Below are 57671 nucleotides of genomic sequence, written 5' to 3' on the forward strand. Positions count from 1 at the left end.
ATCAGGTTGATAGGTCTGAGGTGGAAGCGTGGTGACACGTGGAGCTGACAGATACTAATAGATCGAGGACTTAACCTATATTCTAATGTGAAGTTTGAACATTGTTATCTAGTTTTGAGAGAACATTCTCTCCATCAGGTTTGGTGGCGATAGCGAAGAGGTCACACCCGTTCCCATACCGAACACGGAAGTTAAGCTCTTCAGCGCCGATGGTAGTTGGGGGTCTCCCCCTGTGAGAGTAGGACGCCGCCAAGCTTTTTGTTTATATCCTTCCAATGGAAGAAGTTACTTTATCATTCCGCAGTAGCTCAGTGGTAGAGCTATCGGCTGTTAACCGATCGGTCGTAGGTTCGAGTCCTACCTGCGGAGCCATGCTTCCATAGCTCAGTAGGTAGAGCACTTCCATGGTAAGGAAGAGGTCAGCGGTTCGAGCCCGCTTGGAAGCTTTCCTCTAAATTATAATGATTAATGTTTAAGGTTTCTCGATGATGAGAAGGCTTTTTTTGTTTTCATATATATTTGAACTCATTCACGTTGGATCACAAACAAGATTGCTATACGAATGGATTGGTTTGCATTAGATTTTTACATGTGCCGTTTTTTGTTTTGGTCTACAGTACCCTATTTATGCTTACGAAAGTGACATATCCTCTCTAACAAAAGACTCTGTACGTTCCTCTTTTCCCCCGAAAGTGAAGCATTGTTTATTTTTCTTTTCTTCATCTCCAGGTTTGGTTAACCTCATTTTTCCATGTTCGGTATGTATATAAAAAGGAGTAGATGGTTTGAAAGATTTATTTGTAAAGCAAGAATGGTTTGGGCATGTGCGTCAGGATGTGCTTGCGGGTATTTTAGTGGCTCTGGCCTTAATTCCAGAGGCGATTGCGTTTTCGATTATTGCGGGCGTTGATCCGAAGATCGGGTTGTATGCTTCGTTTTGTATTGCAATTGTGATTTCGTTTGTTGGTGGACGGCCAGGTATGATTTCGGCCGCTACAGGGGCTATGGCTCTGGTCATGGTTAATTTGGTTGCCGATCATGGATTGCAATATTTGTTTGCAGCTACGATTTTAACAGGTCTGATTCAAATAGTGTTTGGACTCTGCCGAGTGTCTCGTCTGATGAAATTTATTCCGAGGTCCGTGATGGTTGGTTTTGTGAATGCGTTGGCTATTATGATCTTCATGGCTCAGCTTCCACATTTCGTCGGAGAATCAATGGCCATGTATATCATGACAGGTGGCGCCTTGTTGATTATTTATTTATTGCCGATGGTGATAAAGGTGATACCTTCCCCACTCATTGCGATTATTGTCATGACGATCATTGCTGTATTTGGACATATTGATGTTAGAACGGTTGGAGATATGGGAGAGCTTCCTAGTTCTTTGCCTGCTTTTCTGATTCCTCAAGTACCGTTTAGCTGGGAGACACTTACTATCATTTTTCCTTATTCTTTAGCACTTGCGATGGTTGGTTTACTTGAGTCTCTTTTAACTGCACAGATTGTCGATGATATGACGGAGACGTCTAGTCGTAAGAACAAGGAAGCGAGAGGTCAAGGGATTGCTAATGTGGTTGCAGGATTCTTTGGTGGTATGGCTGGCTGTGCGATGATTGGTCAATCAGTGATTAATACGAAGGCAGGCGGGCGTGGCCGTCTTTCTACCTTTGTAGCGGGCGCATTTCTAATGGTGCTGATTTTTGTACTCGGAGATGTGGTGGTTCAAATTCCGATGGCTGCTCTTGTGGCTGTGATGATTATGGTCTCCGTTGGGACATTTGATTGGAGTTCCTTTCAGCAGCTAAAAAAGAATCCGAAAACAGATTCTATTGTCATGATTGTCACGGTCGTGACTGTGGTGTTGACTCATGATTTATCAAAAGGTGTGTTTGCAGGTGTGCTGCTTAGTGCGATATTCTTTGTAGCAAAAATATCAAAGCTTCATATTACCTCTACAGAAAGCCAAGCGGGTATTTGGGTGTATCGAATTAAAGGGCAAATTTTCTTTGCTTCTGTCACTGATTTCATCCAAGCGTTCCATCAGGAGAAAGATCTCCAAGCCGTTGTGATTGATTTGTCTGAAGCGCGTATATGGGATGAATCAGGCGTGGCAGCGATAGAACGTGTAAAGGAAAAGTATCAAGCAGCTGGTGTACAGGTAGACGTAGTTGGAATGGATACCTCGAGTCGAAAGCTTGTGAAACAGGTGAATGGTTCTTAAAAAGATCTTTCTGTTTGTTACAATAGAAAAGGTAAGAAAGTGAAGGATGGAGGTGGCCGGCATGCTTGTGCGTTTGAACCAAGTGCTCGGCCGGATGATGCCGCTTATTACGCCCATTAGTGTGTTACTCGGTGTATTATTGTCGGCCTATTTAAAGGATTTTACGTTTATGGTGCCCTGGGTATTTGCCATGATGACATTTTCAGGGAGCTTGTCATCTACTTTTTCAGCTTTAAAGCATACGGTGATGCACCCATTGCCTTTGATTTTATCGTTTATGATTTTACATGTGCTGATGCCCCTTTATGCCTGGTCAGCGGGGCATTTGATATTTGCGGGTGATTCCATGACGATCACCGGTTTGACGCTTGCGATGGTGATTCCAACAGGTGTTTCTAGTTTAATATGGGCGGCGATGTATAAAGGGAATGTCGGGTTAACGTTATCTATCATTTTAATTGATACATTGCTTTCGCCATTGATTGTGCCAGTAAGCTTGTCACTCTTCGTCGGTACACAGGTCCATATGGACATGGTTGCGATCATGAAAGGGCTGTTTGGTATGGTGGTACTGCCCTCTATTTTAGGGATGCTCGTTCGCCAGTATGCAAAGCCATCGGTGACGAAAACAATTAGTCAGACCCTGTCTCCTTTTTCAAAATTAGGCTTGTTTGTTGTCGTATCGATTAACAGTTCTGTTGTCGCCCCATATTTGCGTGAACTGGATGTTGCATTTTTTAGCAAAGCAGCGACTGTCTTTTTCATTGCGATGAGTGGATATGCTTTTGCATGGTTGATTGGAAAGGTGATGAAATGTACTCAAGGGGAGATTGTGGCCATTGTGTATACGGGCGGCATGAGAAATATTAGTGCCGGAGCTGTGCTTGCTATTAGCTTTTTCCCGCCTGCTGTTGCTGTCCCTGTTGTGATTGGCATGCTATTTCAGCAAGTGCTTGCTGCCTTGTTTGGTTTCTTACTCAATCGTTTTGAGCTGAAGGCGCCTGCTGTGACTAAATCTTTATCATGAAAAGACCTCCATCTTATGAGATGGAGGTCTTTTTGCGAATTAATAGATGAGATATTTCTTCCGTTTCTTTTCGAACGATTTGAGGTCATGATGATAGCGCTTCATGATGTGTTTGACGGAAGTACCTTGATTGATTTCTTCTTTGATCCAACCATTTCCGATGAGTTTATCAAAGCTGCCTGTTTGAAGGAACTGAAAGTCTTTTGGATATAAATCATGTATGGCTTTGATGATGGATAACCCTGTTTTTACCGCTTCGAATGAAGAGCTGTCTGTGACGTATAGCTGCACACCGTGTGATAGCTTACCTGCATGTTTAGAAAAAGTGGGGGTGAATGATACTGGTCTAAATTGTACACCCTTTAGTTTTAACTGATTTAAATGATCTGCTAGTTCGCTGCTATTGATATATGGAGCGCCAATGAGCTCGAACGGTTTTGTTGTTCCTCTGCCTTCAGAGACATTTGTTCCTTCAATTAATCCTGTGGCGGGATATACAAAGGTACTATCCACTGTCGGCATGTTAGGTGAAGGAAGGACGAACGGCAGCTTCGTGTCATCAAACGTCATGGAACGCTTCCAATTTTTCATTTTGATGACTGTGACATCAGCATTGATATGAAACTCTTTGTTAAAGAATTTTGCTAGTTCACCAGTGGTCATTCCATGTCTTAATGGTATTGGATAGAGCCCTACAAATGAAGCGTGCTCAGGTTCTAAGACAGGGCCTTCTACTTTTAGTCCGCCAATGGGGTTTGGACGGTCTAGGACAACAAAGGGAATGTTGTTTTCTTTAGCGGCCTCCATCGCATAAGCCATCGTGTAAATATAGGTGTAATAACGAGCACCAACATCTTGGATATCAAACAGCAAGACATCTACATTTTTGAGCATGTCAGGCGTGGGTTTTCTTGTTTTTCCATAGAGAGAGTAAACAGGGAGACCTGTTTTTTCATCAGTATAGGATTCGACGCCTTCTCCTGCTTGTGCATCGCCGCGCACACCATGTTCTGGTCCATATAGAGCAGTAAGCTTGATACTTGGATGCTCAAATAGGAGATCGACACTGCTTTTCATATTTGCATCAATACCAGTTGGGTTCGTAATGAGGCCGACCCTTTTCCCTTTTAACCATGCAAGGTTGCCTGAGAGTAGTGTTTCGATCCCTGTTTTGACCGCTGCTTTTTTTCCTTTTGTATCTGTTCGTTCTTGGTTTGCGGGGGAGGCGGCGGTCAATGTGCTCATAATGAGAATGCTTGCGAGTATCAAGCTTGCTGTTTTTTTCAAGAGAATCCCTCCTATTTGATCTGTTTCCCTTTCAAGTTGAGTCCATAGCCGAATGGATACAGGGTTTGATTTGGATGAGTGACAGATGGGATATCCACAGGCAATTTGCCCTTAGGTGATGCAGCGCCAAATATCACTTCTAATCCAGCAGGAATATTTGGCTGATTGAATTGCCCGTTTGAGTAGCCTTTAAAACCGTAAACGGCTAGTAAGGCATCAGCCTCCTCAAAATTTGCCGCATCGTAAGGATTTCTTAGACTCATGATGACCATTTTTTTGTTTTGTGCTGCTGCTTCTTTCATAACAGCACGAGGGAAGGCAGTAGCCCATTTTTTCGGGTCCTGTACATTGTCATCAATCACACCATCATTCACAGCTGGGTCATTTTGGACAACGTAAGAGCCGGTAATCACATAGTCAGCATCTTGTATTAGTTTGGCTGTTTCTTTAGTGAAGGTCTTATCCGCAAACGCATATGATTGGATACGTACAGGCTTGATCTTTTTTTGTTTGATCAGAGAGTCAATTGTGACAGACATGGCTTTTGTCTGATCTTCGTAAGGTGCCATGACCAAGATCTTGTTATTCTTTTTAGGCTTGAATGGTAAGGTCTTTTCGTTGTTTTTAAGCAGGGTGATCCCTTCACGTGCCATTTTTTGTTCTGCTTTCCGGTGCGACTTTTTCCCAACGACTTGAGTGGCTTTTTTGATTTTTTTCTCAAGGGTGATGGGTTTCTTGGAAGAAATGATGCCGCGTTTGATTTTCAATTGAAGAATTTTTTCGACAGATTGGTTGATTTGAGACATCGGAATTTCTTTCTTTACAACCGCCTGTTTTACAGCATTGAACACATTCTCTAGGTTTTTTTCTGTTTTTAGAGAGGTGACTGGTGCTGGCATAAGGGCGATGTCGACACCTGCCTTAATAGCCATCACCACGGCTTCTTCCTGCCCAAAGTTATCTGCAATCGCTTTCATATTTAGGGCGTCTGTTACCACAACACCTTGAAAGCCCATCTCTTCTTTTAATAAGTGTGTGATGACTTTTTTCGATAAGGTTGCTGGAACCATAATGTCCTCGCCATCTTTTTTGCTTTTGTACGTTGTGTGGTCAATGGCAGGGAATTGAACATGAGCGGTCATGACCATATCCGCACCAGCGTTGATGGCTTGTTGAAACGGATACAGCTCCACTTTTTTAAGACGATCTAGGTCATGTTCTACGAGCGGCAAGCCGTAGTGACTATCGACAGCTGTATCACCATGTCCCGGGAAATGCTTGAGTGTCGAAATAGTTTTTTCCTTTTGAAGTCCTTTCATGGTTTGAAGGCCAAGCCTAGTGACAAGAGCAGGATCAGAGCTAAAGGAACGGACACCAATGACGGGGTTGTTTGGGTTATTATTCACATCAAGCACAGGAGAGAAGTTTGTATTGATCCCTAGTGCGTTTAATTCTTTACCGATGATTTTTCCTGTGTCGTATGCATTTTTCTTACTTCTAGAGGCACCAATCGACATATTTCCTGGGAAATGTGTTCCCTTTTGTAATCTTGTGACGATTCCACCTTCTTGATCAATTGAAATGAGTAATGGAATCTTTGGTGATGCTTTTTGAAATTCATGGGTGAGTTTGACGGTTTGTTTCGTATCAACGACATTCTCCGCAAATAAGATGACACCGCCTAGATGATATTTTTCAACAAGATGGGACACTTCTTTATTCATCTTTGTTAAGCCTGTAGGTGCAGATTCATCTTTTGTTTGCCAATTGCGAAAGTCTGGCATGAGCATTTGACCTATCTTTTCATCCAGGGACATGTCTTGCACCATTTGTTTTGCGGTTGGAAGAGGGGCAGAGCTAACCTTTTCCGTTGGAATGGAAGAGGTTAGCAGGGCCAAAACCAGAGTAGCGGGGAAAAGAGCTTTTAACATCGAATTCCTCCTTTTACTTAAAAGATTCGTAGATTGCGGTCATGATGCTTCCATAAGTACCAGTTGGGAAAAGGTCACCTTCAAATTGATTTGGGTTGGTTTCAGGTGAAACGACAGGCGAATGTTTCTTATTTGTCAGCAAGACGATACCTAGATTATGTTTTGGATCAATCAATGTCATGGTTCCGGTCCAGCCAGTATGTCCATAGGCTTCGTTACTTGCATATTTTCCAAACATCCATTCCATGTCAGTATGACCGTTTTTACGCCAGCCTAGCCCGTAAGTTGGGTTTGTATCAGAAGAGGCTGTAAAGAGATCGATAGAAGCTTGATCAAAGATGGTTTTTTTTCCATAGCCTCCTTTGTTCAGCATGAGCTGGAGCAGCACGCCCATATCTGACATGTTAGAGAAAAGTCCGGCATGACCAGAGATACCTGCCATTGAGTAATATGCTTTCTCATCGTGGACTTCGCCTAGCAGGGTGTACCTGCGAATGTTTTCAAAATCAATGACACCATCTCGCGAATTACCTAAACGTTCGGTTGCTGCAAAATGCTTCGGTTTAAATCCTTTTTGCAGTGGATTGAACATTGTATGTTTGAGACCTAGCGGCCGATAGATCGTCGACTCTACATATTGATCAAGAGGCATACCTGTTTTTTTCTCAATGATCATGCCTAACAGCATGTAATCAATGTCACTATAAATGTGCTGGGTGCCTGGTTTGTATTGCAGCGGCACCTTCGGCAGCCATTTCATCGTTGTCTTTCTATCTTGAGAGAAAAAAGAGCCGGCGGCTTCTTTGCTATAAAATAAGACACTGGAAGGGAGCCCGGCAGAATGGGTCAGAAGATCTTTTACACGGAGCTGATCTTTGCCGGTTACCTTTGCATCTGGTTCATCTTTAAAATCTGGCAGGATGGCTTGTATTTTTTCGTTCACATCCAGTTTTTTCTCGTAGACGAGCTTTTGCAGGGCATAGTTCGTCGCATACATTTTGGTGTTGGATGCTAAGTCGAACAGTGTATTCTTTTTCATTTTCTTATATGATTTGAGTTCAGTTGTGCCTTCGTATTTTTGCCTGTAGCCATAGGCTTTTTGATGGACGATTTTTCCGTCTTTGATAATGATGAGTGCGCCTCCTGGAAATCCTGCTTTGATGTCGTTTTGAATCATGTGATCAACCTTCCTAAGCTGCCTGGAAGAAAAACCTGCTTGTTCCGGTCGTTTTGCCTTTTTTAAGACGGGATATTCTTCAGGTGCTGTTTTAGACAAAGACGATACAGGATGGGAGCTAGTTGCAAATGTTTGTACGGGTAATCCAAGGAGCATGAGCAGACTTGTTATTAAGAGAAAGTATTTCTTCAAGAGTTAGACCTCCTATTGCTTATTTTTCCTCAAATTCAACAGCCATATCATCATGAAAACCAAATAAGTATGTGAAAATAAATCCAGCGACATATGCAATAAAGAGTCCGATTAAGTAAAGAAGCATTTGATGTGTGTGAACAATAAAGGTTAATGGGAGACCTGATACACCAATCGCCTTCGTTGCAATTTGGAAGTAGGCTTGAAATGCGCCGCCGATTCCAGCGCCAAGACAAGCAGTGAGAAATGGTCGTCCCAGCGGGAGTGTAACACCGAAAATGAGTGGTTCACCAATGCCGAGCATCCCTGAAGGAAGTCCACCTGCGATGGCTCTTTTGAGTTTTTTCTTTTTTGTTTTCATATAAATGGCGAATGCCGCACCTACCTGTCCTGCACCGCCCATAGCGAGAATTGGCAAAAGCGGGTCATCTCCAATGGAATTAATGAGTTCCATATGAATTGGTGTCAGTCCTTGGTGAAGTCCTGTCACAACAAGTGGAAGGAAGGTCGCACCAAGAACAAATCCAGCGAAGATTCCGCCCATATTTAATAGATAAGTTAATCCTGAGGTGATGGCATCCGATATAAATCCGCCGACTGGCATGAAGACAACGTACGTAAAAATGCCTGTAATGAGTAGTGTGATGGTTGGTGTGACGATGATATCAAGTGATTGCGGGACGAAGCGTCTAATTCGGGTTTCCACAAGTGCCATAAAGATGGCGGCTAGAAGAACACCGATGAGCCCGCCTCTGCCTGGTAGAATATTTGTGCCAAATAACATAATGTCTGCGGAGGCTGGGTTAATAATGAGGATACCAGCTAATGCGCCTAATGCAGGAGAGCCTCCAAACTCCTTTGCGGCATTTGATCCGACTAAAATACCGAGATATGCGAACAAGCCTGAACCAATAACGGTTAAAATGATCGCTGCTTGAGACTTTTCATCGAGCCAGCCTGCTTGCACGATTGCTTTCGTAATCCCTGTAATAAGACCTGATGCAACGAGTGCCGGAATGATAGGAATAAAGATGCTGGCAATCCGTCGTAAGAACAGCTTGAACGGTGTGCGGTTCTTTTGTGAAATGGCTTGCTTGTTTTTTTGTGCTTCATTGTTTAAATCATAAGAGCCAGAGGCATTTAGCAGCTGTTCAAACGCACTTGATACTTGGTTGACAACACCTGTACCTAAAATGATTTGAAGCGTTTCTGCCTCAACGACACCAATGACGCCATCGAGTTCTTTAATTGCTGTGATGTGAACTTGTTCATTGTCAATCGGTGTAATTCGGAGACGCGTCATACAATGTGTATGGGAAGAGATGTTTTCAGAACCACCACAGAGAGAAAGAATGTCTTTCGCCAACTGCTGATATTTCTTTTGATGACTCATGTTGAATCCCCCTTTGATTTTCGTTTCATGGAGCGGATGGCATGTCTTGTCTTGTCAATATATTGCGCTGTCTCTTCATATTGACGGGAAGCTAAGCTGAGGAACAAGACATCAATTAAGTAGAGCTGTGCCATTCTAGAGGAAGTGGCTGCACTGCGAAAAGGTGCTTCATTGGAACCGGACGTCGATAGGTGAACATCACTTAAGGCAGAAACGCTTGTTTGACCAGGATGCGTTAAGGCAATGATTTTCACTTGATTGTCTTTTGCGAGCTGAAGGGCTTGAATGATGTCTAACGTTTCTCCTGAAAAGGATATACCGAACACGATGTCATTCTTTCCTGCATTTGCGATGACCGTTGATGCGATGTGCATGTCAGTGAAGGCAGTCGCTGCATAATTGATTCTGAGAAATTTCTGCTGGGCATCCGCTGCGACGATGCCAGATGCACCGACGCCGATAAAATGGATTTGGTTTGCATGCAGCAGTAATTGAACAGCTTTTTCTAATGCTTCTGCATTTAAAATAGAAGCGGTGTCCTTAATCGATTGAATCGAGTTTCCTGCTGTTTTTTGAATAATGGATTGAAGCGGTTCATCTTGTTCGATATCACGATAGCCTTGTTTATCGTCGTGCATCAAGTCTCCAGCGATTCGCATTTTTAAATCGTGATAGCCATCTAGCCCGAGAGATTTACAAAGGCGGATGACAGCAGAGCTGCTTGCTCCGGCTGCCTGACTGATCTCGTGTACTGTGCTTTTAATGACTTTGTCAGGATGGGCAAGGATATAGTCTGCAATGATTTTTTCAGATTGGGGGAGCTTTGCTTTCATTGTGTGTAGTAGGGTGAGTCCACCTGCTGACATGAGCTCTGCCTCCTTTAGGATTGATGATGAGAGATGGCTTTGTCGATATGGCCATTCGCTTTGTTGAGTAAATCCTTGGCTGTTTTTTTGTCTGTGTTTGTTTGGAGCATGACGATGGCGGTTTTGACTTCTAAGTCTGCTGCTTCAAGAGTCTTCACGGCTTGTTCATAGGAAGCGTTTGTCACATGTTGAATGATGGTGATGGCGCGTTCTTTTAATTTATGATTGCTGACTTTTACATCAACCATCAGGTTTTCATATACTTTACCTTGTCTGATCATGACAGAGGTGGAAAGCATATTTAAAATCATTTTATGAGCGGATGCGGCTTTCATTCGTGTTGACCCAGTGATGGCTTCTGGTCCTACAATGACTTCAATGGCGCAGTCTGCCAGCTCGCTAATTTCTGCTTGTTCATTGCAGCTGAGGGCTACTGTTTTTGCGCCGATGGATTTAGCGTAGTTTAAAGCGCCGATGATGTAGGGTGTCCTGCCGCTGGCGGCGATACCGACGACCGTATCTTTTGATGTCAGGTGAATGTGTACTAAATCCTGTTTGCCGGCTTCTTCACTGTCTTCCACATCTTCGGCAGCATGTGAAAAAGCAGAGTCGCCGCCTGCCATGATACCGACAATCACATCAGGTGAGACGCTATAGGTAGGGGGACATTCAACAGCATCCATCACGCCAAGTCTGCCGCTTGTCCCGGCTCCTAAATAAACGAGTCTACCCCCATTTGAAATGGATTCATAGGCGAAGTCACTTGCTGTTTTGACATGTGGTAGGACACGGTTCACTGCTTGAGCGACCTTCATATCTTCTTCATTGATCAGCTGGAGTATTTCGAGCGGATCTGCTTGTGATATTCCCATTGTGTTAGGGTTTCTTGATTCTGTTGTCAAAGAACGCAATTGAGATGGCTGCATGCGACATTCCTCCTTATTTCTTCATTTTCAGTATATTCAGTGTGATATGAAATTTCAACATTATATTTAAATATTGAAATTATATTTCACTCGAAACGTTGTGCTAACTGGAGGTAAATAATTAGAAAATAAAAAAAATAAAAATCCCCTTTACAAAAGGGGGACAACCTGTATATAATAACTTTTGTCAGCTTCACGGAAACAGCAAACTTGACAAACTGGCCCGTTGGTCAAGCGGTTAAGACACCGCCCTTTCACGGCGGTAACACGGGTTCGAATCCCGTACGGGTCACCATGATGTGGAGGATTAGCTCAGCTGGGAGAGCATCTGCCTTACAAGCAGAGGGTCGGCGGTTCGAGCCCGTCATCCTCCACCATATGCCGGTGTAGCTCAACTGGTAGAGCAACTGACTTGTAATCAGTAGGTTGGGGGTTCAAGTCCTCTTGCCGGCACTGTTTTTTCTTTATCAATTCCATATGTGGAGGGGTAGCGAAGTGGCTAAACGCGGCGGACTGTAAATCCGCTCCCTCCGGGTTCGGCGGTTCGAATCCGCCCCCCTCCACCATTTTTGGGCTATAGCCAAGCGGTAAGGCAACGGACTTTGACTCCGTCATGCGTTGGTTCGAATCCAGCTAGCCCAGTTAAGACACCTTTTTCAAAAAGGTGTCTTTTTTTATGTTGGCAGACGGAATGTATAACTATTCAAAATATTGTTGAGTTGAGTCAGAAGGCATCGAGAAAGTAAAATATAAGCATGAACGGAAAGGGGATGTACATATGGGAGATCAAAAGAAGGTCACGATTGTCGGAGTTCCGATGGATTTGGGTCAAATGAGAAGGGGCGTCGATATGGGACCGAGTGCGATTCGGTGTGCAGGCGTAAAAGAAAAATTGGAATCGCTTTCATTTGATGTGGAGGATCTCGGCGATATTTTGGTTGAACAAAGAGATGATGAGAAAGGTTTATATACAAGTGAAAAGCTAAAAAATTTAACGGAGAATGCTAGTGCGAATCAGCTGCTAGCTGAGAAGGTTGACAGTATTGTGCAATCAGGCTCATTCCCGCTCATTTTAGGCGGTGATCACAGCATTGCGATAGGAACACTTGCGGGGGTAGCCAAGCATTATGAAAACTTAGGTGCCATTTGGTATGATGCACACGGTGATTTAAATACAGAGGAAACCTCTCCTTCTGGAAATATACATGGTATGCCGCTTGCAGTCAGTCTCGGCCTTGGGCATGCTGATTTAACGAACATTGGTGGTTATTCCCCTAAATTGAAGCCTGAGAATGTTGTTATAATTGGTGCTCGATCCTTAGATGAGGGAGAGCGGGCATTGATTAGAGAGAAAGGCATTAAAGTGTATACGATGCATGAAATAGATCGTTTAGGGATGACAAGGGTGATGGAGGAAGCCATTTCATATTTAAAGGAAAGAACAGATGGTGTCCACCTGTCGCTTGATTTAGACGGACTAGATCCAGCGGAGTGCCCTGGTGTAGGAACTCCTGTGGCGGGTGGCATTAGTTACCGGGAGAGTCATCTTGCCATGGAGCTTTTAGAGGAAGCGGGTATTTTGACTTCAGCTGAATTTGTTGAGGTGAATCCGGTATTAGATGAAAAAAATAAAACAGCCGAGGCAGCTGTTGCGTTGATTGGTTCGTTAATGGGCGAAAAGCTATTGTAGAGCGGGACTTGTTCCCGTTCTTTTTTGTTTTGGAGAAATTTAAGGATATATTAAGGTTTTTACCGGTGGATATGCGTAACACGCTGTCAAAAATTTGTTACACTATTTTTTAGAGGAGAATGAAACCTTTTGGAAAGAGATTCGTATACATAAAGACCGGTGAAGGCAGAGGTTGAATATACTATGGACACAATGATTAAAAAGAGAATTAAGCAATTGAAAAAAGGCGACCAGAACGCATTTGCAGACATCGTAGACCTGTATAAAGACAAAATTTATCAGCTGTGCTATCGTATGCTTGGGAATGCACACGAAGCAGAGGATATTGCACAGGAGGCGTTTATTCGTGCCTATGTGAATATTGAAAGCTTTGATGTGAATCGTAAGTTTTCTACGTGGCTGTACCGCATTGCAACCAACCTGACCATCGATCGTATTCGCAAAAAAAAGCCGGATTATTATTTAGATGCAGAGGTGGCAGGAACAGAAGGATTGAATATGTATTCTCAAATTGCTGCTGATGGCATTTTGCCAGAGGAAGAGGTGGTGTCTCTTGAATTATCGAGTACCATTCAGCAAAAAATTCTAAGATTACCCGATAAATATCGTTCGGTCATCGTTTTAAAGTATATTGATGAACTCTCGTTAAAAGAAATTAGCGAGATTCTGAATATACCCGTTGGTACGGTGAAAACGAGAATACACAGGGGTAGAGAGGCTCTCCGGAAACAGTTGAGAGACCTTTGAGTGAGGTGATTTTGATGAGCTGTCAGGAAAAAATCGTCCTGCTTATGCATCAGTATTTAGACGGGGACATTGAGCCCCAAGACGAAAAAGAATTAAAAAGCCATCTGCAATCGTGTGAGGAGTGCCGTACTCATTTTCAACAAATTGAGAAATCCATCGCGCTTGTGCAGAGTACATCTCATATAGAAGCACCATCTGATTTCACTGCAAAGGTGATGGCAGGTCTTCCAAAGGAAAAAAAGCGTGTGTCGGTTCAAAGATGGATCAAAGCTCATCCGCTGATGGTGGCCGCTGCCCTCTTTCTCATTTTGATGGGAGGCAGTCTGTTTACAAGCTGGAATACCGATCATAATTTCAGTGTGTCAAAACAGTCGAATCTCGTCGTTGTAAATGATACAGTGACCGTACCTAAAGGGGAAACCGTAAAAGGTGATGTCACTGTCAAAAATGGCAAGCTGATTGTAGAAGGCAAGGTTGATGGAAATGTCACCGTCGTCAATGGGGAACAGCTGACTGCTTCTGCCGGACAAGTCACTGGTCAAATTAATGAAATTAATGAAGTGTTTGATTGGATTTGGTACAAAATGAAATCCACAGCACAAAATGTGATGCGGGTCATTGGACCAGAGGAGCAAAAGTAATCATACGGGTCGAGAGCAGTCTCTTTATGGGGCTGCTCTTTTTCTATATTATAGGTCAGAATGTATGCGAACTAGCACGCCAGACATATATGGCAACTGTTTTCCTTGCTGAAACAAAATGTGGTATAATAGCCACGCTATGTATTTACACATAGTCTCTTTTTTTATTAAAAATGCATCAAACGAAGAATAACTGAAAATTCTGGAGGACGAGGAAATGGCTTTAGGGGATATTCCTTTTTTGCAGTACCTCGGTAATGCTGTTGATGTTCTCGTTGTTTGGTATGTGATATATAAATTAATGATGGTCATCCGCGGAACAAAAGCGGTTCAGCTTTTAAAGGGAATTGTGGTCATTGTTCTTGTCAGGATGGGAAGTGCGTATCTCGGTCTTAACACACTTCAATGGCTGATGGATCAAGCGATTACGTGGGGATTCCTTGCGATCATTATTATTTTTCAGCCAGAGCTAAGGAGAGCGCTTGAGCAGCTTGGGCGCGGCCGTTTCTTCTCAAGAAGCGGGACACCTATAGAGGAACAGCAGCAGAAAACGATCGAGGCAATTACAAAAGCAATTAAATATATGGCAAAACGCAGAATCGGCGCGCTGCTGACAATTGAGCGTGATACTGGGATGAATGATTACATAGAGACTGGAATTCCTTTGAATGCAAAGGTGAGTTCAGAGCTGCTCATTAATATTTTCATTCCAAATACACCGCTTCATGACGGTGCTGTCATTATGAAGCGTGATGAGATTGCAGCTGCGGCTTGTTATTTACCGCTGTCAGAAAGTCCTTTTATCTCTAAGGAACTGGGGACGCGTCACCGGGCGGCAGTCGGAATTAGTGAAGTGACAGACAGCTTAACCGTCATCGTTTCTGAAGAGACAGGCGGCATTTCTGTCGCAAGAAATGGTGATCTCCACCGAGAATTGACAGAAGAAGCGCTTGAAGAAATGCTGATTGCTGAATTTAGTAAGAACAGCAAAGATGCTTCCTCGACCAAATGGTATTGGAGGGGCAAGAAAAATGGATAAGATTTTGAATAATCGCTGGGCCGTAAAGCTTCTTGCATTGGTCTTCGCTTTATTGCTGTATGGTGCAGTCAATTCAGCGCAAGCGCCCACGCCGAAAAAAATCGGTGAATCCTTTTTCCCAACATCGACGACAGATGAAGCAACCTTAACCGACATTCCTGTTAAAGCGTATTATGATGACGAGAAGTACGTCGTTACTGGTGTGCCGCAAACAGTCAATGTGACGATTAAAGGGTCAACGAGTGCTGTGAAAACAGCAAGACAAACAAAGAACTTCGAAATATATGCAGATATGCAGAATTTATCCACAGGTACCCATAAAGTGGAGCTGAAGGCAAGAGATGTATCAAAAGGGCTCACACTATCGATCAACCCATCTGTGACGACGGTGACGATACAAGAAAAAACAACAGCAGAATTTCCTGTTGAAACTGAATTTTATAATCAAAATAAAATCAAAGATGGCTATTCACCTGAACAGCCTATTGTGAATCCGAAAAAAGTCACAGTCACTGGTTCAAAGGACGTAATCGACAAAATTTCTGTCATTAAAGCATTTGTGAACCTAGAGGATGTCGATCAGCAAATTGAAAAGGAAGCGAAGCTCACTGTGTATGATAGCAGCGGGAATGAGCTGCCAGTCGAATTGAGTCCGTCTGTGGTGAATATTACAGTTCCCATCTCAAGTCCAAGCAAAAAGGTTCCGTTTAAAATAGAGCGGACTGGCAGTTTGCCGGATGGGATCAGTATCTCAAGTATTGAGACAAGCCCGAGTGAGGTCACAGTGTACGGCTCTCAAAAAGTGCTGGATTCGCTTGATTTTATTGATGGCGTCAAGCTGGACCTAAGCAAGATCAAAGATGATACGGAGATTGATGCCGACATTCCCCTGCCAGATGGTGTGAAAAAGGTATCGCCCGAAACCGTCAAGATCAAAGTGAAGGTTGCAACAGCGCAAGAAAAAAAGATCGATAATGTACCAATTTCTGTCGTAGGTCTGAGCAAGGATCTCACCTCTGATTTTGTGAGCCCATCTTCTGGACGACTCACGTTAACAGCAAAGGGATCAAAGAGTGCGATTGATAAACTAAAGGCTTCAGACGTTGAAGCCTATATCAATGTTGGGGACTTGAACGAAGGAACACATGAGGTCACAATTCAAGTGAACGGTCCTCAAAATGTGACGTGGACATTATCGAGATCAAAGGTCAAAGTGAAACTGACTTCTACTGAGACAGAAGATCAGCCAGCGTCTACGAATGATCGCAAGGATCCATCTTCTGATGACGATGATCAGGATGAGAAGAGTAAAGAAGAATCCACGCAAGATAAAGCAAAGAAAGAATCAAGTCAAAGACAGCAGATCAAAGAAGATAAAAAAGAGGACGAAGCGTCCTCTTGAATGGTAAAAAAGGAGCGATTGAAACATGGGCAAGTACTTTGGAACTGATGGTGTAAGGGGTGTGGCGAATAGCGAATTAACGCCAGAGCTCGCATTTAAAATTGGGAGATTTGGCGGCTATGTGCTCACGAAGGATAAAGAACGTCCAAAGGTACTCGTTGGACGAGACACACGTGTATCCGGTCATATGCTAGAAGGAGCGCTCGTTGCAGGCTTACTTTCAATTGGCGCTGAAGTGATGCGTCTAGGTGTGATCTCAACACCTGGTGTGTCTTATTTAACGAAGGCAATGGACGCAGAAGCGGGTGTCATGATTTCTGCTTCTCACAACCCAGTTCAAGACAACGGAATTAAATTCTTCGGCGGTGACGGCTTTAAGCTGTCTGATGAACAGGAGAATGAAATTGAGCAGCTGATGGATCAGCCGGTCGATCAATTGCCACGCCCAGTTGGAGCGGATCTTGGAACGATGAATGACTACTTTGAAGGTGGTCAGAAATACTTGCAATTCTTGAAGCAGACAGCGGACGAGGATTTCACAGGTATTCACGTGGCGCTTGACTGTGCTCACGGTGCAACCTCTTCTCTAGCGACACATTTATTTGCGGATTTAGATGCTGATGTGTCCACAATGGGAACATCACCAAACGGATTGAATATCAATGATGGTGTCGGCTCAACTCATCCAGAGGCACTTTCTGCTTTTGTGAAGGAGAAGGGTGCAGATATTGGTCTTGCGTTTGATGGTGACGGAGACCGTTTAATTGCTGTCGATGAAAAAGGTGATATTGTAGACGGCGATCAAATTATGTACATATGTGCACGTTATTTGAAGGGCGAAGGCCGATTAAAGGATGACACTGTCGTATCCACGGTCATGAGTAACCTAGGCTTCTATAAAGCGCTGGAGAAACAAGGCATTAAGAGCATCCAAACCGCTGTTGGTGACCGCTATGTGGTCGAAGCGATGAAAAAGGATGGCTATAATGTCGGCGGTGAGCAATCAGGCCATTTGATTTTCCTTGATTACAATACGACAGGTGATGGCATGCTTTCTGCGATCATGCTTGTCAATACACTCAAAGCAACAGGAAAAACATTGTCAGAGCTTGCAGCTGAAATGGAAAAATTCCCGCAGCTTCTAGTGAATGTGAAAGTGTCTGATAAATATAAAGTGGAAGAAAATGAAAAAGTAAAAGCAGTGATTCAAGAGGTCGAAAAAGAGATGAACGGTGATGGCCGTATTCTTGTTCGTCCATCTGGAACAGAGCCGCTTGTACGCGTGATGGCAGAGGCGAAAACAAAAGAGCTGTGTGATGAATATGTGACTCGAATTACCGCTGTTGTGAAAGAGGAAATGGGTATCGAGTAATAGATGAAAGCAAATCGCCAGCGGCGGTTTGCTTTTTTTTCGAATAAACGTCATAAATGGATGGATTTGTACGAATCTTATAAGCGAGGGCAATTTGCTGCCTTCATACATAGGAGAGCACATCAAAGGTAGAACATGACAAGCCTCATCGCATATAGTGTATGGAGGTCTCACTTTCTTGAGCGGGATCACCCGCTAAATTGTGATTGACGGAGGTCAGACCTTATAGTACAATCATCCTTGTGTTACTGGATTTTTATTCTATCAGGAAAGGCAGGGTAGATGTTCAGCAACTCTCTTATAATTATAGCGCCCGAACTAAGCGATCGGACGAAAGATGCTTAGTTGACGAGGATGGAGGTTATCGAATTTTCGGCGGATGCCTCCCGGCTGATCAAAAAAGAGATCACAGCCGTAAGTGTTTCTTTAAAGCAAAGAGGTGACTCTTTGTACAAAGGGAATACACATGATCTCCCAAATTAAACATGTAGAGAGGGACGAAGAAATGTCCCTTCTATTTTAGTAGGCTTTCTTTGTCCCTTTCACATGATCGGGAGGAAGAATATTTATGTGTGGAATCGTAGGTTATATTGGTCAGAATGATGCGAAGGAAATCTTATTAAAGGGTTTAGAGAAGCTAGAGTACCGCGGGTATGACTCAGCAGGTATCGCTGTGGCAAACGAAGAAGGCGTGCATGTGTTCAAAGAAAAAGGACGTATCGCTGAGCTTCGTGAAGTTGTTGATGCAAATGTAGCATCTTCAGCTGGAATCGGACATACACGCTGGGCAACACACGGTGTACCAAGCCATCTAAATGCGCATCCGCATCAAAGTGCTTCTGGCCGTTTTACGCTTGTTCATAACGGTGTCATCGAGAACTATGTACAATTGACACGCGAATATTTACAAGACGTCACACTAAAAAGCGACACAGATACAGAGGTTGTTGTTCAAGTCATCGAACAATTTGTGGACAGAGGTCTTGATACAGAGGAAGCTTTCCGTCAAACGCTTCTTCAACTAAAAGGCTCTTACGCAATTGCCCTTTTCGATAACGAAAACAAAGAAACAATCTATGTGGCGAAAAACAAAAGCCCATTATTGGTTGGTTTCGGAGAAGATTTCAACGTTGTAGCTTCTGACGCAATGGCGATGCTTCAAGTAACAAACGAATATGCGGAATTAATGGATAAAGAAATGGTCATTGTCACAAAAGACGAGGTGATCATCAAAAACCTTGACGGTGATATCATGACACGTCCTTCTTATATCGCTGAGCTAGATGCAAGCGACATCGAGAAAGGCACATATCCTCACTACATGTTAAAAGAAACGGATGAGCAGCCGCTTGTCATGCGCAAAATCATCCAAGAATATCAAGACGAAAACGGCAAGCTGTCAGTCGCTGGCGATATCGCAAGCGCAGTAGCAGAAGCAGACCGCATTTACATTGTGGCTTGCGGAACAAGCTACCATGCAGGACTTGTCGGTAAACAATATATTGAAGACTGGGCGAAAGTACCTGTAGAAGTCCATGTAGCAAGTGAATTCTCTTACAACATGCCGCTTCTATCGAAAAAGCCGTTGTTCATCTTCCTTTCTCAATCTGGGGAGACAGCGGACAGCCGTGCTGTACTTGTTCAAGTCAAAGAGCTTGGTCATAAAGCATTAACGATCACAAACGTACCAGGTTCAACGCTTTCTCGTGAAGCGGACTTCACATTGCTTCTTCATGCAGGACCAGAAATTGCAGTGGCTTCAACAAAAGCTTACACAGCACAAATCGCTGTTCTTGCGATCCTTGCATCAGTTGCAGCCGAATTAAATGGTCAATCTCTTGACTTTGATCTTGTGAAAGAGCTTGGGATTGTAGCAAACGCAATGGAAGCCCTTGTCGATCAAAAGGATGAAATGGAACAAATCGCTCGTGACTTCTTCACAGTGACACGTAACGCATTCTTTATCGGAAGAGGACTTGACTACTATGTGTGCCTTGAAGGTTCACTAAAACTAAAGGAGATCTCTTACATCCAAGCAGAAGGATTTGCTGGCGGAGAACTCAAACACGGCACGATTGCTTTAATTGAAGAAGGCACACCGGTCATTGCCCTTGCAACGCAAGAGCACGTGAACCTCAGCATTCGCGGTAACGTCAAAGAAGTCGTTGCACGTGGTGCAAACCCATGTGTCATCTCACTAAAAGGCCTAGAAGACGAAGGCGACCGTTTCGTCCTTCCAGCTGTACACCCAGCACTTGCACCACTTGCATCTGTTGTTCCATTACAGCTAATCGCTTACTACGCAGCCCTTCACCGCGGGTGTGATGTGGATAAACCACGTAACCTTGCGAAGAGTGTGACGGTGGAGTAGGTTTAATTAAATCGGATTTTTGACACTCCTTTAGATAATATCTAAAGGAGTGTCTTTGTGTCTAAAGAGCTAATTAAAATTAAAGGTAGAATCAATAAATCGTACATTCATTTTTAATTTAAAGGGAAGAAAATAATTATAAGTGAATGTTTAGAAAAATAGGAAGTTGCTTATTTCTTGATTGTTGTTCCTACGTCAAGAGGAGGGGCTATTGGTGTATTTCTTGTATTGTGGATCGTCCAATCTCTTAAATATAGGGATTTTAAAAAATAAAGGAAATGAAAAGCAAAACAAAAATGCTGTATGTCTTCTTGAAACCATCAAAAGGGTATTTTAGGTGTGGATTATAATGAATAAAGAGTTAATCATGTTATGCTCTTCGAAGCTAGGCTCAGTTGGTATGATTATAAAAGGGGCTAGGCGTGGAATCAACAAATAAATTTACTAGGTTAGAGTAACAATTATAAAACTTGAAGTATTATATTTTGAATGAGGAAGAAACAAACTGTGGCATCATGTAAGAAAACTTAAAAATAGACATGTTTTTAAGGTTTTCTTTTCCTTATAGTGAATATTTACAATAACTTTGTACACTAAGATGCTATAGCTTATGATATAATATATCGTGGTTATTTGTACAATTATGAGGTGATTCTAAATGGAGTTAAGCGAAGCGATTAAAAAAGTACGTTTGGAGCTGTGTTTGTCTCAAGAGAGGCTTGCTCGTGAGCTTCATGTTGGTTTTACATCTGTGAATCGATGGGAGAATAATCATACAAAGCCGAATAAAATTGCTCGACATGCCTTAATCAAGCTTTGTGAAAATAAAAATGTAAACAATGAATTGATTGAGTTGCTTGTGAAGGCGAAATAGATATTATGTAGTTTTAGAAAAGGGCTTAGGGATTTTCTATACTATAATATGAGGAGATTAGATATGAAAGCCGAAAGGGAAATAGAAGCCGGTTTTATAGAAAAGCTTAGGGACTTAAAATACATATATCGTGAGGATATTAGAGATAAAGCTTCGCTTGAAGCTAATTTCAAAGAACATTTTGAAAGACTGAATCGTGTAAAGTTAAGCAATTCTGAATTTGAGCGCCTCAGAGATAGTATTATCACTGCAGATGTATTCACTGCTGCGAGAACTTTACGAGAAATCAACACCTTTAAGCGTGATGATGACACGCCGCTGCAATATACCCTTGTTAATATAAAAGAATGGTGTAAAAATGAATTTGAAGTGATAAACCAACTACGCATAAACACAGATAACAGCAATCATCGTTATGATGTTATTATCCTCATCAATGGGGTTCCTGTTGTTCAGGTTGAACTGAAGTCACTGCAAATCACACCTAAAAAAGCTATGGAGCAAATTGTAGATTATAAAAACGACCACGGCAATGGTTATACAAACTCGTTGCTTTGCTTTATGCAGCTTTTTATTGTGAGCAACGAGAGTAACACATATTATTTTGCCAACAATCACAAGGAGCACTTTTGTTTTAATGCAGAAGAGCGCTTTTTGCCAATTTATCAGATGGCAGATGAAGATAATAACAAAATTACCCATCTTCATGATTTTTCTGACAACTTTTTGCCAAAATGCACTCTCGGGCAATTAATAAGCCGTTACATGGTACTTGTTGTAAGTGAGCAGAAGTTGATGATTATGCGTCCTTATCAGATTTACGCTGTTAAGGCAATAATGGACTGTATCGATCAGAATCGTGGCAACGGATATATATGGCATACTACCGGAAGTGGAAAAACACTTACATCGTTTAAAACATCAACACTTTTGAAGGACAATCCTGAAATTGAGAAGTGTTTATTCGTCGTTGACAGAAAAGACCTAGATAGACAAACTCGATTGGAGTTTAATAAATTTCAAGAAGGCTGCGTTGAAGAGAATACCAACACAGAAAGTTTAGTTAAACGGCTTACTTCGGATGATTACCGTGACAAAGTTATTGTTACCACAATTCAGAAGCTTGGGCTGGCTCTTAATGAAGATAGCAAGCGTAACCAAGAGAAAAAGAAAAGGGGCGAACCTACCTACAAAGACCGCTTGGCACAGCTCACCGATAAACGTATTGCCATTATTTTTGACGAATGCCATCGCTCACAGTTTGGCGATAATCATGAAGCAATTAAAAACTTTTTCCCGAAAGCACAGCTTTTCGGCTTTACCGGAACACCAATATTTGAAGAAAATGCAACATATAAGCAAATTGATGGAACGGTCGGTTCTTATATCACAACAAAAGATGTTTTCGAAAAAGAATTACATGCTTATACCATAACTAATGCCATTGATGACCGCAATGTTCTTCGCTTTCACATCGACTATTTTAAGCCAGAAGATGTCAAAAAAGCAGCAAAAACCTCTGACACTGTAAGTAAAAAGGCGATTGTCGAAGCAATACTAGCAAAACACGATGCCGCTACTAATGGTAGACGATACAATGCGATTTTTGCAACAGCTTCTATCAACGATGCAATAGAATACTTTGAAATCTTCAAGTCGTTACAAGAGGAACGCAAAAAGAATGATGGAGCAAGCTTTATGTCGCTAAATATTGCCTGTGTTTTCTCTCCACCGGCTGAAGGAAACAAAGATGTTAAGCAGTTACAAGAAGACCTACAGCAAGAAAAAGCCGATAACGAACAAGAGCCTGATAAGAAAAAGGCAGCACTTAAGAGCATCATTGATGACTACAATTTGCAGTACGGCACAAATCACAGCATAAGCGAATTCGATTTATACTATCAAGATGTGCAAAAACGCATCAAAGACCAAAAGTACCCAAATTCCGACTATCCACAGGTAAACAAAATTGATATAACTATTGTGGTGGATATGCTTTTAACAGGATTCGATTCAAAGTATCTAAACACATTGTACGTTGATAAAAACTTAAAGCAACATGGCTTAATTCAAGCATTTTCAAGAACAAACCGTGTTTTGAACGACACAAAGCCTTACGGAAATATTCTTGACTTTAGAGGGCAAGAAAAAGATGTAGATGAAGCAATTGCACTGTTTTCTGGAAAAGATAACAGTAGTAGGGCAAAAGAAATTTGGCTTGTTGACCCCGCTCCTGTTGTGGTTGAAAAGCTGAATAAAGCAGTTGCCGATCTTGAGAAATTTATGGAATCACAAGGGGTAGAATGTAAGCCAGAGCAAGTAAGCAACCTTAAGGGTGACGCCGCACGAGGTGAATTTATCAATAAATTTAAGGAAGTGCAGCGCCTTAAAACACAGCTTGATCAATATACAGATATCAGGGAAGAACAAGCGGCAAAAATTGAAGAACTGTTACCTGAAGACACTTTGCGTGCGTTCCGTGGTGTCTATATTGAAACTGCCCAAATGTTAAAAGCGCAGCAGGGCAAAGATATTAGGGATAAAGATCCGGTGATTGAACAGATTGATTTTGAGTTCGTTCTATTTTCCTCTGCAATTATTGATTATGACTACATTATGTCTCTAATTTCGAGATATACACAACCCGATGTGCCTAAAAAAGAAAAAATGAGCCGTGAGCAACTTATTAGTTTACTTTGTTCCAATTCAAATATGATGGAAGAACGTGAAGATATTATTGCTTATATCAGCAGATTAGAATCTGGAAAAGGTTTGGATGAAAAGGAAATAAAAGATGGATACCAAAAATTCAAGGGAAAGAAAGCACTAAAAGAAATGGAATCAATTGCAAACAAACACGGTATTGAACCTGCATCGTTGAAATCCTTTATAGATGAAATTATAGGGCGCATGATTTTTGACGGTGAAAAACTAAGCGATTTGTTAGAGCCGCTAGAGCTTGGCTGGAGAGACAGGACCAAAAAAGAACTAGAATTGATGGACGATTTAATTCCGCTGCTTAAAAAGCTTGCAGATGGACGTGAGATTGTGGGGCTGAATGCGTATGAATAAAAAAGAGAAGTTGACGTTGGTGCCGAAGCTAAGGTTTCCGGAGTTTCGCTCAACGGGAGAATGGAAATTATGTACGCTAAGTGATTTAGCAAGCAAGATAACAGTAAGAAATAGACATAATTTAATAAATCGCGTTCTTACAAACTCAGCTGTTGAGGGGGTTGTAGACCAAAGTGATTATTTTGACAGAGAAGTTTCAAACAAAAATAATCTTGAGAATTATTTTGTGATAAATGAAGGGGACTATGTTTATAATCCCCGCATATCTGCAACAGCGCCAGTTGGACCGATATCAAAAAACAAAATAGGAAAAGGCGTTATGTCTCCGCTATATACAGTGTTCAGGTTTAAGAATCATAATAATGATTTTTATGAGCAATATTTTAAAACAAATCTCTGGCATCCCTATTTAAAAAGGGTCTCAAATACAGGTGCCAGGCATGACCGAATGAGCATATCAAATGATAACTTCATGAAAATGCCTTTGCCTTACCGTTCAGAAGAAGAACAACAAAAAATTGCTGATTGTCTGTCCTCCCTTGATGACCTTATCACTGCAGAGGATAAAAAGCTTGAAGCTCTCAAAACGCACAAAAAAGGCTTGATGCAAAAGCTATTCCCTGCCGAAGGTAAAACTATTCCAGAATGGAGATTTCCGGAGTTTAGGGATGAAGGCGAGTGGGAAGTATGCACATTAGGTGATATGGCAACATTTTTTAATGGTCGTGCATATAAACAAGAAGAACTCTTACAATCTGGTAAATACAGAGTGCTTCGTGTAGGTAACTTTTTTTCTAATAATAAATGGTATTATTCTGATTTAGAACTTGACGAGAATAAGTATTGTGAAGCTGGCGACCTTCTATATGCTTGGTCTGCTACATTCGGTCCTCAAGTTTGGCGTGGAGAAAAAGTTATTTACCACTATCACATTTGGAAAGTTAGCAGAAAAAAGGATGTTGCTCAAAAATTTTTATTCGTGTTACTTGAGAGAGAGACAGAAAAAATGAAATCTCAGTCTGCAAATGGATTGGGAATGCTGCATATTACAAAAGGTACAATAGAGAATTGGAAAAGCTATAAGCCTAAAATTGAAGAACAAGAAAAAATCGCTGATTGTTTGTTAAGCATAGATGCTCTTATAACCTCACAAGCAGAAAAAATTGAATCTTTAAAGAAACACAAAAAAGGCTTAATGCAAGGACTTTTCCCTTCTATTGAGGAGGTGAGTGAATGAGTCCTCAACCTACTATATCTTCTTTTTCAGACTTAAATGCGTTGTCGACCTCATTTAGAACTATTCTCGATAGTAAGAAATATGTACTCCTTTTTGCATACAATGGAACAGGTAAAACAAGACTTTCGTGTGTATTTAAAGATTTAGGCAAGCAAGCTATCCCTGATAGCGACGAGAAATTACCCGATACGCTATACTATAATGCATTTACCGAAGACCTTTTCACTTGGGATAACGATTTAGATGACGATACCAACAGACTGTTGAATATTAATAAAAATTCTCGCTTTTTTGATGGTTTAAGAGAGCTTGAAATGGAAAGCCGCATTCGCCCATTTTTAAGAAGGTATACTGATTTTGATTTTTCTATTGATTATGAAGACTGGACGATTAGTTTTTCACGGGAAGTAAGAATAGGTGAGGAAACGGAAAAAATAGATAACATAAAAGTTTCTCGTGGTGAAGAGAATATCTTTGTTTGGTGTTTTTTCCTGGCTATTGTTCAATTAGTAGTGGATCAAGAGCCGGCTTACAGTTGGGTTAAGTATATCTATATTGATGACCCTATTTCATCACTTGATGATAATAACGCCATTGCAGTTGCGAGCCATCTTGCTCAGTTGTTAAAAAGCCAAGATGATATTAAAGCAGTCATATCCTCCCATCATTCGTTGTTTTTCAATGTAATGTATAATGAGCTTAAAAGGTCAAAAGGAAAGAATTATTTATTATCAAAGAATAAGGAAACAGGTGAGTATCTCATTCAAGATACTACAGATACTCCTTTTTTTAACCATGTTGCATTAATAAAAGAGCTAAGAAAAGCAGCGGACACAGGACAACTATACACTTATCATTTCAATATTTTGCGAAACATTCTTGAAAAAGCAGCATCTTTTCATGGATTTAAAGACTTCACCGAATGTATTAGGCGTGATGAAGATGATGAAGACGGTGTTGTATTTGCAAGATATGTGAACATATTAAGCCATGGAAACTACTCGTTGTTTGAGCCTATCGAAATGGTCGAAGATAACAAAGAGGTTTTCAGAAAAATTTTAAGGGGTTATATGGAATCATATCGATTTAATCCTGAACTATTTATTGAAGAATAGAGGTAAAACAATGAATGATACACAACAAAAACAATTAGGTGCAACGCTTTGGGGAATTGCTGACAAATTGCGCGGAGCCATGAATGCCGATGACTTCCGTGATTATATGTTGTCCTTTCTCTTCTTGCGTTACCTTTCTGACAATTATGAGGAAGCTGTAAAAAAAGAGCTTGGAAGCGATTATTTACAATGTGAAGAAGAAATAAAAAAAATCAACGCTGCTGATAACCAAGCTGATACTATAAACGCTTTGAAAGAACAGATAAAAAACTATTTTAAAAAACAGCAATTAGATGAAAAGGCTAAAAAAGCAATAATTGAAGAATATGAGTTGTTGTTGGAAAGTGGAAAGTTGACCCCTCTTGTTGTATGGTACATTAACAATTTAGAACAAGTGTCTACGTTTGAAAAGCAAATGCGCCGTAAGGTTCATTTTGTTATTAAGCCACACTATCTCTGGGGTAATATATCTGAATTGGCACGTACACAAAATAAGTATCTTTTGAAAAACTTGCAAGCAGGCTTTAAATTTATAGAAAACGAATCTTTTGATAGCACGTTTCGTGGATTATTCTCTGAGGTTAACCTTGACTCTGATAAACTTGGAAAGAGTTATGAAACTCGCAATACCACGCTGTGCTCAATAATAACTGCTATAGCAGAAGGTTTATCGGAGTTCCCCAATGAAAGTGATCTTTTGGGTGATGCGTATGAATACTTAATAGGGCAATTTGCGGCGGGTTCAGGCAAAAAAGCCGGAGAGTTTTATACGCCACAGCAAATTTCAACCATCCTTTCACGTATAGTCTCACTTGATAGCCAAGACCCAAGCACAGGCAAAAAGAAGCAACTCAAAAATGTGCTTGACTTTGCGTGTGGTTCCGGTTCACTTCTAATTAATGTTAGAAAGCAGCTTGGTGCTAATAGTATTGGTCAGATATACGGACAGGAAAAGAATATCACAACTTATAACCTTGCTCGTATGAATATGCTTTTACATGGTCTTAAAGATTCCGAGTTTAAAATATTTCACGGAGATTCACTGCTGAATGATTGGGACATTCTCACTGAAATGAATCCAGCAAAAAAGTTGGAATGTGATGCAGTAGTAGCCAATCCACCTTTCAGCTACCGCTGGGAACCTAACGACACTCTGGCAGAGGATTTCCGCTTTAAAAGCTACGGTCTAGCACCAAAATCAGCTGCCGACTTTGCTTTTTTACTACATGGGTTTCACTTTTTAAGTGATGAGGGAACAATGGCAATTATCTTGCCTCATGGTGTTCTTTTTCGTGGTGGTGCGGAGGAAAAAATTAGAAAAAAGTTACTCAAGGATGGGAATATTGACACGATTATTGGTTTGCCAGCCAATCTGTTTTTCTCAACAGGTATTCCAGTTTGTATTCTTGTGCTTAAAAAGTGCAAAAAATTCGATGATGTACTGTTTATCAACGCAAGTGAGTACTACGACAGAGGTAAACGGCAAAATGTCCTATTGCCAGAGCATATCGACAAAATAGTTGAAACATATAAATATCGAAAAGAAGATGACAAAAAATACTCTCGCCGTGTATCTATGGAAGAAATAGAAAAGAATGCTTTTAACTTAAACATTTCAAGATATGTTAGCACGGTTGCGGAAGAAGAAATTATTGATCTTGCAGATGTGAAAAAAAATCTAGATGAAATTGAGGTTGCTATTAGCAAGGCAAAGGATAAGCATAATCAGTTTTTAAAAGAGCTTGGATTGCCTGAGTTATCTTAAAACGAGATGATTATGCAATATAAGTTCTTTACAATCTAATAGTTATATATAAATGAATACTTCTTTTAATACAAAATTAAAGTTTTTAAATCTTCTTGTTTAAGTAAAGTTTCTTTATGTTGAATAGGGATTAAGTAATGATCTTCCACAATCAAGCACGATTGTTGAGTAACACCATTAGGAAATGATCAAACTTTTTTATAAAATCAAAGCATAGATCTACTGATAAAGAATTCATTTTGATCAATCTTTTTTTCAAAATGGATTCTTTTCATTTACCGGAAAATGCTGTTTGGTGAGATATTTTTGATTAAACTTTATTTCAAACCAACATTTTGATACCCCTTTAGATTTAATTGTCTAAAGGGGTATTTTTGTGTCAATAGAACTAACAGTTGAAAGATCTAAGCTGAACTTTGATTGATAGATACTATTTCCATGTTGCTATTATGATAAATATTCTTAGGGGGGAAATATTATTTTTATTCGATATGTAAAAAAAGAAAAATGGGGAATTGTTTTTTTCATAATTGGTTATATTGCATTGTTTGTCATTTCTTATTGTTTAATTGGTGGTCCTGTCTCAAGCGGAGGACCAATTGGTGTATTCCTTGGATTTTGTATCGTTCAATTTCTTAAATATAGAGCTTTCAAAAAAGATGAAAGAAATAATAAAGGCATATATCATCGTTTATAAGTTGTATTTTTAACACATTATACTAAGTGCATAATGAGAGGGAGTTCCCTTGAGAAAGCGTGACAGTTTAAATATTTAACGAAGAAAGAGAGCAGACACATGACCAAGCCTAAAATCTACACAATGAGTTTCGCAAAAGTCTATCCTCTCTACATCGCAAAGGCAGAGAGAAAGGGAAAAACGAAGGCTGAGGTTGATACGATTATTTGTTGGTTAACAGGGTACAGTCCAGAAGAGTTGCAGGAACAGTTGGATAAGCAGATAGACATTGAAGCCATTTTTGATGAGGCTCCTGAGCTTCATCCTTCCCGCAGTTTAATCAAAGGAGTCATCTGTGGTGTTAGAGTAGAGGACATTGAGGAAGAAACGATGAAAAACATTCGGTATCTAGATAAGCTGATTGATGAGTTAGCCAATGGAAAGAAAATGGAAAAGATTTTGCGAGATTCGTCATGAACATCACAAGCAAGCCCAGTGAAAGAACCCTCACTGGGCTTTTTTATATTTATAGACCATTCGACCAATAAAAATAAAATCCATTTGAACGAATTCTCTCTTCATGTCGTCAAAAGAAGTAATACCAAAACAAATTGGGGTTTGAAAAGGGAGTGGCGTGATGGACATGAAGATGATTTTACCTCTTATTTTGCTACAAGCCATTTTAATGGTGATTGGTTTGTTTGATTTGTTGAAAAGAGATCCGTCGAGAATCAGGGGAGAGGTGAAGTGGGTTTGGGCTTTGGTGATTGTGTTTGTGGCGAGTGCCGGCCCTATTGCGTATTTCATTTTTGGTCGTAAACAATCTTAAAAAAGGGGAGGAATTCGCTTGAATATGTTGGAGTGTCACGGGCTGACGAAATCGTATGGACGGCATGAAGTGTTAAAAGATGTCTCGTTTTCTGTTGGGGAAGTTGGATGTGTTGGCTTTTTAGGAGCCAATGGAGCTGGTAAGACTACGACGATTCGAATTTTGACGGGGCTTGCTTGTCCTACGTCTGGTGTCGTGAAGGTGGCGGGTATGGATGTGACAAAGGACATGGATGACATTAGTCATGTGATCGGCTATTGTCCGCAACATCCTGCATTTTATCAGGATATGACGGGGCAGGAGTGGATGCATTGGGTTGGCGGGTTATTTCATTTAGAGAAAAACATCATTCGTTCCAAAACTGAGGAGCTGTTGAAGCTTTGCCGTGTGTATGAGGCGAAGGATCGTGCCATTGGCAGCTATAGTGGAGGAATGAAGCAGAGGCTCGCCATTGCACAGGCGCTCATCAACAGCCCGAAGGTTCTTATTCTAGATGAACCTGTGTCCGCACTTGATCCGATGGGGAGAAAAGACGTCCTGACTTTGATTGAGCGTTTAAAGCATGAGATGTTGATCTTTATGTCGACCCATATTTTAGATGACATTGAACGGGTGGCGGATCATATTATCATGATCAACAGCGGAAAAATTGAAATGTCCTCTTCCATGAAACAGATCAAAGAAGACTATATTCAGCCAGTGATTGAATTTCAATTAGAACAAAAGAATACGAAATTAGTGGCTTTGTTAAAAGAGCAGGATTGGGTGGAGGAATGCATTGAAACAGGAGACGCTTATCAGGTGCGAGTCAACGATCAACAAATGGCATTGAAGGAGCTGCCTCGTCTCATCACTGAAGCTGGCGGTGTTCTCCTCCATTATCGACTATCTAAGCTGACGCTTGAAGATATTTTCATGAAGGTTGTGACGGCGTGATGATGTTTAAAAAGGAATTTAGGGAGTTATTCACTAGTTATAAAATGTTGTTTGTGCCAATCATTTTTACGATTTTAATGATCACACAGCCTATTACACTCAAAATGCTGCCAGATCTTTTGTCGAAATCAGCGAATCTACCTGAAGGGTCCACATTTTATATACCAGAGCCTAGCGCTGGAGAGGCTTTAGCGAGTGCGTTGAGTAAGTTCGATTCGCTTGGCGTTTTTATACTCATTATGATCGTGATGGGGACGATCGCAGGAGAGCGTGCCTCTGGGGTGACGGCGATGATCATGGTGAAACCAATCAGTCGAATGAGTTACTATGTCTCGAAAATATGCGCCTATGCTTGTTTGACCTTGTTTAGTTTGGTGGTGGCGGTGCTTGCCTCCGTTTATTATGTGGACATCCAATTTGGGCATGTAGATTGGGTCAATGTGGTAAAAGGAACGCTTCTTTATTACCCCAATTTATTGCTGATTGTGGTATCGACCATTTGTGCTTCGGCATTCTTTACACGTTCCGTCACAGCTGGCGGTGTATCGCTTTTGATCAACCTTATTCTATTTACCGTTCCTTCATTTTATGAGGATACATTAGGGAAGTTTGCGCCTAAAGGCGTGACAAGTGCGGCCGAGGAGATGATTCATGGAGGAACTTATTCGGATCAGGCGCTTACAAGCTTTCTAGGTGTATCGGTATTGATTGGTTTCTTTTTTCTCTTTGGATGGTTTCTTTTTAGAAGACAAGAATTATAGCAGGCGGTTGCGATTGTTTCTTCAGGTTTACTATGAGCATAAAAATCTGAATACCATTGAAAGTTTGATATGATGATAAAAATTGACTGTATTTTCAGAAAAGGGGTTTTTATCAATGCGAACATCACGTAATCCGGAGGCCATTCACCCGCCAGTTGCACCCTACACTCATCAAATAGAAACAACAGGGCCGCAGCGGTGGTTAACCTTGTCAGGGCAAGTGGGGATGGAAGTCGATGGGACCATCCCAGCGAGCCCGATGGAACAGCTCGAGCTAGCGTTAGAGAATGTAAAACGCAATGTAGAAGCGGCAGATATGAAAGTAGAAGATATAACGAAGCTTGTGTTTTATTTGGTAGGTGAGTTTGAAGCAGAGAGCAGAAAGCGAATCATGCGAGAGTTTTTAGGGGATCATCTGCCTTGTATGACGATGATTTATGTGGTGGCTTTGGCTTCACCTGCTTTAAAGGTCGAGGTGGATGCTTGGGCTTGTCGGGATATGGATTGATGAAATGATTGTTTATATCAGTTGAATATGATAAAAATGGTATAAAAAGTGTTAATAAAGAGGTGGTTTTTCGTTTCAATCAAACCAAGAATTGAAAAAAACGGTGTTCTTTTATGCAGGTGTGGGAGCTGTTTTGCTGATTCTTATGATGTTGAAATGGCTGCCGGTTTCTGCAGACTGGGAGTTGCCGTTGATTTTGTTTGGATTGGGGATTTTGTTTTATGTGAAGCGTGTGCTATGGAAGGAAGAAAAAGGTAAGGGCTAAAATGTTTAGCCCTTTTTTACGTAATCAAAGTTTCAAGTTAAGTCAGTGCCTGAATTAGATTTAAATTATGTTGGTTTCTGAACAGTAAATAGATCCAATGAATGATCATTAGGTATGTTGATAGAAGTTTGTTCTGCTATTCCTTTTGAATACCAATCATAATAATTTTCGGCTATTTCTTTTGGTAAATCATGCATGATAGTTGTTTTTGTTGGTTTTGCTCTGTTAACTATTTTAATTGAAGCCAACCCTAATTTCCTTTGGATAAGTGTCTCTGAGATTATTAATCTTTCTATATTATATTTGTGTGTTATGAGAAGTCTATCTGTAAGGCCGCCTTTTTTTATTTGCAAATAATGATCATTACAACTGTAGGAGCTGTACAAACTGCTAAACAATTGAATGAGTAAAAATACAACACTTATAAATATTGAAATATACCATAAGTCATTTCTGAAAAATAAAAGAAGAGCTGGCGTTAAACACCAAAATATGACTGATCTAAATAATTTAGGTATGATAGAATACCATGGTATTCTCTTCATATTGGTCTCTAGTCTAATGCTAGGAAAGATATCTGAAATTAATTTATTTGCCAAATTTTTATTTATAAAAGGAAATAATATATTTGGTGATTTTACATTTTCGTCATTAACTTCAGTCGAACTGATGATTTTTACTTTCACAATAGAAAGTAATTTTTGTATAAAACTGCTAGTGAAGTATAACGCTTCAATCTTTTCTTTTGGGATAGAGAAGTCAGTAATATTCAATTTACCTTTTTCGATGTACAGTCTAGTTTTGTCCGAAGATAATTTAAATCCTCCATATTGCAAGTATGTCTTTAAAATTCCATATAGAATAGACAATATAATAAGTAAAAAAACACTCAGTATAATTGTCATTGGAGAGGATTTTACAAATGAAATCAAACTATCTATATACTTTTCTAAAGACAAAAATTGATTGATTTCTGAGTAAGCAGAATAGAGAAGAAGTAGAAAGAAAAGTAATCTTAAAGATGTAAGGGAAGCAATAAATATCTCCTTCATTTGGATTTCATAATGAAGTTTCTGAGCACTTTGTTGTATAGGTTCTTCAAATTCACTTTCTACATTAGCATTGATACTGCCTTTTTCCGTAAGGTGCTTTTTTATGCTCAAAGCTTCTGAAGTTGTAATCATATGTAATTTTACTACGTGGTCATTATTGCTTGATCCTACATCAATTAACAAAGAGGTAAGGTCAAAAAAACGATGGAAAAAAGTAGATGTTTGATTCACACCTTGAATACTGTTAATTGGAAAATGTCTTTTTACAGTAATGAACCTACCCTTTTCTAAATATAACTCCTCTTCGCTTAGGTCATAACCAAAATGTTTCCACTCTAATAATATAGTAATGACCTTGTAAATTACAAAAATAACAATAATTAAAAAACCTAATTTAGAGAATATTGATATGGATGAAAAACCAAATAATACTGATAAAAAAATACAGAAGAAGATGAAACCTTTAATCGATTTTAATAATTCAAATAGCATCCATAATGGATGTAATCTTTTTAGGCGACTATTAGTTTCCATTTATAGAGAGCTTTCCTTTCTAATCTCATTCTTTTTGGTTTGATTATCAGTAATATGCGCTATATAATCACGAATATCTGAAGCTTCTTTTTCTGGAATGCAAGGTATTTCATGTACATAGCCAATCGTACCAATCTTAATAGAAGATAATTCATATTTTTTTAATAAGGGACCCTGATAAGTATCTACAAAATATACTTTATTCATAGGAATTATTAGGTGTTTCCTTCTGAAAATTCCTCCATGCTTTAATTGAATCATATTTATATCTATTTCATAACGCCAAGTTTTTTGTTTGTAAATAGGGACTAACATGAGTTCTACAATGGCTGATATAATTAAAATACCCATGAGGCTATAAATAAGCCAAACAATCCATTCTGACCAACTATAATAGTTGTGTAGAACTAAAAGGACAGCTAAAACGCTAATTGATATAATAAAATTTATAAAGTCAACTATCCGCCAAACCTTAATCGCATCTTTAGAAATTTTTTTTGAGGGCTCCTTCAATTGATACAAATATAATCCTCCTTATCCTTTGTAGATTTAGTACCACTTGGATACTAAATCTACTTTTTATAGGATTCTTAATTATTATCTCCAATATTAAGAAATATTTCTTCTAATGATGGCTCATCGACTTCTATTCTAAATACATCAATGTTTTTAGAAATAAAAAGCTTGTTGATTAATGGTATAGATGATTCATCTTCAATGGTTATTTGGGATGATAGTTCACTGATTTCACTTTTTATAGAAATACTCTTAAGGTCTACTGTTAATGACTCAATCTGTGCAATTGAAGCAACACTATGCTTTATATAAACGGTCATATTCTTTTTGTATGCTGTTCTTAACTCTTTCATACTTCCTTTAATTTGAATGACACCTTTGTTCATAATAGCAACTTCATCACATAATTTCTCAACTTCATCTAAATTGTGTGAGGTTAGAAATACGGTAGTACCGTTTGTGGCGATTTCTTTAATAATAGAATGGATATTTAATACTGAATTTGCATCAACCCCTGAAGTCGGTTCATCTAAAAAAATTAAATCAGGTTTATTTAATAATGCTTGGGCGATCCCTAGTTTTTTTTTCATTCCAAATGAAAAATTTTTAGTCTTTAACTTAGCTGCATCTTTTAACTCAACTTTATCTAGAAGTTCAATTAAATCTTCTTGTTTTAAATCTAATTTCAATATTTGACTAAAGTATTTCAAATGATCTAGTGCGGTCATGTTTTCATAGAATGTAGAATAGTCAGGGAGAACCCCTATTTTACCCCAGATTGATTTTTGTTGATTCTTTTTATAGCCCAATACTTCATAAAGTCCTTCAGTTGGTTCAATTATACCTGTAATCATATTTATAAATGTTGATTTGCCGGCACCGTTCTTCCCTAGAAAACCAAATATTGTGCCTTTATCGATTGATAAGTTCATTTTATCAACAACAATTTTATTTCCATATCTCTTTGTTAGATTGGTCGTTTTGAGTGCATACACTATAAATCCCTCTTTCTAAAAAGCATTAAACTTACGATTAAAAACAAAATTGGGAAAAGGATGACTATATATGTAAAAGCAGTCTGCTCTTGAGTGAAATAATAATAGGGTGTGATATAACTAATCATTTTAATGATAATATTATTTGATCCAATGCTAATCATACCGATAACAGGTAAAATAATCGACAATGTAATACCTAGAAACATTGTAATAGAAGGGTTTGAAATGATAGTGGATAGTAATAGAGTTAACCCTAAGAAGTAAGAAATAAACACAATACATTGTATTAATTCTAGAAAATAAAAAGTGTTTGAAAACGGGATAATTAATATTAAGGAAATAGTTAAACATACAATCCAAAAAAGAAGATTACCTAAAAACTTTCCTAATAATATGTTATTTCTAGATGTTTTCGTCACTAAAAATCGAACAGTACGAGAGTATACCTCTTTATTGATTACATTATGGGCTAGACTGGTGACAAATAGTGGGGCAGCAATGAAAAGTAATACCATTAATCCACCCACATATGCATTATCACCTAGACCTAAAGATTTCAATTGGTCACTAAATTGGCTAAGGATTTTTGCCGTACCGGTTGTAATTCCAATTAGGACAATAATAATTAGGATAGAGCGTATACTTTTAAACAGTGCTTTGAATTCATTCAAACCAATTGCAAACATAGTTTCACCTCTTTTAGAATGACTGATCTGTCCCGTTTCTTGCTTTTTTATCTTTCACAATTATAGTAATTCCAGCAATTAGATACGCAATGCCGCCAAGTATGCCTAAAAAGATTGTTAATAAGGAGCCTAAAATAGAGGTAGTTATTAATAGAATACCGGCAGAGCGTGCTCTGTTTTTTAATAATATTAATGAAAAAATTCCTGCTAGTATGCTCAATATCGTTATTGCGATCATATATAAAGAACCATTGGCAAGGATGTTAATTACTTGTTCCGGTGTGATATCTTGTACGTTTTCTTCATCAATAAAGTCTTGGATTAGTTTGTTAGTATCATTGTTATTTTTTGTTCCTTCATAAAACATAAAGCTCCCAATAAGTAAGGCTGTGAATAAAATAACACCTATAATAGTAAAAGTCTTTTCTAAAGTACGTTTCATGCTTAACCTCCACAAAATACAATTTATTGGTTAAATAACCTAAACTTACAATAACATATTTTGGATAGGTTTTTCCACATAAATTTTAAAAAAGTTTAGAAAAAATAAACATTATTCATTTTTTTATTCATTTTTTGGTTACATTTATTCTTTCTGTGTTATAATAATAAAAAAGCGGGGTGGCTGATATATGGAGCAAGATATTCCAACATGGATTTTATCTGTAGATTCTGAGGACAGAGAATTTATAAGAAAATTTATACTTAGTTCAGGTTCATTAAAACAAATAGCAAAAGATTATGATGTTTCTTATCCAACAGTTAGAACCCGATTAGACAGAATCATTCAATTGATTAGATTAAATGAAACTCTAGAGCAAGAAACTCTAGTTAAATATGTAAAGAAACTCGCGATTGAGGAAAAAATTAGTTTAGAAGTTGCCAAAAACATTATTGAAAAATATAAAGCAGAAAGGGATGGAGATTAAATGAATGAATTAATGTATTTTATTTTAGTAGTTGTCGTTTTTGCAGTTCAGTATTTCCTTTCAACAAGAAACAACCTTATTTGGGGAGCTTTAATCCCGATCGTCTTTATCGCTGGAATGTCATGGTTTTATTTCGAAAATAAAGTAAGTAATAACATAGGTTTTCTTATTATCGCGCTAGTTGGATTAGCTCTTTTAATTGAAGAGTGGAACCGCGGTCGTAGAATGCTCCACAAAAAAAGAGTCAAAGAAATTGAAAAGATGAAAACACAAGACATCACTATAAAAAAATAATCACAAAAATTATGATTTTTAGGTTTTAAATGTTTGATTTTTGGCTATAATAAAACAATAGGGATAGAGTGTTTACACTATCCCTATTGGGCTAACGAACAACTAGCCATTGATGATGCTGTCAATTTTATCGCTGATCCATTGGAACGTTGCACCGTTCTTGATCCAGTTGATAACAGTTGATTTGTTAGCCCAAGCCCATTTAGCTGCTTTAGTACCAAGTTGAGCAACAAGTCTTAAGAAAGCTACCATTATTTATTTCACCTCCTGAATTCGTTTAGCCTGCTAAAGCTCGGATAATTTGGTTTGAAATCCATTTAAAAGAAAAGCCTTGTCCTATCCATTCAAGTACCTTTTTTTTGTTAGCCCAAGCCCAAATCGCCTGTTTAGCTGTAAGTTTAGAAACAAGTTGTAAGAAAGTTGTCATTCTTTTCACCTCCACCAAACTACTTTGAAAGATAATCTCAGAATTAGCCGTTGATGATGCTGTCAATTTTATCACTGATCCATTGGAACGTTGCACCGTTCTTGATCCAGTTGATAACAGTTGATTTGTTGTCCCAAGCCCATTTAGCTGCTTTAGTGCCAAGTTGAGCAACAAGTCGTAAGAAAGCTACCATATTCTTTCCACCTCCCAAATTCGTTTAATTGCTCAATTTTATTTGCCTGCTAAAGCTTTGATAATTTGTCTTTCAATCCATTTGAAAGAAAAGCCATGTTGCATCCATTCAATAACCTTTTCTTTATTAGCCCAAGCCCAAAAAGCTTTTTCACCTGTAAGTTTAGCCACAAGTCGTAAGAAACCTACCATTATTTCACCTCCACCAAACTACTTTAAAAGATATCTCAGAATTAGCCGTTGATGATGCTGTCAATTTTATCACTGATCCATTGGAACGTTGCACCATTTTTGATCCAGTTGATAACAGTTGATTTGTTGTCCCAAGCCCATTTAGCGGCTTTAGTACCAAGTTGAGCAACAAGCCTCAAGAAAGCTACCATTTTTTTCACCCCCTGTTAATTTATGTATTAAATATTAAATCAAAATAATCCTAAATACAACAATTTTTTCATATTTTACATTAAATTGAAGATTATGAACTATATTTTTCGGGTTTTTTATTGGGTTTCATTTTCGTATAGTAAATAAGTCTTTGTTTTGTAGTAGGGCGAATAAAGTATATATAAAGATAATTATATTAGTTAAATGATGTATAAATTAAGTTTTACTTTTAAGAGTATGATTATTTCACTAATCTTACTTGTCTTCTTGTTAAGTACAATTTTAGATAGTTTATAACTTTTGGGGATTTTATAACCTTTTTTTACATATATGGGTTATTATATTGTATGGTTGTATTTATATTTTCCGAAGGAGCTGTCGTGTTGAAGGGATCTAGGGTTGAATTTATTGATAGTTTACGTGGTTTTAGTTTATTAGGTATTTTGATAGTGAATATGCTTAATTTTCAATATGATTATGATTTTGAGAAAATGTTTGATTCGAGCATATGGGGACAGGAATTCGGGGTATATGTGACGGAAATTTTGTTCCAGGGGTCGTTTTATCCGATTTTCTCCTTTTTGTTTGGGTATTCTTTTATCAAGCTGATTGAATCCACTAAGGCCAAGGGGCTGAATACGAATGCTATTGTCGTTCGCCGCGGCTTTGGTCTTATTGTGCTTGGGATGCTGCATTACATATTTATTTGGAATGGTGACATTCTCATGTATTACGGTGCATGTATGTTTTTCTTGCTGATGTTTTTAAGCAGCCGGATCAAAACGATGCTGATTTGGTCAGGTGTGTTAGGTGCCTTGTCATTGGTGGTTTTGCCATATCTGATGACCTTTGTTTATGGAAATGATGATTTGTTAACTGATGTGTATGCGAAGGGTGCATACGGTGATATTATGTTGAGCCGGATTACGATTGAAGACGATATGATGATTGTGACCATTATTATGGCGATCGTGACCATTACGCTGATGCCAATCCTAGGTTTTCTATTCGGTACGATCATGGTGGGGCCATTTGCACTGCTTGGCATGGCCATTGGGAAAAAAGGTCATTTGACAGAAGAAGATCGAGGCATGGCTTATCGTAAAGGCTGGGTTGGGATGATTATCATCGGGCTCGCCTTAAAATGTGCGACGTTCATTGATGCCCCTTGGAGTGAAATGGTGATGACGTTAGGTGCCTATGTTCTGACGATCGGGTATATTCAAGCCTTTATTGTTTTCTACTATTCGAAGGCAGCCCAAGGCCTCAAACGTCTGCTTGCAGGACTTGGCCGTTTGTCTCTATCAAACTATTTGGCGCAGTCGATCATTTGTACAACGATTTTCTATTCTTATGGACTTGGTCTATTTGGACAATTGGGGTCAATGTTGGGACTGCTGCTCGCTGTCGGACTGTATACAGCGCAGCTGTTCATCAGCCATCTCTATTTGAAAAAATGGAGAAGAGGTCCGGTGGAGTGGATGATGGGAAAATGGGTGTATTGGAGATAAATTTTGTTGGGGAAGGCCGCATAGCTGAAGAGCTGTGCGGTTTTTTTAATTGAGTTGCAATCAAAAAGTGGTTGATTATTCTTCCAAAGTGTATATAATGTATATATAGTGTATATACATTATTTTGTTCCAAACACCAGTACAGAAAAAAGAGGTTTTTATATGCAGATTACGATTTCAAACCACTCTAAGGAGCCCATTTATGAGCAAATTACGAATCAAATCAAATCGATGATTTTAACGGGGGAGCTGGCGGAAGGCTCGGCACTGCCGTCTATTCGAAAGCTGGCGAAGGATTTGCAAATTAGCGTCATCACAACAAAGCGAGCATATGAAGAGTTAGAGAAGGCAGGATTTATTTATTCGATTGTAGGCAAGGGATCATTTGTTGCGGAACAAAACCTAGAGGTCATGAGAGAGAAAAAATTGAAGGTGATTGAAGATCAGCTTGGAGCGGTTGTCACAAACGGCAAGGAATTAGGCTTATCTTTTGATGAATTGCAGCAGTTATTAAAGTTCTTGTATAAGGAGTGAGATGAGTGGAGCATGTGATTGAATTCAAAGGAGTATCAAAACGATTCAAGGACTTTTCTGTTCAGAATCTTGATTTACAGGTCAAAAAAGGCTTTGTTACAGGGTTTATTGGGGAAAATGGAGCCGGTAAGTCGACCACCATTAAAATGATCATGAATTTGTTAAAACCAGATTCAGGTGAGGTCAAGATTTTCGGATTAGATTATCACACCCATGAAAAAGAGATTAAGGAACGAATCGGCTTTGTTTACGATGCTAACGTTTTTTTCCCAGGTTTGAATTTAAAAGACATTAAACGGATTGTGGCACCTGCTTATAAACGCTGGGATGACCGTCTTTTCCATCAATATATTGAACAGTTTGGCCTGCCCCTGCATAAAGCAATCAAAACATTCTCAAAAGGGATGCAGATGAAGGCGTCACTTGCGATTGCGCTATCACATCATGCAGAGCTGATTATCATGGATGAGCCAACAGCCGGTTTAGACCCAGTTTTTAGAAGAGAGCTGTTAGGAACGTTACAAGAGTTAATGATTGATGAGAACCGGACCATATTTTTCTCAACACATATGACAACAGATTTAGACCGGATTGCGGATTATATTGCGTTTATACAAAATGGACAATTGGTCTTTCAACAGTCGGTTCATGATGTAGCGGAGAATTATGCGCTGGTGAAGGGAAGCCTGGATTTGTTGGATCGAGACACAGAAAAGGCTTTTGTCCATATTCAGCGTACAGCAGCAGGGTTTGAAGCATTAACAGATCGGATCGGTGAAGTGAATCATATTTTTGGAGACGCTGTTGTGATCGAACCGGCGTCGCTTGAGGATATCATGTTTTATTTGAAAGGCGGGGTGGCGCATGTTTCATTTAATGAAGCGTGATGTGATTTTGCAGAAAAAGCAGCTGATTATTTTTCTTCCGTTTATCTTATTTTTTATTCTCATGGATGCGCATCCGGCATTGACGTTTCTAGTCGCTAGTTTCTTCATTCCTTTTAACACATATGCGTACGACGAGAAGGCAGAAACGAATATTCTATTAAACTCTTTGCCTTATACACGTAAAGAAATTATCGCATCACGTTATCTTGGTGCCGTTTTCTATATGATTATCGCAATCGGGCTGACAAGTGCTGCTTTATTTGTTTTTGGGAAGCTGTTTTCGCTGACGGATATTGCGATTGGCAGCGGGCTGTTTTTATTGTTTGCGGCGTGTACGTTTCCATTGTTTTATATCTTAAAACCTGGCTATATCACAACCGCAGTGATCATTGGCTTTATCCTATTATCTGCTATGGGACCGCCTGTTGTTGCCTATTTAGCAAAGCAATTCAGTGCAATCACTGATTTTATCATGAATTTATCGATACCTATTTTATATACTGGGTCAGCTGTGCTGATTATGCTTATCTACCTGCTGTCTTGGGGGCTTTCTACTGCTATTTATCAAAGGAAAGCGTTCTAGGAAAAATAGCTGAATCTATTCAAAGTAGATCATGACCGCAATTATGATCAAGTAGAGGTGAGCGAGATGATGTATAGTCTGTCACGTAAGAGACGATTTCCTATTTTGAGTCGCATTTGATGGATGAGCTGTATTAAGGCAGGTGCCTGAAATAGTGGGATATTCTCATTTTCATTTCAATATGCGATTGTTTTAGATATCCCTTCTCACAGTGAATCCATTCATTTTGGTGTCTTGCTCAGCGGCAAGGGAACGGTATGGGCAGATGGGTTTCGATTTGAGGAAGTGAATGAGAAGACACCTACAACCAATATGGTGGAGGATTCTGCATTGCCAGATGTTCCAGTGAATTTACAGTTTGAGCTTGAGGAGACCGTGTGAGCGGTCTTTTTTATTTATTTTATATAAAGAACCTATATTGACAGTTTATCATGAAGTAGATTAAAATACATACCAACGGTCGGTATGTAAGAGGAGGCGTTTCATTTGGCCAGAAATAAGTATCCAGAAAAGACAATCAAGCAAATTTTAGATGTGTCGACGAAGCTGTTTCAGGAAAAAGGATTTGAAAAGACGAGTTTGCAGGATATCATCCATGAATTGAACATGTCTAAGGGTGCTATTTATCATCATTTCAAATCGAAGGAAGAAATATTACGTGCCGTGATGGATCGGCAATTTCGTCATGCGACAGAGAAGCTTGAAGATCTGATTGAGCATACAGAGGCAGTTCATGCAAAAGAGAAGCTGCAGCTTATTTTAGAGAAGCTTGTGGCAGATCCACAGTCTCACTCAATTGATGGAATCTTAGTTGATCAGATCAAAAACCCGCAGTTTGTGGTGGAAGGGATGAAGGCAGGAGTAAATCAGGATGCGCTTAAAATTAAAAGGCTCATTCTAGAAGGAATTGATGATGGTTCGATGAAAACTGCTTTTCCTGGTGAAGTGGCAGAAGTGTTTATGCTTCTCGTGAATATATGGCTGAATCCAACACTATTTGCCCGTGATGAGCAGGAAACTAGTCAGCGTTTGCTGTTTTTACAACAGATGATGAAAGGGCTTGGAGTGGATGTAGTGAGTGATCTATTTATTCAAAAGGTCACAGCGCATTATGCTGGAATTGGTGGATATGATCAGCCTGGAACCTAAATGGTCAGATAAGAGACAAAAAGAAAAATTCATTTCATAGGAGGATGCCTTATGCTTCACTTCATAAAACTTGAGCTAAGAAAAAGCCATATGAAACATTATATTCAATCTAGTATGATTGCAAGCATTGTACTGCTGGTGTTTATTTATTTTGTCGCGTTTGTTGCACAGGTTGAACAGGAAATAGGTTTTCAGCAATATCCGAATATCTATTTGTTGACCAGTATAGTATGGATGATCTTTTTTTCGATCGTCACAGCCTTGATGTATTGTCGAGTGATGGTGACTGCATTGAAAGAGCATGAACCTCATTCATCAAGTCTGAAAGCATCACTCCTTTCGAGAATGGTCTGGATGCTGTGCTTTTCTACGATTGCAATGCTGTGTAGCATCATTCCCTCATTTGTTGTGTTTAGTGTCACTGAAACGTTCTTCCCCCTTGTTCAGGATGCGCTGACAGCTGATGTGATGTTCACTGTGATCAAAACGTACCTGGTGTTTACTTGTTGTATCAACGGTATTGGCATGATTGCGATGAGAGTGGGGTTAATGAAGAAATCTACCTCCATGACCATTCTGACTGCGATTGTTCTATGTGCTGTTTTAGGAAACCTATTAATTGCTTTTTATGGAAATGATCAAATGAATTTCATTCTGTCAGGAGTCATGATCGCAGCCGTTCTCATTGTGATCTTGGAATTATGGGGCAGTATCATCCGGCTTCAAGAGAGATGAGCCGCGTTGAAAAAAGGAGGGGGACATTGTGGAGCATACGGTTCGAATTGAAGAATCGGTCGTAGAATTATCGCTGGATTGGCTATTGGGAGAGGTGCGTATTCATCATCATGATCATCCTTATCTATTCATTCGTCAAACGACCAATCAAGCTTTTCCCCAACGTTATTTGCTGCATCATCAGGTAAGAGATGGACGGCTGGTCATTCAAGATAGACGAAAAAAAATACTCAGCTTAGGGCTTCACCTTTATAAAACCGATGTAGCTATTTATCTTCCTAAACAAGAATTACAGTCCATATCTCTTCGTTGTAAAGGAACAAATCTTCAGGCAGAGAGGCTGAAGGTGGAAAATGTCTCTTGTCATTTAACTTCTGGAAAGACGATGCTATCAGGTGAAATCAAACATCTCCATTTAGAGACAGTAGGTGGACTTATTTCTAGTCGGCAGCTGGTCGCGCAGAGATTATTACTGCACGCCACATCGTCAAAAGTTGAGTTGACGGGTGCTTTTTCGGACGTTGATCTGCATGTAACAGGTAGAAGGATGCAGATTCATTCTACTAAGATGCTAGATTCACTTAAATCTACTTCAACAGGAGCATATGTCAAAGTGGAGATACCGGAAAATGATGGGTTTACTTGTTATGTAAAGAAAAGATCCGGTGCTTTTCGGAATGACTTTTCTTGTCATCTAGAGAAGGGCAAAATGGTGCATAAAAATGGACTACGATCCTTAGAGATTGATATAAGAGGCGGTCAGTTTCTAATAAGTCATAAGCATTGAAGTGACTTTCACTCGTTGATTCAATATATCAATATAAAACAATTTGAATCTCTTTTATCGTCGGAATATTTTGATAATAGTGTTTTCCTCAAAAAAACAATTGTTTTTTAAGGGTAGATTTATTATGATAATATACATCGAAAGATTGATGTTTCTCAATCAGAATGAACATTCTGATTTTTATTTTTTATGTTGTTTGTTGATGAGGGGGAAGAAAAGTGGCTCAAAAGGAATTAAAGAGAGGGTTAAGTGCCCGCCATATTCAAATGATCGCACTCGGCGGCACGATTGGTGTTGGCTTATTTATGGGGTCAGCTAAGGCCATTCAATGGACAGGTCCATCGGTTCTTCTCGCGTACGCAGTATGTGGTATCTTTATCTTTTTTATTATGCGTGCGATGGGAGAAATGTTATACGTTGAACCGAGTACAGGTTCATTTGCTACATTTGGTCATCAATATATTCATCCGCTTGCGGGTTATATGACAGCTTGGAGTAACTGGTTCCAGTGGGTCATTGTCGGGATGTCGGAAATTATTGCAGTAGGCGCTTATATGAAATATTGGTTCCCAGACCTGCCAGCGTGGATTCCAGGTTTAATTGCGATGATTATTTTGGGAGCGGCGAATTTGATTTCCGTTAAATCGTTCGGTGAGTTCGAATTTTGGTTTGCAATGATCAAGATTGTGACGATTATTTTAATGATCATTGCAGGTCTAGGCATTATTTTCTTTGGATTTGGAAATGGCGGGACGCCTATTGGCTTGTCTAATCTGTGGGCGCACGGCGGGTTCTTTACAGGTGGATTTAGCGGATTCTTGTTTGCGTTGTCACTCGTCATTGCTGCCTATCAGGGTGTAGAGCTGATTGGGATTACAGCAGGTGAAGCGCAAAATCCAGAAAAGACGCTGACCAATGCCATCAAAAGTATCATCTGGCGTATTTTGATTTTCTATATCGGTGCGATCTTTGTCATTGTGACAGTGTATCCTTGGGATCAGCTGAATACCCTTGGCAGTCCATTTGTGGCGACGTTTGCGAAAATTGGGATTACAGCAGCTGCTGGTATTATTAACTTTGTCGTCATTACAGCAGCGATGTCAGGCTGTAATAGTGGGATTTTCAGTGCGGGACGTATGCTTTATACATTAGGTGTGAATGGACAGGCGCCTGCTTTCTTCACCAAAATTTCGAAGAATGGCGTGCCGTATTTTGGGACATTTGCTGTGCTGATTGGCTTAGCGATAGGAGTTGTCCTCAATTATGTTGCGCCACCAAACATTTTCGTCTATGTGTATAGTGCGAGTGTACTTCCTGGTATGGTGCCTTGGTTTGTGATTTTGATTAGTCATATCGGCTTTAGAAAGGCGAAGGGATCTGCGCTTGATCAACATCCATTCAAGATGCCGCTAGCGCCGTTTTCTAATTATCTTACAATCGGTTTCTTACTGATGGTGCTTGTATTTATGCTCATTAATCAGGATACGCGTATTTCTCTAATCGTGGCCATTGGGTTCTTGATTGTAGTAGCGCTTAGCTTCTATGTCTTTGGGATCGGGAAACGGAAACCGATCGAAACAGCTTCTTCTGATCAAACGGTAAAATAATCAAAGGCCTTGCGGGATGGACCGCAAGGCTTTTTTTGTTTAGAGTGAAGCTTTCACACGGTTAAAGACATCTGGAAAGTTGGTGAAAAGACCGGTGACGCCGTATTGCAGTAAACGGGTCATGTCTGCTTCGTTGTTTACCGTATATGGGTGGAGGAGGAGTCCGTGGCTTCTGACCTGCTGTACGTTTTCAGGTGTCAATGCTCTAAAGTTTGGCCCGACACCCACTGCATAAGTTTTGATGAAGTCGAGCTGATCGTCTGTGATGGACGTCATTTGGGTTCTGTCTAATAGCTGTACTTTGGGAAGGCGTGGATCTAATTTCTGTAGTTTTAGCAGGCTGTCTTGACTAAAGGATTGGATAATGACCTGCCCTTTTCTTGTGTGTTTCCCGAGAAGATGATGTTTTTTTAGGGTCGCCAATAGTTTTTCTTCCATTTGCGGATAGATGTCTGGTTTTTTTGTTTCAATATAATAATTTTCTCGTTTACCGAAATATCGCAGCACTTCATCTAATGTGAGGACTCGCTGTCCGATATAGTTGGCATTTTGTCTGTCGGGATTGACTTCGTTAAACCATGTACCGGCATCAAGCTGTTTGATTTCGGCAAGTGTGAGGTCTTTGACCCAGCCTGTTCCGTTTGTGGTCCGGTCAACGGTTTCATCGTGCATGACGATGAGGTGTCCATCCTTTGTCATTTGAAGGTCGAGTTCGAGGTAATCCGCATTCATCTTTGTGGCGAGTTTGTAGGAAGCCAGGGTATGCTCTGGTGCATACCCTGATGCTCCGCGGTGTGCAACGGTTAAAATACGATCTGGAGATAAAAGATGTTCATGTGCCGATATGGTGGTCGGCACCCACGCAAAAGACAGTAAAGCAAAAGAGAGCAACACGAAAGCAAGTAATCTACTTTTCTTCATATTTTATCCTCCTTTTACGGTAACTGCCTTCATCATAAGAAATAGATGTAAAGGGCATGTTGGGCGGATATGAATCTTTTATGTGATTTTTATGAAGCCTGCTCTACGCGCTTCCCTGTATTCCATGTCATCGCCAGGAAGACAATCGCAAGCACACAAGAACCAACCAGTAAAATGAAGCCTCCTGTCCAGTCGTAATGATCCACGACGACGCCCATCATTGCATTGGCAAAGGCAGAGCCGCCAATATAGCCAAAGAAGCCAGTGAGTCCGGCCGCAGTGCCAGCCGCTTTTTTAGGAGCAAGGTCAATGGCTTGAAGTCCAATGAGCATGACAGGTCCGTAAATCAAAAAGCCGATGCTGATAAGGGCGATGTTATCGACCATTGGATTGCCAGCAGGGTTTAACCAGTAAACGAGCACCGCAATTAATACCCCAGCCATAAAGAGGACGCCCGCTGGTGCACGGCGGCTTCTAAAGAATCGGTCGCTGATCCAGCCGCACAACAATGTCCCCGGAATGCCTGCATATTCATAAAGAAAATAAGACCAGCGTGAATGCTCTGGTGAAAAGCCCTTTGCTTCTGTTAAGTAGGTCGGCGCCCAGTCAACGACACCGTAACGGACGAAGTACACAAAGACATTGGCAATGGCGATATACCAAAGGAATTTATTGTTGAGTACATACTTAAATAAAATCTCTTTCACTGTTAATTCTTTTTCTTGATCTTCATACTGCTGTGCCGGATAGTCATTGCGATATTCCTCGATTGGCGGAAGACCAGTGGATTGCGGGGTATCCCGGACGAGAAGAATGATCACGAAGGAGACGATAATGGCAATGATGGCAGGGAAGAAAAAGATACTTTTCCACGTCGCAAACAGCACGATCCCTAAGGTGATGAGCGGTGCAAGAATCCCCCCGCCGATATTGTGAGCGACGTTCCAAATGGACATTTTCGTTCCACGTTCACTAATCGAAAACCAATGCGCCATCGTCCGTCCGCATGGCGGCCACCCCATTCCTTGGAACCAGCCGTTTAAAAACATGAATAAGAACATGATCCATACACTTGATGTCACCCATGGAAATGAGACAAATAGGATATTGATAAGGGCTGATAGAAAGAGTCCGGTGGCTAAAAAGTATCTTGGGTTACAGCGGTCTGAGATCATCCCCATGATGAATTTACTAAAGCCATAAGCGATAGAGACAGCTGCGAGTACAAAGCCTAATTCACTTTTCGTGAACCCTTCTTCCTGTAGATAAGGAATAGCAAAAGCGAAATTTTTCCGCAGCAAATAGTAGCCCGCATACCCGATAAAGATGCCTAAAAAGACTTGCAGCCGCAGCCGCTTATAGGTCTCATCTGTTTTGGCATCATCGAGCCTGTCGATATGCGGAGCGGGTTTAAACCATTTGAACATAAAGATCCTCCTCTTGTCGTTGTCCGATTAACTGAAGCAAAAGTACGAGATCGGCGTTTGATCTTGTACTTTTTAAGAGACAAAAGAATTGATAACGCTTTCTTTTGTACTCCCATCATATCGGATGGAAGAGACGTTTATGATGAGGCTTTTGTCATTATTTTGGAAAAAAGTTCATCAAGTAACGAAAAAAATCCGCACAATGGCGGATTTTTCTTAGCAGTTACAGAGATACATTAATTTTCGCAGATTTCTTTAGTTTTTCAATTTCTTTTTGTACTTCTTTCTGCTTTTCTTGGGATTCTAGTTGTTTTTTAATTTGTGATTTAACTTCTTTGTATTCTGGTGCTTTTTGCTTTTGTTTTTTCATTTCATCAGCGTATTGATCATAGTACGCTTTGACGTCCTTTTCAGAGACGGAGGCTGATTTGATTTCTTTGTCGACATATTGGCTGTATTTGATGCTGTCGGCAATGTCACTTTTCAGCTGATCCATGGTGAGTCCGCTTTTCTTAAGAGCTTCTTCAAATTGAGCGTTGTCTTTGAATTGTTTCTTTTCTTCTTTTAGCTGTTTATCTACCTGCTTGTCAGAGGCTTTGATGCCCTTTTTCTCAGCATCTTGCAGGATGAGCTCTTGACCTACGAGCGCATCAATGGTTTGTTTCTTGACTGCTTTTGCGCCTTCTTTAGATGTTGGGTCTTGCCCTGATTGCTGAAGCTGTCCTTGAATGGTCGATAAAGCGCTATTATATTCATTACCTGTGATTTTGTCTTGGTTGACGGTCGCCACGACCTTTTGATCATCGATTTTTTGTGCGTCTAATTTCTTTTGCATCTCTTCCATTTGCTTTTGCTGTTCTTTTTGGTCAGCCTGTGTTGTTTCCTTGCTTTTGGCTGAATCGTTTTGCTTATCTTGTTTGGCATCGTTTGACGAGCAGGCTGCAAGCCCAACAGATAACAGACAAGCGATGAGTGTGTATGATACCTTTTTCATCATTTTCTCTCCCTTCGGTATGAGAACATCTAGTGCGCATTCTAACCGTTTTTTAGGAAAAATAAAACCGTACAGACAATTTGTTAGCGGATTGACATGTTTTTTATCTGTTTGTCCTCATTTTGTCTTCTCATAGTCATCTCATGACAAACTCAATCGTGGAATAATTGTTCCATCGCCTCGTCAATATTGGTAATGGGCTGGCGGCAGCTGTAGTTTTCACAAATATAAACAGTGGTCCTGTCGTCGATTGTTTTGTAATCTTTTGCAAAAGGTGCGATTTGTGCTAGATCATGTCCAGTTTCGGCGGTCAATATGATATCAAAAGGCATGAATCGTTTCCGAAGCGCCTGTAAAAGCCGTTCTTTTTGAGGGTCGCCATTTTTCCCAAGAATGATGATCTCTCTTTTTGTTGCATATTGATCAAGGAGCCCTTGCAGAAACGCTGTGTGCCCACTTGGATAGGAAGAGACATCGACATAAAAGGCTTTGAACATCTGCTCTAATGTGTCTAGCCAGTCCTGACGTCCGGTCAGTCTGCTTAGCGTGAGAAGCTGCTTGAGCGCGGTACTGTTACCAGACGGCATGGCCCCGTCATACACTTCTTTTTCTCGAACGATAAGTGCTTCTGCATCTGATCCTGAGAAGAAAAAGCCCCCTTTTTCCTTGTCCCAAAACAGCTCAAACATGTTCTCAGCTACTGTTGTGGCTTTTTCCAGCCATTCTCGTTCAAAGGTTGCTTCGTATAAAGACATATAGGCTTTTAGCATGTGAGCGTAATCCTCAATAAAGCCTAGATGCTTCACGTCACCTTCTCTGTAGCGAACCATCAGCCGATCGTGTTGGACAAGGTGTGTCTCTAGGAAGGACATCGCCTGTTTCGCCATACGGATGGCCTCTTTTTCATCAAATACCCTTCCAGCTTTGGCGAGAGCAGAGATCATCAGCGCATTCCAGGATGTGAGCACCTTGTCATCGACAAGCGGTGCAGGACGCTGCTGTCTAACAGAATGTAAAATGTGCCGGGCTTCTTTTAGCTTAGACTGAAGCGTGTGGTCATCAATCGAGAAGGAGGCTTTGATGTCATCAAAAGAGGTGGAAATGGTATGAGGAATGTTCGCCCCTTCAAAGTTCCCCTCTTCTGTAATGTGATAAACAGCGCAGAATAATGCCCCGAGATCCTCGACTAAATGAGTCATGATCTCCTCTTTTGTCCAAACGTAATATTGCCCTTCTTTCCCTTCAGAATCTGCATCTATCGCTGAATAAAAGGAGCCATCGTGATTCATCATATCTCGTTTAATAAATTGGATCAGGCGTTGGACAAGCTTTTCATATTCGGGTTGTTGAGTGAGCTGATACGCTTCTGTGTACGCCTCCATCAGCATGGCGTTATCATACAGCATTTTTTCAAAATGCGGCACAAGCCATTTTTCGTCTGTTGAATAACGAGAAAAGCCCGAACCAATATGGTCGTATATACCGCCATTTGCCATTCCGTCTAACGTTTTCGTGACTGCATATAGTGCATTCTCCTGCCCAGTCCATTCGTAATAGCGTATCAGGAATGAAAGCATATGAGGTGCAGGAAATTTCGGCGCTGAGCCGAACCCGCCGTGCAGCGTATCAAAGCTGCTCATCAGTTGGTAATAGGCTTTATGGATTGCCTCTTGAGAAAGCGTATTTTCTGTCTGACCGGCTGCTTTGATCCGCAGATTATTTGTCGCCTTCTCTGCCAATGATTCAATATGATCGCGGTCGTTGTGGTACGCATCCAGCAGTTGCGTCAGTGCTTCAATGAAACCAGGACGTCCGTAAGCACTTCTCTTTGGAAAATAAGTCCCCGCATAAAAAGGCTTTTGATCAGGCGTGACAAATACATTCAACGGCCAGCCGCCTTGCCCCGTCATCATCTGACAAACAGACATATACATAGAATCGATGTCTGGACGCTCCTCACGATCGACTTTGATTGAAATGAAATGCTCATTTAAGATGTCAGCGACTTGCTGATCTTCGAAGCTTTCGTGTGCCATGACGTGGCACCAGTGACAAGTGGCGTAGCCGATGCTGACAAGCATCGGTTTATTTTCACGCTTGGCTTTGTCGAAGGCTTCTTGCCCCCACGGGTACCAGTGAACTGGGTTGTGGGCGTGCTGAAGGAGATACGGTGATTTTTCGTTGATGAGTGGGTTGGGTGTTTGGTTGTTTGGCATGGGTCACCTGCTTTTACATCATTAGTTTAATTTCATCTTAAATTTCTTAAGGAGTAGAGACTAAGTCATTATTTGAGTGTATCATTTTGTTAAAATATAGGTTTTTCTTTATATTTGGAAACTGAATAAACACCCTACAATTTTAATATTCGAAGGAGTTCTAATGTCTAAAAAAATAATGAGACGGTTATCACTACTATGCTTTGTAATAGGTGTTCTACTATGGAGCCCTAATTTGATATTTGGATATGGAAGCGGATTATGGTTATTGAATTATCTATTAGGTCCAGTTGGTATTATATTAAGTATTTATAGTAGAAATTATCTTTATACGTTTTTAAACTTACTCACCACATTTAGTTTCTTTATCTTCATGTTTCTTGGGTATCACTGATTTACAACGTGACGTCAATTCACCTATCTAATACTAAATAATAAGAATGGAGAGATAAAATGGACTATGTTTATCAGAAAAAGGAAAAGAAAAACGGTAATTGTGTCATATCCGTTCGAGATAGATGGGAGAATTCAATTATTGAATTTGAAAAAAAGCTACATCACATTGATATAGTGGTTAATTACCGTAATGATAAAACAACGAAGTATTCAATGCCAATAGAGATTTTTGAAAAAGTTTACGATGATCTACACAGAGATAATTGAGGCCTAAACTTTTCAACGCCTCATTGATGTTCCATTTCAATTCTCCTCTACTTCTTCACCAGCACATATTGTAAGTGTTCTAATTCAAACATATCAATCAGTTCATCGATCTCTTTAAAATCGATATGTTTCCCAAATCGTTTTTTGCTTAGGTCAATTTCTACATCTAATTGATCGTCTTTTTCTTTCGTTTCCAGGCCGTCTACACAAGAGTAGATTTCAATGGTTTCTCCTTTGGACAGCTCTGTTTCAATGAAAAGGAAAAGAGGACGGAGAGAATGAATGATGCCTAAATCATAAACAAAAGGATGCGTGAATTTGTCTCTTACGGCTTCATAGACCGGATCTACATAAGCAATGTGAATGCCAGCAAAGTCCTCTTCTGTTTCGTATACTTCTATCAAGGGCTCTTCTTTTTGATAGGTTTTGGGCTTTTTTCGTTTTCTATCAACCGTTTTGATATTGAGTTCAGAGAGTGGTTTATAGGTAGGCTTTTGACCAAAGGTACCAAGCGGCAGCTCTTTATTAGCACCAATATAGTGATGTAAAGTCATATGTGTGTCCTCTTTTCGCCAACTAATTTCGTGCATTGATTAACTTCTTTTTATCAATAAATGGTGGAATGTGCAATTCTTTTCACATATGATCTATCTTTTCTCTATAAAAAGGAGGGCAAGTCGTTTGACTAAATACCTCTTAGGGTATACTATCTGTTCATAGAAAGAATAGAAAGGAGTGCTGGTACATGGAATATAATCAGCAGATGAAGAACCGTCTTCGCCGGATTGAAGGGCAGATTAAAGGGGTTCTTGCGATGATGGAGCAGGGAAAGGATTGCCGCGAGGTGGTGACGCAGCTGTCTGCATCACGCAATGCCATTGATCGGGCGATGGGTGTGATTGTGAGTACAAACCTTGAGCAATGTGTCCGTGAAAGTCTTGAAGAAGGCAAGGATACGGAAGGTCTTGTGAAAGAGGCGGTTGAGCTATTGGTGAAAAGCCGGTAAGAAATTCCTCAGCCTTTGGAGGTTGACGGATTTTTTTACTTGTTGTAATATACCCTTACCGGTATGTGTATATATTTTTTGTTTTCTATATACCCCGTAGGGTACTTAGGGTGAGGAGGAGCAGAATGGAAGAACAGAAAAAGCGCACGACGATTGTGTTATTTAGTGGAGATTATGATAAAGCGATGGCCGCTTACATTATTGCCAATGGTGCAGCAGCCTATGATCATGAGGTGACCATTTTCCATACATTTTGGGGGCTGAATGCCTTGCGTAAGGATGAGATGGTACCGATGAAAAAAGGATTTTTAGAAAAAATGTTCGGCAAGATGATGCCGCGCGGGGCTGATCGCTTGGGGATTTCCAAGATGAATTTTGCGGGAATGGGGCCGAAAATGATCAAGCATGTAATCAAAAAGCACAATGCCATGACCTTGCCGCAGCTCATTGAGATGGCAAAGGAACAGGATATTAACCTAGTGGCATGTACAATGACGATGGATCTTTTAGGATTACAGGAGAAAGAATTATTGGACGACATTCAATATGCTGGTGTAGCAGCATATTTAGCAGAGGCTGAAATCGGACGTGTGAATTTATTTATCTAGTGAGGTGAAGCAGGATGGTGCAGACGATTTTACTCATCATCGTAATTGGATTACTCATAAGCCGCTTTCTGCCGGTACGAGGTGTGAAGCAAATAGATGCAGCTCATATGAAAAAGAAGCTGAAAAGCAAAGGTCAACAGCTCATTGATGTGCGATCTCCTATTGAATTTCAAACAAGTCATATCAAAGGCTTTCAAAACATCCCGTTGCCTCATTTGAAGAAACGAGCTTCTCAGCTTGAGAAAAATGAAGAGGTTTATGTGATATGTCAGAGCGGAATGAGAAGTATGCAGGCCGCGAAAATATTGAAGAAGCAGGGATTTACTCAGATTACAAACATCAAGGGTGGCGTGAATGCTTGGCATTAAATGCGCAATAAAATATACCCCTACCCCTATTTAAAGGAGGAGAAGACATGCAGCAACCAACTGTCATATTAGATGCAAAAGGACTGGCATGCCCGATGCCGATTGTAAAAACAAAAAAACAAATGAATGAGCTCTTGCCAGGCGATGTGCTTGAAGTGCAAGCCACTGATAAAGGATCAACAGCGGATTTAGCGGCATGGTCAAAAAGTGCAGGCCACGAATTTTTAGGAACAACAGTAGAAGGCCAGGTGCTTCATCATTTAATTCGTAAAGGCGGAGAACAAGAGAAAGAAGGGAAGTCCATGATTTCGGAACTGTCTTTGGAGACTTTTCAACAGAAAGTAAAAGAAGATCCATCTTTGTTTATTTTAGATGTGCGAGAGCTGGATGAATACGAGGCGGGGCATATTCCAGGAGCTGTTCATATTTCTCTTGGTGAGGTGGATCAACGTGCGGAGGAATTGAGCCGGGAGACGGACATTTACCTAATCTGTCATTCAGGCAGAAGAAGTGAATTAGCTGCGCAAAAGTTAAAAGAAAAAGGATTTCATCAATTGACGAATATTGTGCCAGGCATGAATAGCTGGACAGGAGCGATTGAAAAATAGGAGCTGAATGGAACATGACGGTAAAAGCGATGAACGCAGAGCAGTTAACAAAAAAGATCGTGAACAAAGAACCGCTCTTTTTGCTAGATGTGCGAAATCAAGCGGATGTTCAGGATTGGAAGATCGAAGGGGAAGCAATCGTTCATATGAATGTGCCTTATTTTGATCTCCTTGAAGGAGTAGAGGGCATTCTGCATGACATTCCTCTTGATCGTGAAGTATTGGTGGTTTGTGCCAAGGAAGGCTCCTCTATCATGGTCGCGGAGATGCTGTCAGAGGCGGGCAGAACGGTCCATTATTTAGAAGGCGGCATGAAGGCGTGGAGTGAGCATCTAGAGCCAGTGAAGATTGGTGATTTAAGCGGCGGTGGAGAGCTCTATCAATTTGTACGGATGGGCAAGGGATGCCTGTCTTATATGATCATGTCGAATGGAGAAGCCGCAATTGTAGATGCAGCTAGAATGACGGATGTCTATATGCGTTTTGCTAAAAAGCATCATGTCTCTATAACGCAAGTGTTGGACACTCATCTTCATGCAGATCATATTTCTGGCGGGAAGAAACTGGCTGAACAGACGGGTGCTAGCTACTGGCTGCCGCCAAAAGATGCAGAAGAAGTGATCTTTGAATATAACCGTCTTGAAGAAGGAGAGCGCATCGCGATAGGAGCGGCTACCATTGATATTCATCCCCTTTACTCACCGGGGCATACGATTGGGTCAACATCTTTTATCGTGGATGATCAATATCTTCTTTCAGGTGATATTTTGTTCGTGGATTCGATTGGAAGACCCGACCTCGCTGGAATGGCGGAGGACTGGGTAGGTGATTTGAGAGAAACCCTATATGACCGATATGGCGCACTTTCAAAAGAATTGATTGTGTTGCCAGCGCATTTCATGATCATGGATGAAGTTAATGAAGACGGAAGCGTTTGGAAGGAGCTAGGCGTTCTATTTGAAGAAAATCATGGACTGAATATTGATGATGAAGCCGTATTTAGAGAAATGGTCACGAAGAACCTACCTGCACAACCAAACGCCTATCAAGACATTCGTCAAACCAATATGGGGAAGCTGAGCCCAGACGATGAAGCGCAGCGTGAAATGGAAATTGGTCCAAACCGTTGTGCGATTCGGTAATGTCCAATAAAATAAGAGGAGAGGAACAACGAAATGACATCAGATCAAATGTTAGACGTCACAGGGCTTGCATGCCCAATGCCGATTATTCGAACAAAGAAAAAAATGAACGACTTGGCGGAAGGTCAAGTTTTAGAAATACATGCAACAGATAAAGGAGCTAAAGCTGACTTAGCAGCATGGGCGAAGTCAAGCGGACATGAATTGATCACGCAGACGGAAGAAGGACATGTGCTGAAGTTCTGGGTGAGAAAAGGGTCCTAAAGGATGTAGGGGTATCTGCTGAAGATCCCCTTTTCCTTTTGCAAAGGAGGAGACCAGCGTGGATTTTGCGTTTTTGATTACACTTTTTATCATCGGATGTATTGGTTCCTTCTTATCAGGAATGGTGGGGATTGGGGGATCCGTGATCAACTATCCTATGCTTCTTTATATCCCGCCACTTGTCGGTGTGATGGCACTCTCGGCACACGAGGTATCAGGCATTGGCGCCATTCAAGTGCTTTTTTCGACGCTCGGTGGGGTATTGGCCTATCGTAAAAGCGGATTTTTACATCGGTCGTTGATTTTATATATGGGGAGCAGTATATTGGCGGGCAGCTTACTAGGCAGTTATGTATCTCACTTCATGCCAGAGAATGGGATGAATCTCGTCTATGGATTGCTTGCGATTGTGGCTGTGGTTCTCATGCTGATTCCAAAAAAGGGACAGCGTGCAGATGCAGAGGAAGAAGTCACTTTTCATAAAGGACTTGCGGCAGGTATTGCCTTTGTGATTGGTAGTGTTTCCGGGGTACTAGGCGCGGGCGGAGCATTTATATTGGTACCGGTGATGCTGTCTATTTTAAAAATTCCTGTCAGGATGACGATTGCGTCGTCCCTTGCGATTACGTTTCTTTCTGCGATCGGTGCATCGGCTGGAAAGGTATTGACGGGTCAAGTCATGCTTCTTCCTGCGGTTGTGCTGATGCTGGCAAGTTTAATCGCCGCTCCGATTGGTGCTAAGGTCGGTCAGAAAATCAACGCCGTCTACTTACAATGGGCACTTGCTGCGATGATTACGGCGACAGCGCTCAAAATTTGGCTGGATTTATTATAAAGAAAAGACCAACAAAGCAAACGTGTTGGTCTTTTTTATTTGACGTCATCGTGCTCGATATATGTTTCAAGGGCTGGATGAAACTCTTTTTGATAATGAAGGTTGGGGCATGTTTTCACGACTTTGCCTTGCAGGGCATTGGACTTAGAGACTTCTAATGCTGTTTTACATTTAGGGCAGCGTTCGGCAAACAGTGAGGGCCAGCGCTTCATATATCACCACTCCAGTTAAAGTCTTAAAAACCGATTATATTAATATGAATTATAGGGGATCGTGCAGGTGAGGTCAATGGGTGTTTGGGTCTTTTTAACAAAAAAAAAAGCATCGTAAAGGATGCTTCTCTTTCGTTTCGATTCTCAATAAGCTTTCGCCCAGAAGACCATATCAGATGCAGGCTTTCCGCAGCAGACACATGTGTCTGAAACGGATTCCTGTTCAAATGGGATACAGCGTGAGGTCGCCCCTGTTCTTTCTTTAATGTCGTTTTCAC

60 protein-coding genes, 7 tRNA genes, 1 rRNA gene and 2 pseudogenes (1 of these 70 running past the window's edge) are annotated in these 57671 nt (G+C 40.3%); 46 read left to right on the plus strand and 24 right to left on the minus strand.

Annotation, left to right across the window (positions count from 1 at the left end):
- Positions 1–139 precede the first annotated feature (139 nt).
- From rrf to C6347_RS12430, 5 genes are all read left to right on the plus strand, one after another.
- Positions 140–255 (plus strand): 5S ribosomal RNA (rrf, locus tag C6347_RS12410).
- A 42-nt stretch (positions 256–297) separates the two neighbouring features.
- Positions 298–372: transfer RNA gene (locus tag C6347_RS12415), tRNA-Asn, on the plus strand.
- 1 nt (position 373) lies between these two features.
- Positions 374–446 (plus strand) — tRNA-Thr (locus tag C6347_RS12420).
- 339 nt (positions 447–785) lie between these two features.
- Positions 786–2225: a SulP family inorganic anion transporter gene (locus C6347_RS12425; protein ID WP_060595388.1), complete on the plus strand. Its 1440-nt coding sequence runs from the start codon at positions 786–788 to the stop codon at positions 2223–2225.
- 46 nt (positions 2226–2271) lie between these two features.
- Positions 2272–3252 carry a bile acid:sodium symporter family protein gene (locus C6347_RS12430; RefSeq protein ID WP_081311457.1) on the plus strand — a complete coding sequence of 327 codons (981 nt, stop codon included), beginning with the start codon at positions 2272–2274 and terminating at the stop codon, positions 3250–3252.
- Positions 3253–3291: 39 nt separating this feature from the next.
- On the opposite strand, the gene C6347_RS12435 is transcribed toward C6347_RS12430, so the two are convergent.
- Genes C6347_RS12435 through murQ form a run of 6 tightly spaced genes read right to left on the minus strand, consistent with a single transcriptional unit; the run spans position 3292 to position 11024 of the window.
- Positions 3292–4539 carry an exo-beta-N-acetylmuramidase NamZ family protein gene (locus tag C6347_RS12435; protein WP_106039410.1) on the minus strand — a complete coding sequence of 416 codons (1248 nt, stop codon included), beginning with the start codon at positions 4537–4539 and terminating at the stop codon, positions 3292–3294.
- 11 nt (positions 4540–4550) lie between these two features.
- Positions 4551–6470, minus strand: coding sequence for a glycoside hydrolase family 3 protein (locus tag C6347_RS12440; protein WP_106071690.1), 1920 nt, complete (start codon positions 6468–6470; stop codon positions 4551–4553).
- Between the two features lie 13 nt (positions 6471–6483).
- Positions 6484–7839 (minus strand): penicillin binding protein PBP4B, encoded by a 1356-nt coding sequence (gene pbp4b / locus C6347_RS12445; RefSeq protein ID WP_106071691.1) that lies wholly within the window; start codon positions 7837–7839, stop codon positions 6484–6486.
- Positions 7840–7858: 19 nt separating this feature from the next.
- Positions 7859–9232: a PTS transporter subunit EIIC gene (locus C6347_RS12450; protein ID WP_060595392.1), complete on the minus strand. Its 1374-nt coding sequence runs from the start codon at positions 9230–9232 to the stop codon at positions 7859–7861.
- Positions 9229–10098: a MurR/RpiR family transcriptional regulator gene (locus C6347_RS12455; RefSeq protein WP_106048549.1), complete on the minus strand. Its 870-nt coding sequence runs from the start codon at positions 10096–10098 to the stop codon at positions 9229–9231. Before C6347_RS12455 ends, C6347_RS12450 begins: the two co-directional genes overlap by 4 nt.
- A gap of 14 nt (positions 10099–10112) precedes the next feature.
- Positions 10113–11024 carry an N-acetylmuramic acid 6-phosphate etherase gene (murQ, locus tag C6347_RS12460; RefSeq protein ID WP_106039406.1) on the minus strand — a complete coding sequence of 304 codons (912 nt, stop codon included), beginning with the start codon at positions 11022–11024 and terminating at the stop codon, positions 10113–10115.
- Positions 11025–11244: 220 nt separating this feature from the next.
- Here murQ and C6347_RS12465 point away from each other — a divergent pair.
- The 22 genes from C6347_RS12465 (at position 11245) to C6347_RS12575 (ending at position 32059) form a co-directional block, all read left to right on the plus strand.
- Positions 11245–11319, plus strand: a tRNA-Glu gene (locus tag C6347_RS12465).
- Between the two features lie 6 nt (positions 11320–11325).
- A tRNA-Val gene (locus C6347_RS12470) sits at positions 11326–11401 on the plus strand.
- Between the two features lie 3 nt (positions 11402–11404).
- Positions 11405–11477 (plus strand) — tRNA-Thr (locus C6347_RS12475).
- A 28-nt stretch (positions 11478–11505) separates the two neighbouring features.
- Positions 11506–11590: transfer RNA gene (locus tag C6347_RS12480), tRNA-Tyr, on the plus strand.
- 4 nt (positions 11591–11594) lie between these two features.
- A tRNA-Gln gene (locus tag C6347_RS12485) sits at positions 11595–11666 on the plus strand.
- A 136-nt stretch (positions 11667–11802) separates the two neighbouring features.
- Positions 11803–12714 (plus strand): arginase, encoded by a 912-nt coding sequence (gene rocF / locus C6347_RS12490; RefSeq protein WP_060595395.1) that lies wholly within the window; start codon positions 11803–11805, stop codon positions 12712–12714.
- Between the two features lie 183 nt (positions 12715–12897).
- A complete protein-coding gene (gene sigW / locus C6347_RS12495; protein ID WP_003217112.1) occupies positions 12898–13461 on the plus strand; it encodes an RNA polymerase sigma factor SigW in 564 nt (187 codons plus the stop codon).
- Between the two features lie 14 nt (positions 13462–13475).
- The gene (gene rsiW, locus C6347_RS12500) at positions 13476–14102 is read left to right on the plus strand and encodes an anti-sigma-W factor RsiW (protein ID WP_060595396.1); all 627 of its coding nucleotides are present in this window, start codon (positions 13476–13478) and stop codon (positions 14100–14102) included.
- Positions 14103–14319: 217 nt separating this feature from the next.
- Positions 14320–15141, plus strand: coding sequence for a diadenylate cyclase CdaA (cdaA, locus tag C6347_RS12505; RefSeq protein ID WP_060595397.1), 822 nt, complete (start codon positions 14320–14322; stop codon positions 15139–15141).
- The gene (locus C6347_RS12510) at positions 15134–16543 is read left to right on the plus strand and encodes a CdaR family protein (RefSeq protein WP_106071692.1); all 1410 of its coding nucleotides are present in this window, start codon (positions 15134–15136) and stop codon (positions 16541–16543) included. Before cdaA ends, C6347_RS12510 begins: the two co-directional genes overlap by 8 nt.
- Positions 16544–16568: 25 nt before the next feature.
- Positions 16569–17915 carry a phosphoglucosamine mutase gene (gene glmM / locus C6347_RS12515; RefSeq protein WP_034664420.1) on the plus strand — a complete coding sequence of 449 codons (1347 nt, stop codon included), beginning with the start codon at positions 16569–16571 and terminating at the stop codon, positions 17913–17915.
- A 568-nt stretch (positions 17916–18483) separates the two neighbouring features.
- Positions 18484–20286: a glutamine--fructose-6-phosphate transaminase (isomerizing) gene (glmS, locus tag C6347_RS12520; RefSeq protein ID WP_060595399.1), complete on the plus strand. Its 1803-nt coding sequence runs from the start codon at positions 18484–18486 to the stop codon at positions 20284–20286.
- A 658-nt stretch (positions 20287–20944) separates the two neighbouring features.
- Complete coding sequence (locus C6347_RS12525; RefSeq protein WP_106071693.1) at positions 20945–21160, plus strand: helix-turn-helix domain-containing protein; 216 nt, start codon at positions 20945–20947, stop codon at positions 21158–21160.
- Positions 21161–21223: 63 nt separating this feature from the next.
- Positions 21224–24232 (plus strand): type I restriction endonuclease subunit R, encoded by a 3009-nt coding sequence (locus C6347_RS12530; RefSeq protein WP_106071694.1) that lies wholly within the window; start codon positions 21224–21226, stop codon positions 24230–24232.
- Complete coding sequence (locus C6347_RS12535) at positions 24225–25469, plus strand: restriction endonuclease subunit S (protein ID WP_106071695.1); 1245 nt, start codon at positions 24225–24227, stop codon at positions 25467–25469. Before C6347_RS12530 ends, C6347_RS12535 begins: the two co-directional genes overlap by 8 nt.
- Positions 25466–26584, plus strand: a complete 1119-nt coding sequence (locus C6347_RS12540) for an AAA family ATPase (protein ID WP_106071696.1) — start codon at positions 25466–25468, stop codon at positions 26582–26584. Before C6347_RS12535 ends, C6347_RS12540 begins: the two co-directional genes overlap by 4 nt.
- A gap of 10 nt (positions 26585–26594) precedes the next feature.
- Positions 26595–28349 carry a type I restriction-modification system subunit M gene (locus tag C6347_RS12545; RefSeq protein ID WP_106071697.1) on the plus strand — a complete coding sequence of 585 codons (1755 nt, stop codon included), beginning with the start codon at positions 26595–26597 and terminating at the stop codon, positions 28347–28349.
- Between the two features lie 796 nt (positions 28350–29145).
- On the plus strand, positions 29146–29502 hold the full coding sequence (locus C6347_RS12555; protein ID WP_106071698.1) for a DUF2200 domain-containing protein: 357 nt from the start codon (positions 29146–29148) through the stop codon (positions 29500–29502).
- 160 nt (positions 29503–29662) lie between these two features.
- Positions 29663–29854 (plus strand): PLD nuclease N-terminal domain-containing protein, encoded by a 192-nt coding sequence (locus tag C6347_RS12560; RefSeq protein ID WP_003217265.1) that lies wholly within the window; start codon positions 29663–29665, stop codon positions 29852–29854.
- Positions 29855–29872: 18 nt separating this feature from the next.
- The gene (locus tag C6347_RS12565) at positions 29873–30790 is read left to right on the plus strand and encodes an ABC transporter ATP-binding protein (RefSeq protein WP_106071699.1); all 918 of its coding nucleotides are present in this window, start codon (positions 29873–29875) and stop codon (positions 30788–30790) included.
- Complete coding sequence (locus C6347_RS12570; RefSeq protein ID WP_106029707.1) at positions 30787–31551, plus strand: ABC transporter permease; 765 nt, start codon at positions 30787–30789, stop codon at positions 31549–31551. The genes C6347_RS12565 and C6347_RS12570 overlap by 4 nt, the downstream gene beginning before the upstream one ends.
- A gap of 115 nt (positions 31552–31666) precedes the next feature.
- Positions 31667–32059 (plus strand): RidA family protein, encoded by a 393-nt coding sequence (locus C6347_RS12575; protein WP_106071700.1) that lies wholly within the window; start codon positions 31667–31669, stop codon positions 32057–32059.
- Positions 32060–32389: 330 nt separating this feature from the next.
- On the opposite strand, the gene C6347_RS12580 is transcribed toward C6347_RS12575, so the two are convergent.
- The 5 genes from C6347_RS12580 to C6347_RS12600 form a co-directional block, all read right to left on the minus strand.
- Complete coding sequence (locus tag C6347_RS12580; protein WP_106071701.1) at positions 32390–33910, minus strand: PH domain-containing protein; 1521 nt, start codon at positions 33908–33910, stop codon at positions 32390–32392.
- On the minus strand, positions 33911–34432 hold the full coding sequence (locus C6347_RS12585) for a PH domain-containing protein (protein ID WP_106071702.1): 522 nt from the start codon (positions 34430–34432) through the stop codon (positions 33911–33913).
- 68 nt (positions 34433–34500) lie between these two features.
- Positions 34501–35421, minus strand: coding sequence for an ABC transporter ATP-binding protein (locus C6347_RS12590; RefSeq protein ID WP_106071703.1), 921 nt, complete (start codon positions 35419–35421; stop codon positions 34501–34503).
- Positions 35421–36110: an ABC transporter permease subunit gene (locus C6347_RS12595; RefSeq protein WP_050826862.1), complete on the minus strand. Its 690-nt coding sequence runs from the start codon at positions 36108–36110 to the stop codon at positions 35421–35423. The genes C6347_RS12590 and C6347_RS12595 overlap by 1 nt, the downstream gene beginning before the upstream one ends.
- Before the next feature lie 13 nt (positions 36111–36123).
- On the minus strand, positions 36124–36552 hold the full coding sequence (locus C6347_RS12600) for a DUF4064 domain-containing protein (RefSeq protein ID WP_017358892.1): 429 nt from the start codon (positions 36550–36552) through the stop codon (positions 36124–36126).
- A gap of 190 nt (positions 36553–36742) precedes the next feature.
- Here C6347_RS12600 and C6347_RS12605 point away from each other — a divergent pair, with 190 nt between their 5' ends.
- Together C6347_RS12605 and C6347_RS12610 are read left to right on the plus strand one after the other, a co-directional pair.
- Positions 36743–37039: a DUF2089 family protein gene (locus C6347_RS12605; RefSeq protein WP_106071704.1), complete on the plus strand. Its 297-nt coding sequence runs from the start codon at positions 36743–36745 to the stop codon at positions 37037–37039.
- The gene (locus C6347_RS12610; protein ID WP_106071705.1) at positions 37040–37333 is read left to right on the plus strand and encodes a hypothetical protein; all 294 of its coding nucleotides are present in this window, start codon (positions 37040–37042) and stop codon (positions 37331–37333) included.
- 102 nt (positions 37334–37435) lie between these two features.
- On the opposite strand, the gene C6347_RS12615 is transcribed toward C6347_RS12610, so the two are convergent.
- The 5 genes from C6347_RS12615 to C6347_RS12635 are packed head-to-tail and all read right to left on the minus strand — an operon-like array spanning position 37436 to position 38335.
- A complete protein-coding gene (locus C6347_RS12615; protein ID WP_017358895.1) occupies positions 37436–37585 on the minus strand; it encodes an aureocin A53 family class IId bacteriocin in 150 nt (49 codons plus the stop codon).
- Positions 37586–37610: 25 nt separating this feature from the next.
- The gene (locus tag C6347_RS12620) at positions 37611–37760 is read right to left on the minus strand and encodes an aureocin A53 family class IId bacteriocin (RefSeq protein WP_106071706.1); all 150 of its coding nucleotides are present in this window, start codon (positions 37758–37760) and stop codon (positions 37611–37613) included.
- Between the two features lie 43 nt (positions 37761–37803).
- Positions 37804–37953, minus strand: coding sequence for an aureocin A53 family class IId bacteriocin (locus C6347_RS12625; RefSeq protein WP_035390638.1), 150 nt, complete (start codon positions 37951–37953; stop codon positions 37804–37806).
- A 38-nt stretch (positions 37954–37991) separates the two neighbouring features.
- Positions 37992–38144, minus strand: a complete 153-nt coding sequence (locus tag C6347_RS12630) for an aureocin A53 family class IId bacteriocin (RefSeq protein ID WP_106071707.1) — start codon at positions 38142–38144, stop codon at positions 37992–37994.
- Positions 38145–38185: 41 nt separating this feature from the next.
- Positions 38186–38335 carry an aureocin A53 family class IId bacteriocin gene (locus C6347_RS12635; protein WP_035390638.1) on the minus strand — a complete coding sequence of 50 codons (150 nt, stop codon included), beginning with the start codon at positions 38333–38335 and terminating at the stop codon, positions 38186–38188.
- Positions 38336–38719: 384 nt separating this feature from the next.
- Here C6347_RS12635 and C6347_RS12640 point away from each other — a divergent pair, with 384 nt between their 5' ends.
- The 9 genes and pseudogenes from C6347_RS12640 to C6347_RS12680 all read left to right on the plus strand — a co-directional run bounded on the left by C6347_RS12640 (position 38720) and on the right by C6347_RS12680 (position 46129).
- A complete protein-coding gene (locus tag C6347_RS12640; RefSeq protein WP_106071708.1) occupies positions 38720–39847 on the plus strand; it encodes a DUF418 domain-containing protein in 1128 nt (375 codons plus the stop codon).
- A 162-nt stretch (positions 39848–40009) separates the two neighbouring features.
- On the plus strand, positions 40010–40381 hold the full coding sequence (locus C6347_RS12645) for a GntR family transcriptional regulator (RefSeq protein WP_034664402.1): 372 nt from the start codon (positions 40010–40012) through the stop codon (positions 40379–40381).
- A 5-nt stretch (positions 40382–40386) separates the two neighbouring features.
- Entirely contained in the window at positions 40387–41268 is an 882-nt protein-coding gene (locus tag C6347_RS12650; RefSeq protein ID WP_066031409.1) for an ABC transporter ATP-binding protein, read from the plus strand.
- Complete coding sequence (locus tag C6347_RS12655) at positions 41246–41851, plus strand: ABC-2 transporter permease (RefSeq protein ID WP_106071709.1); 606 nt, start codon at positions 41246–41248, stop codon at positions 41849–41851. Before C6347_RS12650 ends, C6347_RS12655 begins: the two co-directional genes overlap by 23 nt.
- Before the next feature lie 177 nt (positions 41852–42028).
- Positions 42029–42232: pseudogene (locus tag C6347_RS12660) on the plus strand (AraC family transcriptional regulator); the annotation flags it as partial.
- Between the two features lie 135 nt (positions 42233–42367).
- On the plus strand, positions 42368–43000 hold the full coding sequence (locus C6347_RS12665) for a TetR/AcrR family transcriptional regulator (protein ID WP_106037150.1): 633 nt from the start codon (positions 42368–42370) through the stop codon (positions 42998–43000).
- A 51-nt stretch (positions 43001–43051) separates the two neighbouring features.
- Positions 43052–43735, plus strand: coding sequence for a bacitracin ABC transporter permease (locus C6347_RS12670; RefSeq protein WP_066031406.1), 684 nt, complete (start codon positions 43052–43054; stop codon positions 43733–43735).
- Positions 43736–43763: 28 nt separating this feature from the next.
- Entirely contained in the window at positions 43764–44522 is a 759-nt protein-coding gene (locus tag C6347_RS12675; RefSeq protein ID WP_106071710.1) for a DUF4097 family beta strand repeat-containing protein, read from the plus strand.
- A gap of 218 nt (positions 44523–44740) precedes the next feature.
- The gene (locus C6347_RS12680; RefSeq protein ID WP_106071711.1) at positions 44741–46129 is read left to right on the plus strand and encodes an amino acid permease; all 1389 of its coding nucleotides are present in this window, start codon (positions 44741–44743) and stop codon (positions 46127–46129) included.
- Positions 46130–46168: 39 nt separating this feature from the next.
- On the opposite strand, the gene C6347_RS12685 is transcribed toward C6347_RS12680, so the two are convergent.
- From C6347_RS12685 to C6347_RS19480, 5 genes and pseudogenes are all read right to left on the minus strand, one after another.
- The gene (locus tag C6347_RS12685; protein ID WP_106071712.1) at positions 46169–47050 is read right to left on the minus strand and encodes a glycerophosphodiester phosphodiesterase; all 882 of its coding nucleotides are present in this window, start codon (positions 47048–47050) and stop codon (positions 46169–46171) included.
- 89 nt (positions 47051–47139) lie between these two features.
- Positions 47140–48477, minus strand: a complete 1338-nt coding sequence (glpT, locus tag C6347_RS12690) for a glycerol-3-phosphate transporter (protein ID WP_106071713.1) — start codon at positions 48475–48477, stop codon at positions 47140–47142.
- A 223-nt stretch (positions 48478–48700) separates the two neighbouring features.
- Positions 48701–49471 carry a SurA N-terminal domain-containing protein gene (locus C6347_RS12700; protein WP_106038474.1) on the minus strand — a complete coding sequence of 257 codons (771 nt, stop codon included), beginning with the start codon at positions 49469–49471 and terminating at the stop codon, positions 48701–48703.
- 152 nt (positions 49472–49623) lie between these two features.
- Complete coding sequence (locus C6347_RS19560; RefSeq protein ID WP_308729468.1) at positions 49624–51111, minus strand: thioredoxin domain-containing protein; 1488 nt, start codon at positions 51109–51111, stop codon at positions 49624–49626.
- An 84-nt stretch (positions 51112–51195) separates the two neighbouring features.
- Positions 51196–51687: pseudogene (locus C6347_RS19480) on the minus strand (thioredoxin domain-containing protein); the annotation flags it as partial.
- A gap of 453 nt (positions 51688–52140) precedes the next feature.
- Between C6347_RS19480 and C6347_RS19485 the strand changes: the two are divergent.
- Positions 52141–52350 carry a hypothetical protein gene (locus tag C6347_RS19485; RefSeq protein WP_106031881.1) on the plus strand — a complete coding sequence of 70 codons (210 nt, stop codon included), beginning with the start codon at positions 52141–52143 and terminating at the stop codon, positions 52348–52350.
- 47 nt (positions 52351–52397) lie between these two features.
- Here the strand turns inward: C6347_RS19485 and C6347_RS12720 are convergent, their stop codons facing one another.
- A complete protein-coding gene (locus tag C6347_RS12720; protein ID WP_106031882.1) occupies positions 52398–52904 on the minus strand; it encodes a hypothetical protein in 507 nt (168 codons plus the stop codon).
- A 191-nt stretch (positions 52905–53095) separates the two neighbouring features.
- Between C6347_RS12720 and C6347_RS12725 the strand changes: the two genes are divergently transcribed.
- From C6347_RS12725 to C6347_RS12755, 7 genes are all read left to right on the plus strand, one after another.
- Positions 53096–53356 carry a metal-sensitive transcriptional regulator gene (locus C6347_RS12725; protein WP_099726207.1) on the plus strand — a complete coding sequence of 87 codons (261 nt, stop codon included), beginning with the start codon at positions 53096–53098 and terminating at the stop codon, positions 53354–53356.
- Positions 53357–53481: 125 nt separating this feature from the next.
- Positions 53482–53964 (plus strand): DsrE/DsrF/DrsH-like family protein, encoded by a 483-nt coding sequence (locus C6347_RS12730; protein WP_060595426.1) that lies wholly within the window; start codon positions 53482–53484, stop codon positions 53962–53964.
- Positions 53965–53978: 14 nt separating this feature from the next.
- The gene (locus tag C6347_RS12735; protein WP_060595427.1) at positions 53979–54332 is read left to right on the plus strand and encodes a rhodanese-like domain-containing protein; all 354 of its coding nucleotides are present in this window, start codon (positions 53979–53981) and stop codon (positions 54330–54332) included.
- Positions 54333–54379: 47 nt separating this feature from the next.
- Positions 54380–54940: a sulfurtransferase TusA family protein gene (locus tag C6347_RS12740; protein ID WP_106071716.1), complete on the plus strand. Its 561-nt coding sequence runs from the start codon at positions 54380–54382 to the stop codon at positions 54938–54940.
- Between the two features lie 14 nt (positions 54941–54954).
- Positions 54955–56082 (plus strand): MBL fold metallo-hydrolase, encoded by a 1128-nt coding sequence (locus C6347_RS12745; protein WP_106071717.1) that lies wholly within the window; start codon positions 54955–54957, stop codon positions 56080–56082.
- Between the two features lie 33 nt (positions 56083–56115).
- Positions 56116–56346, plus strand: coding sequence for a sulfurtransferase TusA family protein (locus C6347_RS12750; RefSeq protein ID WP_012008770.1), 231 nt, complete (start codon positions 56116–56118; stop codon positions 56344–56346).
- 58 nt (positions 56347–56404) lie between these two features.
- Entirely contained in the window at positions 56405–57181 is a 777-nt protein-coding gene (locus C6347_RS12755; protein ID WP_106071718.1) for a sulfite exporter TauE/SafE family protein, read from the plus strand.
- 35 nt (positions 57182–57216) lie between these two features.
- Here C6347_RS12755 and C6347_RS19255 read toward each other — a convergent pair whose 3' ends face one another.
- Together C6347_RS19255 and proS are read right to left on the minus strand one after the other, a co-directional pair.
- A complete protein-coding gene (locus C6347_RS19255) occupies positions 57217–57393 on the minus strand; it encodes a hypothetical protein (protein WP_003216908.1) in 177 nt (58 codons plus the stop codon).
- A 144-nt stretch (positions 57394–57537) separates the two neighbouring features.
- Positions 57538–57671, minus strand: partial view of a proline--tRNA ligase gene (gene proS / locus C6347_RS12760; protein ID WP_106071719.1) — the final stretch only. It continues 1300 nt past the right edge of the window; 134 of the gene's 1434 nt are visible here — the last part of the coding sequence; its start codon lies off the right edge, out of view — the gene reads right to left on this strand; it ends in the stop codon at positions 57538–57540.

It is taken from the genome of Bacillus sp. NMTD17 (assembly GCF_002998735.1).
Classification (GTDB): Bacteria; Bacillota; Bacilli; order Bacillales; family Bacillaceae; genus Bacillus.

Excerpts from the sequence above, each read along its gene's own strand:
- glmM (WP_034664420.1), top strand. The coding sequence starts at position 16,569 with ATGGGCAAGTACTTTGGAACTGATGGTGTAAGGGGTGTGGCGAATAGC.
- C6347_RS12510 (WP_106071692.1), top strand. The coding sequence starts at position 15,134 with ATGGATAAGATTTTGAATAATCGCTGGGCCGTAAAGCTTCTTGCATTG.
- C6347_RS12740 (WP_106071716.1), top strand. The coding sequence starts at position 54,380 with ATGCAGCAACCAACTGTCATATTAGATGCAAAAGGACTGGCATGCCCG.
- C6347_RS12610 (WP_106071705.1), top strand. The coding sequence starts at position 37,040 with ATGAATGAATTAATGTATTTTATTTTAGTAGTTGTCGTTTTTGCAGTT.
- C6347_RS12645 (WP_034664402.1), top strand. The coding sequence starts at position 40,010 with ATGCAGATTACGATTTCAAACCACTCTAAGGAGCCCATTTATGAGCAA.
- cdaA (WP_060595397.1), top strand. The coding sequence starts at position 14,320 with ATGGCTTTAGGGGATATTCCTTTTTTGCAGTACCTCGGTAATGCTGTT.
- C6347_RS12685 (WP_106071712.1), bottom strand. The coding sequence starts at position 47,050 with ATGAAGAAAAGTAGATTACTTGCTTTCGTGTTGCTCTCTTTTGCTTTA.
- C6347_RS12580 (WP_106071701.1), bottom strand. The coding sequence starts at position 33,910 with ATGGAAACTAATAGTCGCCTAAAAAGATTACATCCATTATGGATGCTA.
- C6347_RS12575 (WP_106071700.1), top strand. The coding sequence starts at position 31,667 with ATGCGAACATCACGTAATCCGGAGGCCATTCACCCGCCAGTTGCACCC.
- rocF (WP_060595395.1), top strand. The coding sequence starts at position 11,803 with ATGGGAGATCAAAAGAAGGTCACGATTGTCGGAGTTCCGATGGATTTG.
- C6347_RS19560 (WP_308729468.1), bottom strand. The coding sequence starts at position 51,111 with ATGAGCAGCTTTGATACGCTGCACGGCGGGTTCGGCTCAGCGCCGAAA.
- glmS (WP_060595399.1), top strand. The coding sequence starts at position 18,484 with ATGTGTGGAATCGTAGGTTATATTGGTCAGAATGATGCGAAGGAAATC.
- C6347_RS12720 (WP_106031882.1), bottom strand. The coding sequence starts at position 52,904 with ATGACTTTACATCACTATATTGGTGCTAATAAAGAGCTGCCGCTTGGT.
- C6347_RS12635 (WP_035390638.1), bottom strand. The coding sequence starts at position 38,335 with ATGGTAGCTTTCTTGAGGCTTGTTGCTCAACTTGGTACTAAAGCCGCT.
- C6347_RS12735 (WP_060595427.1), top strand. The coding sequence starts at position 53,979 with ATGGTGCAGACGATTTTACTCATCATCGTAATTGGATTACTCATAAGC.
- C6347_RS12750 (WP_012008770.1), top strand. The coding sequence starts at position 56,116 with ATGACATCAGATCAAATGTTAGACGTCACAGGGCTTGCATGCCCAATG.
- C6347_RS19485 (WP_106031881.1), top strand. The coding sequence starts at position 52,141 with ATGGACTATGTTTATCAGAAAAAGGAAAAGAAAAACGGTAATTGTGTC.
- C6347_RS12630 (WP_106071707.1), bottom strand. The coding sequence starts at position 38,144 with ATGGTAGGTTTCTTACGACTTGTGGCTAAACTTACAGGTGAAAAAGCT.
- murQ (WP_106039406.1), bottom strand. The coding sequence starts at position 11,024 with ATGCAGCCATCTCAATTGCGTTCTTTGACAACAGAATCAAGAAACCCT.
- C6347_RS12730 (WP_060595426.1), top strand. The coding sequence starts at position 53,482 with ATGGAAGAACAGAAAAAGCGCACGACGATTGTGTTATTTAGTGGAGAT.
- C6347_RS12430 (WP_081311457.1), top strand. The coding sequence starts at position 2,272 with ATGGAGGTGGCCGGCATGCTTGTGCGTTTGAACCAAGTGCTCGGCCGG.
- C6347_RS12625 (WP_035390638.1), bottom strand. The coding sequence starts at position 37,953 with ATGGTAGCTTTCTTACGACTTGTTGCTCAACTTGGCACTAAAGCAGCT.
- C6347_RS12545 (WP_106071697.1), top strand. The coding sequence starts at position 26,595 with ATGAATGATACACAACAAAAACAATTAGGTGCAACGCTTTGGGGAATT.
- C6347_RS12530 (WP_106071694.1), top strand. The coding sequence starts at position 21,224 with ATGAAAGCCGAAAGGGAAATAGAAGCCGGTTTTATAGAAAAGCTTAGG.
- C6347_RS12535 (WP_106071695.1), top strand. The coding sequence starts at position 24,225 with ATGAATAAAAAAGAGAAGTTGACGTTGGTGCCGAAGCTAAGGTTTCCG.
- C6347_RS19255 (WP_003216908.1), bottom strand. The coding sequence starts at position 57,393 with ATGAAGCGCTGGCCCTCACTGTTTGCCGAACGCTGCCCTAAATGTAAA.
- glpT (WP_106071713.1), bottom strand. The coding sequence starts at position 48,477 with ATGTTCAAATGGTTTAAACCCGCTCCGCATATCGACAGGCTCGATGAT.
- C6347_RS12455 (WP_106048549.1), bottom strand. The coding sequence starts at position 10,098 with ATGTCAGCAGGTGGACTCACCCTACTACACACAATGAAAGCAAAGCTC.
- sigW (WP_003217112.1), top strand. The coding sequence starts at position 12,898 with ATGGACACAATGATTAAAAAGAGAATTAAGCAATTGAAAAAAGGCGAC.
- C6347_RS12700 (WP_106038474.1), bottom strand. The coding sequence starts at position 49,471 with ATGAAAAAGGTATCATACACACTCATCGCTTGTCTGTTATCTGTTGGG.
- C6347_RS12595 (WP_050826862.1), bottom strand. The coding sequence starts at position 36,110 with ATGTTTGCAATTGGTTTGAATGAATTCAAAGCACTGTTTAAAAGTATA.
- C6347_RS12600 (WP_017358892.1), bottom strand. The coding sequence starts at position 36,552 with ATGAAACGTACTTTAGAAAAGACTTTTACTATTATAGGTGTTATTTTA.
- C6347_RS12745 (WP_106071717.1), top strand. The coding sequence starts at position 54,955 with ATGACGGTAAAAGCGATGAACGCAGAGCAGTTAACAAAAAAGATCGTG.
- C6347_RS12605 (WP_106071704.1), top strand. The coding sequence starts at position 36,743 with ATGGAGCAAGATATTCCAACATGGATTTTATCTGTAGATTCTGAGGAC.
- C6347_RS12540 (WP_106071696.1), top strand. The coding sequence starts at position 25,466 with ATGAGTCCTCAACCTACTATATCTTCTTTTTCAGACTTAAATGCGTTG.
- C6347_RS12525 (WP_106071693.1), top strand. The coding sequence starts at position 20,945 with ATGGAGTTAAGCGAAGCGATTAAAAAAGTACGTTTGGAGCTGTGTTTG.
- C6347_RS12670 (WP_066031406.1), top strand. The coding sequence starts at position 43,052 with ATGCTTCACTTCATAAAACTTGAGCTAAGAAAAAGCCATATGAAACAT.
- C6347_RS12440 (WP_106071690.1), bottom strand. The coding sequence starts at position 6,470 with ATGTTAAAAGCTCTTTTCCCCGCTACTCTGGTTTTGGCCCTGCTAACC.
- C6347_RS12725 (WP_099726207.1), top strand. The coding sequence starts at position 53,096 with ATGGAATATAATCAGCAGATGAAGAACCGTCTTCGCCGGATTGAAGGG.
- rsiW (WP_060595396.1), top strand. The coding sequence starts at position 13,476 with ATGAGCTGTCAGGAAAAAATCGTCCTGCTTATGCATCAGTATTTAGAC.
- C6347_RS12615 (WP_017358895.1), bottom strand. The coding sequence starts at position 37,585 with ATGGTAGCTTTCTTAAGACTTGTTGCTCAACTTGGTACTAAAGCAGCT.
- C6347_RS12655 (WP_106071709.1), top strand. The coding sequence starts at position 41,246 with ATGTTTCATTTAATGAAGCGTGATGTGATTTTGCAGAAAAAGCAGCTG.
- C6347_RS12560 (WP_003217265.1), top strand. The coding sequence starts at position 29,663 with ATGGACATGAAGATGATTTTACCTCTTATTTTGCTACAAGCCATTTTA.
- C6347_RS12620 (WP_106071706.1), bottom strand. The coding sequence starts at position 37,760 with ATGACAACTTTCTTACAACTTGTTTCTAAACTTACAGCTAAACAGGCG.
- C6347_RS12450 (WP_060595392.1), bottom strand. The coding sequence starts at position 9,232 with ATGAGTCATCAAAAGAAATATCAGCAGTTGGCGAAAGACATTCTTTCT.
- C6347_RS12555 (WP_106071698.1), top strand. The coding sequence starts at position 29,146 with ATGACCAAGCCTAAAATCTACACAATGAGTTTCGCAAAAGTCTATCCT.